Genomic DNA, 41,209 nt, shown 5'->3' on the forward strand with positions numbered 1-41,209 from the left:
ACAAGACTTATTTGATAATGTTGGTCAAGGCGGTGCTGATGCAAGCACCAATGTAACAGACCCTAATTTTGAAATCCCTTCTGAGTGGAAATTCTCGCTAGGTGGTACTTATATTACCGAGAGTGAATATGTATTTAATGTTGATTATCTATATACCGACAAACAAGACTCCGCAATTATTAGCAACCTGGCAAATGAAAAAAGTTCAGTAGCACCTGATGGCCGCCCTGTTTACAGTGATGATTTACATCCTCGTGAGTCTGATCTAATGCTAACTAATGTTAAAGGTGACGACGCATATTCACATGTTTTATCCATAGCAATGAATAAATCTTTTGATAACGGCATTGATTTAGCGCTTTCTTATGCTTATACAGTAGCAAAAGATGTGCATCCAATGACAAGCTCTGTTGCATTTTCTAACTACCATAATATTGCAGTATCAGATACAGAAAACCCAGGGCTTGCTGCATCAAACTACGAAATTCCACATCGCTTTACTATGAGCTTATCTTATAACCATGAAATATTTGATGGTTATGACACTAAGTTCAATCTATTTGGTCAGGCATCGCAAACCAGTCCTTATTCTTATGCGTTTGACTCTCGCTCTGGTGGCTTAGGCTTTAATGACAGCAGTCGTCAATTACTATATATACCTACCTTAGATGATAGTAAAGTTGTTTACGGCGCTAACTTTGATAAAGCAGCGTTTGATGAGTGGGTTAATAGTGAAGGTTTAGCTCGTGGTCAGATCCAAGAGCGTAATAGTATTGATGGTGATTGGTGGGTGACGCTTGATTTCAAAGTTGAGCAGGAGTTTATGGGCTTTACTGATGCTCAAAAAGGCTCAGCTTACTTTGTAATTAAAAACATCGGTAATATGCTGAATGACGATTGGGGCGTGCTAGAAACAGGTAATTCATTTCAAAGTGCTGTTTCTGCAGATATCGTGAATGGACAGTATGTGTTTAACAGCTTTAATAACCCATCGGGTGCAAGCATTGATGTTAAACCATCTCTGTGGGAAATGCGTGTAGGCGTAAAATACACTTTCTAATTAAAATTAGATAATAATTTTAATTAGTTTAGAGCCCATCTTATGATGGGCTTTTTTTATGGCTGTAACTGATGTTTTAATTTTTCAAAAATGCTCATCATTTGCTGGCGCTCATCGTCACTGAGTGTATTTAGGAGCTGCGCTTCCCATGCAAGTGCCTCTGGGGTGATTTTTTTATACAGAGCCTCGCCTTCATCAGATAGCATTAAAAATGCAGCACGTTTATCTTGCTCATTCACTTTGCTGCAAATAAAACCTTTAGTTATTAAAGCTTTTACCGCTCTCGATACCGTTGATTTATCCATATCAGCTTGCGTGCATAATTGTTTAGCTGTGCTTTGCCCATATTGCGCTAAGTTAGCGAGTATGCGCCACTGCGGAATATTTAAGCCAAATTCACGTTTATACACTTTGGCAAAGTCGTTACTCACAAGCGTAGCTATATTGGTTAATTGATAAGGTAAAAACGTATCTAAATTGATCTTCATCGTTGTAGCACCACTCGTTGGGCCTGCGTTTTAATTCAACTGGAAATGACTGTTCATTATTATTTACAGTGAATTAACTTACGCAATTTGAAATTAGTCTCACTTGAGAGTATCTTAACTTAAATAATAACAAGATTAAACTACCCCACTCTCACAGGAGTTGCTAATGGCTACCGAATTAAAATACATGACTGGTTTTGGTAATGAGTTTGAAACCGAAGCTTTGCCTGGTGCATTGCCTATCGGACAATTTAGTCCGCAAAAAGTAAAGTACGATTTATATGCAGAGCAATTTAGTACAACCGCGTTTACTGCGCCGCGTGCACAAAACCGTCGTAATTGGCTGTACCGTATTCGTCCCTCTGTTATTCAAGGCGATTATATCGCAATGGATAATGGCTTAATTCGCACTGCGCCTATTACCGAAGTAGTAACTCCACCAACTATGCTGCGCTGGAACCCTATCGATATTCCGCAGCAACCAACTGATTTTATTGATGGCTTAATTACTATGGCCGCTAATGGTAGTGCAAATGGCCAAACCGGTATTGCTATTCATGTTTATGTTGCTAATAAATCGATGGACGGACGTTATTTTTATAATGCCGATGGCGAAATGTTGTTTGTACCGCAGCAAGGTGAATTATTGCTCAAAACTGAGTGTGGTAATTTAACCATAAAAGCGGGCGAAATAGCGGTTATTCCCCGTGGTATAAAGTTTCAGGTACAACTATTAACAGCGACTGCGCGCGGTTATATTTGTGAAAACTATGGCCATCAGTATGAATTAGCTGAGCGTGGCCCGGTCGGCTCTAACGGTTTTGCCAACGATCGTGACTTTCAATACCCAGTTGCTGCTTTTGAAGATATAGAAGGTAAGTTTGAATTAGTGGCTAAATTTAACGGCAACATGTTTCGTTGTGATATCGGCCACTCGCCTCTAGATGTAGTTGCGTGGACCGGTAACAGTGCGCCGTATAAATATGACTTAGCACGTTTTAATGTAATGAATACAGTGAGCTTTGATCACCCAGATCCTTCTATTTTTACCGTACTTACATCGCCATCAGGTACTGAAGGCGTGGCTAATATTGATTTTGCTATTTTTCCTCCACGCTGGATGGTGGCCGAAAACACCTTTCGCCCTCCTTACTTTCATCGCAATATAATGAGTGAATTTATGGGCTTAATAGAAGGCGTTTACGATGCTAAAGAGCATGGCTTTGTTCCCGGGGGTATGAGTCTACACAATTGTATGTCGCCACATGGACCTGAAGCCGACGTGTTCGACAAAGCCTCTAATGCCCAGCTTGAGCCACAACGTTATGATAATACGCTGGCATTTATGTTTGAATCACGTTATATCATATCCCCAACTAAATACGCTCTTGAGGGCAAAGAGCGCCAAACTAACTACACTGATTGCTGGCGCACAATTAAAAAGCAATTTACTGGATCACAAGGATAATTAACCATGAAACTTTATAGTTATTTTCGCTCATCTGCCGCATACCGGGTGCGTATTGCGCTTAACTTAAAAAACATTGATCACGAATTGGTTGGTGTTAATTTACTAAAGTCTGAACAATTAGGTGCAGCCTACTTAGATAAAAATCCACAAGGCTTACTCCCTGCACTTGAAACAGCTGACGGTGTGCTTGGGCAATCTCTGGCTATTTTAGAGTATCTTGAAGAAAGTCATCCAAACACTGCGCCATTATTATTTGGTAACGCATGGCAAAAAGCACAAATTCGTAATTTAAGTTACGCCATAGCCTGCGACATTCATCCTTTAGATAATTTACGTGTACTCAAGTATTTAAGTAACGAACTAGGGGTAGACGATGATGCTAAAAACACTTGGTATCGTCATTGGGTAGAAGTAGGGTTTGAAAAAGTAGAGCAACTGCTTGATAGTAATAACGCTTTTTGCGTGGGTGAGCAACCAAGCCTTGCCGATGTGTGCTTAGTACCGCAGGTATTTAATGCTATTCGTTTTAATGTAAATATGGCCGCATATCCTAAAATAGCAGCCATTTATGAGCGTTGTAATAAGCTCGATGCATTTATTGATGCCGCACCACAAAATCAACCTGATGCAACCTAGTCTAAATAATTAGCCTAGGTAATTAACCCAGAAAATTAGCCTTGTAAGGCACTGTGCACCACAGTTACATGGTCAATTAATTCTAAGCCCAGATCAGTTAAATAACCGCCATCTGGGCTATCTATAATTCCTTTATCAAATAAACGTTGTGCGGCGCTTAACAAGCTAGGCTCTGCGTCTGAATGAAGTTTAATTCCCTGCATTTTACTTTCACGCGGAAATTTAGCTAATAGTGTAAATTCATCGATCATTGTTTGGTTAAATTGCATATATTTTCACCTATTTATTGTTCTGTGTTTTACTAAATATAAATATACCCAAGTCAAGAAAGCGCCTTTTATATAAGCAGCTGTCTAATGTTAAGGTGCTATAAAATACCCAATTACGCATTTTTATGGTGTTTGTGTATACCTTACCCTAGCATGTTTTTTAGCTTAGTGTATTATTTTTAAACCTGCGACAATTTGAGACTAAAATGCGCCATTTATTAATCTTATGTTTTTATATTAGCTGCTTAAGCTATTCGCTACTCAGCCATGCTAATACAATTAAAACCCACTCTGTTATCGATGCTAATCAGTTTGTAAATACCGACACAAGTTGTTGGTACGACAATAAACGCTACAGCGAAGGAGCGTTAATACAAATACACTCATTTACGCTTATTTGCGGGGCTAAATTTGTACAACATAACAACAGTCAACTAATTTGGCTTAAACTCGACAAACAAGGCAATGCAATTTACCCTACTAAGCCCGCTACAATTACAGTGAATTAGCCTCTACGAGTGAATTAAGTTACACTATGCGCAGTTTAAATAAGTAGTGTAGCTATGGATAATCAACCTAAAAACCCTTTACATGGGGTAACGTTAGAACAAATACTTGTTGAGTTAGAGCAACGACTTGGCTGGAGAACTTTGGGTGAACAGGTTAAAATTAAATGCTTTACTGATGCACCAAGCATTAAATCGAGCTTAAAATTTTTGCGTAAAACCCCATGGGCACGAGATAAAGTAGAAGCGCTTTATATTCATACCATAAATAACAAGCCAATTCGTAGACCCAAAAGTGCACCAAGGCCCACTTCCGATAGAGCACCTGATACATCGGGCTTTGTTTGGCCTTCGATCAAAAAATAAATAATAAAACGGCGTGTAATAACGCCGTTTTATAGCCGTGTATTATTTATCTAGCTGTTCTTTGCAAATAACGTTTAATGATCCAGGTGAGATTGTAATAACTAATTTGTTAGAAGTTTTCACCTCTCCATCTACTACGTATTTAATCTCTTGCTCTGCACTTACTTCCACTCTTTTAGCATTTGTATGATGCGAATTAATAGCTAAATGTGTTTGTGTAATGCTGCTAAACATAAGCTCGGCAATACTCAGTACTGTAGTGCCATTTTCTTTATTGGGTATTAACCAATTCACATCAAGAAGCCCGTCACTATGATCGGGCTGCCCGCCACCTTGAGCTAGCAAAGTAGTAAAGGGTGCGGCATTAGCAACAATAAAACTATTGGTACTCACTTGCGTTGGTTCGTTATCATCAAGCTTTATCGTTAATACTTGTGCTTTTTGTTCACCAAAAGCTTGTAAAAAACCATTTAAATAGGCCAGTTGCCCAGATTTGTTTTTAGCTTCACGGTCGGCTTTTTCAATCATGGAGTGTTCAAAGCCAATTCCTGCCAGTAGTAACATTAGCTCGTCGTTACAATAAGCTGTGTCGATTAAACTTGTTTGCCCATCAATAATTAAATCACAGGCTTGTTCAACAGGAATAAATTTTGATTTTATGCCCATTAACACATGCGCTAATGCGTTAGCCGTGCCCAGCGGAATAATACCCAACCTGCATTTAGTGTGCGCTAATACACTGGCCACTTCTGTCACTGTGCCGTCACCACCACAAGCAATAATAATATCTGGCTGCTCTTTTATTGCCTGTTTAGCAAGCGCTACGCCGTTAACTTCTTTTGAGGTTGTTAATACGGTTAAGTCGTAATAAGCCGATAAACTAGCAATAATTAGGTGTTGTTTGTCTTGCCACATTTTTGTGCCCGACACTGGATTTGCAATCAAAAATGCTTTGTTTTTAATTACTAACTCACCTTTTTTATGGCGCTTAGCTAAGTGATGTAATTGGCGTTTATTAAGATTAGCTGTCTCGCGAGTTTCTTTTATTTGTGCCAGTATTTGATGCACATCGGCATCTTTATTTTGGCTAAGCAAGTAGGCCGCCATTACAAACACAGAGCGCCCGCGCCCTAAAGCACAATGCACCACCACACGGCGATCTTTTTGTACATGATGATGGATCCAATTAATTGCTTGGTTTAACTGCGAATGCGTAGGAACGCTATGATCGAGTACCGGAATGTTTAAATAATTAATGTTTTCTTGCGTAGAGCTCCACTCTAAACCGTCAAACTCGCACGTTACATCAAGTATTGCGGTAATACCGTTTTCTTTTAGCGTATCTATGTCAGAGGGAAATAATCGACATGCCAAAAACAAATGTTCATTAATCTTTTGAATAGGCGGCACTTTATCGTGCTTACGAGCCCACGCATTGTATAATTGTGCGCCAAATAAAAAAGGAATAAACGCCCAGCGAATATAAAAAGGGATAACGCCGTTTTCTCGTTTTCTAAACACTTTTGCTATATCGAATATATAAGCGCCCCCCACTAAAAGTAGTGACAATGCACTCCAATAAAATACAATCGAAAAGTAAATTGAGTTAACTTCCCAGCCAATAAATATGAGTATAAATGCCAATAGTAAGTAACTAATTGCAGCCCACATATGTTCTCCTTTTATAATATATACTCGTTGTTGTTATATTTATTAATCATGTCTTAATATTGTAAAAGCAAATTTTACGCCAGCATTCACTTATCCCTGATTAATTATATTATTGATAATTAACACTTTAATTTTTATTTATTAAGCCTTTTTTTAGTCCACTTATAAAACATTGCTGTTTTTACACTATAGTAGGCTAATTGTTCACATTAGGAAAATACACTTTGTTTACTTGTATTGGGCTGGATTGTAGAAGCATTTATAAAAACTTGCCATAACGCACCCTATCAAACACATACCCTAATAGCCGCTGGGTAGAGCTAGGTATTGCCCTGTCAGTACTTTTTGCTGCACTTAATAATGTGTGGCCACTGATATTGCGCTTAGGCTGGGTAACATTTGCATTTGGTTTATTGCACGGCATGGGGTTTGCCAGTGTATTGGGTGAGTTGGGGCTGTCGAGCGATTATCAGCTATTGAGTATTGTAGCATTTAACTTAGGGGTAGAAATTGGTCAGCTCAGTATTTTACTCATAGCATTGCCGGTGTTAATCAGCATAAGAGGCTATCAGTGGTATAAGAAATGGTTAATGCCGGTGGGTTCATTTGCTATAGCACTGATTGCATTACAATGGTCAATCGAGCGGTTTTAACCTGTAACCGCCCTAATACCAATTTGAGCACTTTTTATAGTGCTTTTTACAGTACTTTTTACAGTACTTTTTACAGTACTTTTTACAGTACTTCGTCATGCACTTCAAAAGGCATGAGTAGCGTTTTCATCGCTGGGCGAAGTGCTATTAATACTGTTTCTTCGGTGAGTTCTGGGTAGAGCATTTTTCGAAGAAATAAGCCCGCCATCATCGAAAAAATAACATTAATACGGCTATCGAGTTCTTGCTCTGAGTGTGATTTTAACAAGCTTCTATCGCTAATTAATAACTGTCTCATTCTATCGCGCGCTTGGGTATCAGCCTCGTGTAGTAACGTAGCCACTTTATTGTTTCTGGCCGCTTCTGCCATCATGTCTAAATCGATTACACACGCCCCGGTATCCATATGCCTTTGCACTCCTTTGTGCAAACTGCCTAAAAGTATTGTGAGGATATCGCCAGGCTGCTCTTCAAATTCTTGAAATATAGAAAACATTTCTTGCATATCTTGCTCAATAATACTCTCTATTATTGCTTCTTTACTTTCAAAGTAGTTATAGATATGGCCGGCACTCATACCCGCAGTTCTTGCAATTTCAGCCATGCCTGCCCCATGATAGCCTTTGCGACGAAAGCAGTCTGCTGCAGCATCTAGTACTTGTGTGCGCCGTGCTTCGACTAATGCAGGATCTGCATGTCTTTTACTTTTATGGGTCACTTACAACTCCACTATTTAACCTGTCTATTATAAAAACCAATTGCATCTAAATATTTAGTTACAGCAAATAAAGCGCTGTTAAATTAGAAGTATTATAAATTTAACATTCTAGTGATGGTCTATAGCAAAAGCTATAGACCATATAGACTACTTAATCTTGCACCGCTGGTGAGGTAACTTGCCAACCGCCGCCAACTGCTTTGTATAAGTTAATTTTACTGGCAAGTAATGCTTGCTTACCCGTAATTAACTGCTGTTGGGCACTGTACCAAGTTCTTTGCGAATCAAGAACTTGCAAGTAACTGTCGGCACCTTTGTCGTAACGCGCTTGCGAAATATCAAAGGTTGCTTGACGGCTTTGCACTAACTGCTCAAGTGCGCTTAGCTGGGCGTTATAACCTTCTCTATCTGCAAGTACGTCAGCAACTTCACGAAACGCTTGCTGAATTTTTTGCTGATAGGTGGTAAGCGCTATTTGTTGCGCCGCTTTAGCAACATCTAAATTAGCTTGGTTACGGCCCATATTAAAAATAGGCAAATTAATAGTAGGTACAAAACTCCACGTACCCGAGCCACCATCAAATAAACCACTTAAGTCGCTTGATGCAGTACCCGCATTAGCGGTTAAACTAATACTTGGGTAAAACGCAGCACGCGCAATACCAATATTTGCATTAGCCGCTAACAACTGATGCTCAGCCGCTTTAATATCAGGGCGTTGCGTGAGTAAATCAGACGGTAAACCAACTGGTACTTCTGGTAAGTCGAGTAAATGATTAAGTGACGCATTTGGCAGTAAATCACTGGCAACGCTATTACCTACTAGTAAATCAAGCGCATTTTTATCGCGTTTTAATAAACGCTTATACTTTGCTATATCAACTTTAGCTGTAGCAACCGTACTTTTAAGTTGCTCTAGGGTAATTGCTGATGCAGCACCTAAATCAAAACTTTGTTGAGTAAGTGATAGCGACGACTGTTGCGACGTTAGGGTTTCCTCGGCCAGTGCTAATAGCTGCTGGTCGGTTGCATAGTTAAGCCAGGCATTAGCAAGCTCAGCAATAAGCGACACTTGCATACTGTATTGGCTCAGCTGCGTAGAGTATAAGGTTTGCAGTGCTTGCGCTGACTGATTGCGCACCTTGCCCCATATATCAAGCTCATACGAGGTAATACCTACGGTAGCACTGTACTGCGAATTAATACGCGGCTCACCAGTACTCGATAAATCACCCGGCAAGCGCTGACGCGATCCAGAGCCATTTATATCAAGCGATGGAAATAATGCCGAGTCTTCTATTTGATATAAGCCACGCACGCGCTGCACATTTAATGCAGCAATTTGTAAGTCTTTATTATGCTCAAGGCTCTGTGCAATTAACGCTTGCAGTTTTTCATCGTTAAAAAACTGTTGCCAATTTAGCTGCATAGCTTGCGCTTGCTCTGCACCCGATGCATACGCATCAGGCACAGGTAAAGCTATTTCTTGTTGCTCTGGGGCAAGTTGGCACCCCGTTAATACAGCTAAAGTAAGTGCGTTTAAACCTAATGTTTTTAAGTTCATTATTCGCTCTCCTTCGTTGCTACTGCCGATTTACTTGAGAATGTTTTACGTACTAAAACAAAAAACAAAGGCACAAATAACACCACTAAGGTAGAGGCAGCTAATGTACCACCAATAATAGAGATACCCAGCGCATTTTGTGCACCCGACCCTGCGCTCGACGCAATAGCCAAAGGTACAACACCACAAATAAAGGCCAGCGAGGTCATTAATACTGGGCGTAAACGCAGTTTAACAGCAGCTATTGCAGCATCCACTAAGCTCAGGCCTTCTTCCATTTTATGAATAGCAAATTCAACTATTAATATAGCGTTTTTAGAAGCCAAACCTATGGTGGTTAACAAGCCTACTTGTAAGTAAATATCGTTTGATAAGTTACCAATTAATGCCGCCATAATCGCACCAAATATACCCAGTGGCACAATAATCATTACAGCAAATGGTACTGACCAACTTTCGTATAACGCAGCTAAACATAAAAATACAAACAACAGCGACAAGCCATACAGTAAAGGCGCTTGCCCACCACTTGAGCGTTCTTGATAAGATATACCCGACCACTCAGAAGCAATACCGTTTGGCAATTGCTTAACTAAACGCTCCATTTCATCCATAGCCTGCCCTGTACTATAGCCAGGTGCTGCACTACCTTGAATTTCCATCGCAGAAAAACCATTGTAGCGCTCTAAGCGTGGTGAGCCGTAAGACCAGTGCGAACTAGCAAATGCTGCAAACGGCACCATATCGCCATTATTATTACGCACGTACCACTTATTTAAGTCCTCTGGCACCATGCGCGAATCAGCTTCGCCTTGCATGTATACCTTTTTCACGCGGCCGCGGTCAATAAAGTCATTGACATAGCGGCTACCCCATGCGGTAGACAAAGTACTATTTATATCGGTTTGAGTAACGCCCAATGCTTCCGCTTTTGCAAGGTCAATATCAAGTTGCAGCTCTGGCATGTCTTCTTGGCCATTTGGACGCACACCCGCTAAAACAGGGCTTTTACTTGCCATACCCAATAGCATATTACGTGCATTTAATAGCTCGTCATGGCCTAAGCCTACGCGGTCTTGTAAAAACATATTAAAGCCATTAGCTGTACCAAGCTCTACAATTGCCGGTGGTGGGAAAGCAAATACAAACGCTTCTTTTATGGTTGAAAAATACCCCATCCCTTTACCTGCTACTGCATTTACCGATAAGTCGTCACGCTGGCGCTCATCCCAATGCTTTAAGCTCACAAAACCAATTGCTGAGTTTTGCCCAGAACCGGCAAAACTAAAGCCTGTTACCGTAAAGATAGAACTTACCGCTTCGGCTTGATCATTCAAATAATGGTTTTCTACTTTTTCAACTACACCTAACGTTTGCTCAATGGTAGAGCCTGCAGGCAACATTACTTGGTTAAATAATATACCTTGGTCTTCGTCTGGTAAAAAAGCAGTTGGTAAGCTTGAAAACACATATACCATACCACCCACAAGCACACCATAAATAAGTAAGTAGCGCTTTGATTGGCTGATCATACGCCCAACAATACCTTGTGCACCGCGGTTTGTTTTATCAAAACCACGGTTAAAGCCAGAGAAAAAACGTCCAATAAATGATGTTTTATCGTGTACATGGCTTGGCTTAAGTAAGGTTGCACATAATGCAGGCGTTAAAATAAGCGCCACTAATACCGACAAGCCCATTGCCGACACAATAGTAATAGAGAACTGACGGTAAATAACACCGGTAGAGCCACTAAAAAACGCCATCGGAATAAATACTGCCGACAGCACCATAGCAATACCTACCAATGCGCCTTTAATTTCGTCCATTGATTTACGTGTTGCATCTAATGCCGAGAGTTTTTCTTCAGTCATTAAACGCTCTACGTTTTCTACTACAACAATCGCATCATCAACCAACAGGCCAATGGCAAGTACCATAGCAAACATAGTTAACGTATTGATTGAATAACCAAAGGTATACAAAATTGCAAACGTACCCAGTAATACAACAGGTACTGCAATAGTCGGAATTAACGTCGCACGAAAGTTTTGTAAAAACAAATACATTACAACAAACACAAGTATCACAGCTTCAATTAACGTGTGTACTACTTTTTCTATCGACAAAGATACAAATGGTGTGGTGTCGTAAGGAATAACACTTTCTAAGCCCTGAGGGAAAAACGGTTTAAGCTCTTCAAGGGCTTTTTTAACACCATTTGCCGTATCTAGCGCATTCGCACCACTGGCCAGTTTTATCCCTAAGCCCGATGCGGGTTTTCCATTAAAACGTGCGACTACACCATAGTTTTCACCGCCTAGCTCTACTCTCGCTACATCTTTTAGTCGTACTACTGAGCCATCACTATTGGTTTTAACTAAAATGTTTTCAAACTGATCAGGTGTTTGCAAACGGCTTTGTGCCGTTATTGTCGCATTTAACTGCTGCCCTGCAATCGCAGGCATACCACCGAGTTGGCCGGCAGAAACCTGCGCATTTTGTGCAGTAATTGCCGCGCCAATATCGTTTGGCGTTAACTTAAAGTTTTGTAATTTTGCTGGATCTAACCAAATACGCATAGCGTACTGCGAGCCAAATAACTGCGCTTCACCTACACCATCAACACGAGAAACAATATCTTGCACGTTTGAGGCTACATAATCACCAATATCAATATTAGTCATGCTGCCATCTTTAGACACAAAACCTAATACTAATAAAAAGTTACGCGCCGCTTTGGCTACTACAACACCTTGGCGTTGTACTTCCTCTGGTAACAACGGCGTTGCGGTTGCTAATTTGTTTTGTACTTGAACCTGAGCAATATCAGGGTCTGTATCAGCATTAAACGTTAATGTAAGCGTTGCTGAGCCACTCGACTCTGACGTTGACGACATATATAACAAGCCGTCTAGCCCTTTCATTTTTTGCTCAATAACTTGAGTTACAGAGTCTTCTAAGGTTTGCGCTGATGCACCTGGGTAATTTGCAGTAATACTAATCGCAGGCGGTGCAATAGAAGGATACTGTGCAATAGGTAAACTTTTAACTGCTAAAATACCCGCTAACATAACAATAATAGCGAGTACCCAAGCAAATATCGGTTTATCGATAAAATATCGTGACATTTAAACTCTCCGTTATTGCGCTTGAGTGGCTAAAGGTGTTGCTTCAGTGACAATCACTGGCGCGCCAGGACGAATTTTTTGTAAGCCTTCAACAATTAACTTATCACCAGCAGATAAACCTTTAGTCACTAACCAGTTCGAACCTATTGTTCTATCAACTTCTAGTACTCGGCTCTCTACTGTATTATTTTCACTTACCACCATAGCCGTTGGCTGGCCTTTGGTATTACGCGTTACACCACGCTGCGGAACCAAAACAGCATTTTCTTGAACCCCTTCAACAATAGATGCACGGGCATACATACCCGGTAAAAGTAGTTTCTCAGGGTTAGAAAATTTAGCTCGCAATGTTACCGAACCCGTACTTGGATTAACCGTTACTTCTGAAAACTGTAAGGTGCCCTTATGCGGATAAACCGAACCGTCTTCCATATAAAGCTCAACCTCGGTTTGAATATCTGCATCAACACTTAACGAGCCCGACGACAACGCTTTTTTAAGCTTGGTTAACTCATTACTCGATTGTGTTAAATCAACATAAATTGGATCAAGTTGCGTTACTGTTGCCAATGCCATTGCTTGATTAGCACTTACCAAAGCACCAACAGTCACACTCGATTTACTAATTTGACCACCAATAGGCGATGCCACATGGCTGTAATCTAAATTAATTTGTGCAGCCTGTAATTGCGCTTTCGCAGTAAGTAACTCAGCCTTTGCCTGTTTAGCAGTTGCATCTGCTTCGTCAAAGTCTTGCTGACTTACAGCTTTAATTGCCAACAACTCTTTATAACGCGCAGCTTTTGATTTACTGCTGGCAATACTCGCCTCAGCACGGGCTACAGCTGCTTCACTTGCTGCAAGCTCAGCTTCAAAAATGGCTGGATTTATTTGATATAGCGCTTGGCCTTTTTCTACTTGCGTACCTTCTGTAAACAAACGAGATTGCACAATACCGCTAACTTGAGGACGAATTTCTGCTATTTGATATGCACTTACACGCCCTGGTAATTCTTGTTTAAGTGTAAGTGTTTGGCTTTTTATCGTAACTACACCTACTGGAGTGCCTTGAGAAGCAGTAGCTTTAGGTTGCTCAGCAGCCTGATCACAACCAGTTAAAACGACAGAACCAACGAGGGCCGAAAATACCAATAGCGCGATGCGGGAACGCTGCATATTAAATTACCTTTTAACTTGAATTTAAACTTTAGAATGAACGTTCATTCTAAATTATTTGCATGCACTTTCCAATGCTAATTAAGAATTATTTTTAACTAGATTTAATGCTGTAAACATATGTAAATTTGGTTGACTAAAGCGACTATTTGCTTACAGTCAAAACTCCCCTAGGGCATTGTGTAAAGCCCAAATAGGGCTGAATTCAGCGTGGTTATGCTTTGAATGGTGATTGGTATAGACATTTAGTTGAGCTGCATAGAACGATAAACGGTCAGTCAAGAATTGTGATGTATGAAGTCAAGATTTGACCCCTTCGATTCTCTTTCAAGCCATTCGATAACATAAAATGCTGATAATAATAATTGGCTAGATATTTTACTGTGTCGGATGGCGCTTCGCTTATCCGACCTACATTCGGTGCTTCCTTAGGTAATCGATAATACAAAACGCTAATGTTAATTGAGGCTGCTTTTTTCGTTGGGCTTCGCTGCGCTCAAACCAACCTACCTCAATCAACGTCAAAAGGTAGGTTGGTTAAGCCGAAGGCGCCACCCAACAAAGTTTCAGATTCACGCCTTGAAGGCCCGTTCATGGCATTTTCTAGCAATTTGACAATATAAAATGCTGATAATAATTGGCAAGGTATTTTACTGTGTCGGATGGCGCTTTGCTTATCCGACCTACATTCGGTACTTTTTAGGTAATCGATAATACAAAACGCTAATGTTAATTGAGGCTGCCTTTTTTCGTTGGGCTTCTCTGCGCTCAAACCAACCCAAGTAAAAACACCTTAAAATAATAAAATAAGGTGTTTTTACTTTGTGATTTTGACTGTTTACTTGCTACTTTTTACTTGCTAATAGCGAGCTAACTTAGTTTGTACTTAGCTTTGCGGTGGCTCGGGCGTGGGTACTATTTTTGATACCAGTAACTGCTCAACCCGAATGCCTTCAACATCGACCACTTCAAATTTAAAGCCGGCGTATTGAATATACTCTGCACGTTTTGGAATACGCTTCATGGTATAAATTAAATATCCGGCCACGGTTTCGTAATGACTTTGATGAGGAAACTCATCAATATCAAGTACTTTAGCCAGCTCAACTATGGGGGTTAAACCATCAACTAACCAGGAGTTTTGGTCGCGCTCAACAATTAACTCATCATCGCTGTGAGTAATTAAGTCGCCCATAAAGCCTTTCATTAAATCTTTTACCGTTACTATGCCTACCACTAATGCGTATTCGTTAACTACCACAGCAAAAGGCTGTACGGCTGTTTTAAACGCATTTAATGCCTCTGATAAACTGAGGGTTTCGGGCAGATAAAAAATATCTTTTTCGAGCATTTCGCTATTAATATTCGCTGCATCGCCTTTAAGTACTTGGCGTAAAATATCTTTTGATTCAACAGAGCCGATTAATTTATCTAAATTATCGTTACACACTAAAAAGTGATTATGTGGATGCTCTATTATTTTGTTAGCAATATCATGGCTCGACTCATTAATATCAAAATAAACTATTTGGTCGCGCGGCGACATCACACTCGATATAAAGCGCGCTTCTAGGTCAAATACGTTACCGATTAAATCGTATTCTTGTTGCTGTAGGCTACCGTATTCTGCACCTGCATCCATCATGGCAACAATGTCTTCTGTGGTTACAATATCTTCGCGCTCGCTTGGTACTTTAAAAATACGCAAAATAATATTTGTTAAACCATTAAAAAATAATACCAAGGGCGTTAAGGCATAGGTAACCCAGCGCATTATTGTTACCACGCGCACAGCAACGGCCTCTGGCAAAATCATCGCCAAACGTTTAGGTAGTAAATCTGCAAATAAAATAAACAGTGAAGTAATGGTTAAAAACGACAGTAAAAAACTAATTTGTGTCAGTAATGGGCCTTGATAAAAAAACTGCAAAACATTTTGCACATAAGGCGAAAGTGCTTGCTCACCCACAATGCCGCCTAATATAGCAATAGCATTAAGGGTTATTTGGATCATGGCAAAAAATGCCCCAGGTTGTTCTTGTAGCTTTAATACTGCAGCTGCTTGAACATTGCCCTCATCAGCCATTACTCTTAATTTTATTTTACGCGATGCTGCAATCGCAATTTCCGACATTGCAAACAACGCACTGATCAAGATTAATAAGCCAATCCCGACTAAATCACCCATTTATAGCTCCAATAAAATACGCTTTTATAGCAAAAGCAGCTGGATTATAGTCGCTTTTTTAAACGGGGCAATTTAAATTTAATATTTATTAAAAGGCTTTTATTATCAATACAATAAGCAGGCCTTTCGACCTGCTTTAAGATTACTTGTTCATCGCACTAATCAAAAACGCCGAAATTTTAGCGCCTTCTCGTAAGGTGGTTTCTGAACTTGACTGCCCTACTAGCGAGCTGTCGGTAAAAGGCGCAATTTCCATCATATCGGCACCGGTGATCGGAAATTCATCGGCTATGGCTGATAAAATATCCAGTGCGTGCTGCGGCGTTAAGCCGTTTGCCTCTGGTGTGCCTGTTGCAGAGGCATATTTTTCATCAAGGGCGTCAATATCAAAGCTAACATACACTTCGTCAACGTTGTCGGCTTTAAGCTGGGCAATGGCATCTGCGGCAACGGCTGCTGCACCGCGCTCTATAATTTCATGCGCCCAATGTTGTTTAACACCAAAGGTGCTTTCCCAATGCTCTTTCGGTTTACCGCTTGAACGAATACCAAATTGAATTAAATGATGTGGCGCAGGTAAAAACTCTAAAATATGCGTACACCAAGAGCCAAAACATAAATCAATGCCTAAGCGCTCAACCAATAAGTCGGTATGGGCATCAAAATGAATAATTGCGGTACGCTTGCCTTGTGCGCGCTTAGCTTTTAAATACGCTTTTGTTAATGGGTAACTAATTGAATGATCGCCGCCAATACCAAAAATGCCTTTATTTTCAAATGTTGCATAAAAGCTGTCGCATACATCTTCAGTGATCGACAGTGGGCTAACGTAATAGTCGTTATTTTCGTTGCCGTATAATGCTTTTTGGCAATTGGTTATAGTGGCTTTGTTTAGGTATTTATCATGTAATAAATGAGGAATAACGCGTACGTCGCCTAAATCGAATGAGCGGCACTGAGGTTGCTGATCAAGTAATGCTGAGCGTAAAAATAACGGCCCCCAGTTTGCGCCACGTAAAATACCGCCGCCACAATCTGAGCTAATACCTAGCATAACCGCTTTATGCGGCGAATTGGGTAACTCGTTAAGCGACTCACGCCATAATGGGCCAATGTTTTCGGTTTGCCCATAAAGCTTATTTCTTAATGCAGCTTTGCGCTCTTTTGCAGTGTTAACTGTATATACACCATCACCTGGTGCGCACAAACAATGCTCAATTTTGCTTTTAAATTCCTGAAATTCGGTGCTCATGGTAAACCCTTATAAATCTATATGTTTTGCGTGGTACTGATTAGTTATGCAAAATTGCTAATATTTAAATACTAACAATAACATTAGTACTGCTTGCTAAAAGCAAACTAACGTTAAATTAGCCTTGCTTCACTAATGTATATACCATCCAAAAAATAACAACTAACCATATGAATAAAAACAACTTAGTGTAAATATGCCTGTTGTTTATGATAATTTACTCATTACTTTAGACGATCAATATAATGTCTGCCTATACAAGTCAACCGCCTCATTTTACGGGTAATTTTAATATATGCTTGAATATTCAATGTGGGTGAATAAATCAAAACAAATCAACACGGACATACGTCCTGTACTAAACAAACAATTATAGTAATGATGCTAAATTGATAGTAATTTTATAAAGGCTTAGTTATGGAAAAGGTATTTCACTTAGGGTTATGTATTGACGATCTTAAAGGTGCAAAACTGGCTATTGTTCCGGGCGATCCGGATCGTGCTGCACGTATTTCGCAATTTTTAGATAACCCAACTTGCCTGGCTAAAACGCGTGAATTTCATGTTTATTTAGGTGAGCTTAATGGCCATTCTGTGGTTATATGCTCTACCGGTATTGGCGGTCCATCGACGTCGATTGCCGTTGAAGAATTAGCCCAACTTGGCGTGCACAGCTTTTTGCGTATTGGTACTACTGGCGCAATTCAACCACACATTAACGAAGGCGATATTTTAATTAGCCAAGCCTCTGTGCGTTTAGATGGTGCAAGCCAGCATTTTGCGCCGCTTAGCTACCCTGCGGTATCTGACTTTTTTGCTACCCAAGCTATGGTTAAAGCCTGTGAAAACCTTAATATCGATTTTCATATTGGTATTACTGCATCAAGCGACACATTTTACCCAGGGCAAGAGCGTTACGATACGCACTCTGGTTATGTGCCAAAGTCGTTACAAGGCAGCTGTGAAGAGTGGCAAAAATTGGGTGTGATGAACTACGAAATGGAATCGGCAACCTTATTTACTATGTGTGCGGCACTTGGTTTACAAGCAGCGTGCGTAGCCGGTGTATTAGTTAATCGTACTCGCCAAGAAATTCCTAATGTTGACCACGGCGAAATTGAAAGAAAATCAGTTGCGGTAGTATTAGAAGCCGCTAAAGTACTGCTCGCTAAGTAACAGTACTTTTTAGTGCGTCAGTTTGCCAAGTTACTCACTTAATGGCGCACTAATTAGCTCAAGTGGTGGCAAGTTTACAAAGCTTGCTAGCACTGCTTGAGCCACTCCTGCTTGGTTTTCATGACCAGCGGTTTCTAACAGTGTTATTCCCTTTACGGTATGTTGATCAAAACTCAAACCGGCTAAAAACAACTGACTTAATGCACTTTGCAATGGCGATAAGCTAGGGCTGTATGCAGCGTTTTCTGCGTAACTGCCATAAAAGTCACCGTTGTTAAACGTAGTGATTTTTACTGCGCTGTAGTTTTGGCTATACGGTACATAAGCTGCTAACGCATAGGCTGCCAGCTGTTGCTCTACTTCTGTATTGTTAAATGAGCGAGCCTGCGGGGCTGGATTAAATAAGCTGTACTGATTGCCTAAATCGGTGGGGCCAAACGAATGCGGTAACAAGTCTGCAAGTTTAAATTGCTGCTCGGGCAGTAAAATATCAAATTCACGCGCATCAGCTAATTCGTTCATAAATTGGCGGCAATAACCACAAGGTGCGTCACTAATCGCTATTTTTAGTATTTTTTTCGCGCCATTTAACCACGCATTATTAATTGCAGACTGCTCTGCGTGCACCACTAAACTAAGTGCTTGGCGGTTAAACTCGGCATTAGCACCAAAGTAAAAATTAACCTCGCCGCTTTCATCAAGTGCTTTAACGATTGCACCTACATGAAAGTTCGATACGGGTGCTACCGCAAACTCAGACGCTAAAGGCACTAAACCTTGTAATAAGGCGTCGTTTGTTACATTAAGTTGCGCGCATAGTTGGTTAATATTATTTGCGTTTAAAATACCGTGCTGGGTTTTTAATTGGCTACGTAAAGCCTGTGTTTGCGCTACGCTTAAAGAGATGTGGGTATTACTAAGTGCGGTGTTTGCTTGTACTAAAAAGGTTGCAGAAGCCATAATATAATTTTTGTTATTCAATGGCTAAGTAGTTTAAAAGGTTAGCGCATAAAATGCCAGCGCATATGCATAAAATAAGGGGTTACGGCGCTGCGCAACCCCCTTATTTTTATTTAGCTATTAACCAGTATTGCGCATACCTGCAGCTATGCCGGTCATGGTGATCATTAACGCGTTATCTATATCGCCTTCACTGCCATTGTCGCTTGAGCGCGCACGGCGAAGTAACTCTACCTGCAACACATTAAGCGGATCGGTATAAGGGTTACGCAGCGCAATTGACTCTTTGATCCATGGCTGATCGGCCAATAAGCTTTTTTGCGGGCTAAGCGACTGTACTAAACTAATCGCTTCTGCGAGCTCTTTGCGCAAAGTAACACCGAGTGGTTTGTACATATCTTCCACCAGCGCGTTATCGTAATGCTCACTTAACCAGCTGTCGGCCTTACTAAATACCATTTCGAGCATTTCTAGGCGCGATCTAAAAAATGGCCATTGTAAGCTCATTTCTTGCAAGGTTTCAACGCCGTATTTTGCCAATGCCGCTTGTAATCCTGTTAATGCGCCTAACCATGCAGGTAACATTAAACGATTTTGGCTCCATGCAAAAATCCATGGTATTGCCCGCAAACTTTCGACCCCACCTGTAGGGTTTCGTTTTGCAGGGCGCGAGCCAAGCGGCAGTTTAGAAAGCTCAAGCTCTGGGGTTGCCATTCTAAAATAAGGTACAAAGTTTTCATCGTGGCGTACCACGTTACGATAATGCTCGCACGACTCTTCGCTGATCAAAGCCATTACTTCGCGCCATTGTGGTTTAGGCTCTGGCGGTGGTAATAAATTACTTTGCAGTACAGCGCCGGCGTAAATATTTAAGCTTTGTAGCGCAACATCGGGTAAACCAAATTTAAAGCGGATCATCTCGCCTTGCTCAGTTACTCGCAAACCACCTTTTAATGACCCCGGTGGTTGTGAATGTAGGGCTTGTGCAGCGGGTGCGCCACCTCGCCCTACCGTACCGCCACGGCCATGAAATAACACCAGCTCTATGCCGCGTTTGTCGGCCAATTGAACTAGCTTATCCATTGCTTCGTACTGCGCCCAACCAGCTGCCATCATACCGGCGTCTTTTGCTGAGTCTGAGTAACCTATCATAACGTTTTGGGTATTGTTAATTTGGCCTCTGTACCAGTCATTATCCAACAAAGTAGTAATAACATTGTGGCCATCATTTAAATCATCTAAGGTTTCAAATAACGGCGCAACCGGTAGTTTAAAACTACAACCGCTTTCTTTTAACAGCAATTGTACCGCTAAAATATCGGAGGCTGTGCGCGCCATCGAAATAATATATAAGCCAAATGTTTGCTCGTCTTGCTGTGCAATCACGTCAAAGGTGTCGAGTACTTCTTGCACCTCTGGGCTTGGCTGCCAACGCTTAGGTATTAGCGGCCTGCGCGAGTTAAGCTCAGTGAGTAAAAAGGCTTGTTTGTCTTGCTCTTGCCATTGGTTGTAATCGCCTAAACCTAAGTAACGCGTAAGCTCTGAAAACACATCACCATGGCGCGATGAATCTTGGCGTACATCTAATTTAGCTAACCGCAAACCAAAACTATTAATACGATGTAATACATCCAGTAATAGGCCATCAGCAACTACTTTCATATTGCATTTTAATAGCGAGCGATAGCACACCTCAATTGGATGTTTTATTTGGTTTATATCGGTAATTAAGTCTTGGGCTTCGCTGCGCTGATTTTTTATTTTTGCCCCTAAATGCATTACGGTTTCTAACACTTGGTTTTTAAGTGTTTTAATCACGCAGCGATAAGGTTCAAATTCTTGCCCCGCAAGGGCTATTAGCTCATCACTGGCATCAGACATCGACAGCTCTGTACTTAGCGTTTCTAGATCGCGGCCATATAAGTCCAGTGCCATCCAACGACCATGATCAAGCACCTCTTTGGTTACTTGTGCGGTTACATAAGGGTTGCCGTCACGATCTCCGCCCATCCACGAGGTAAACTCTATTGGGCTGTAGTTTGTTGGTAACTCTAAGCTTAAATGCTCTTTTACATGCTGACTAAACTCACGTAAAAAACGCGGCACCGCATGCCACAAGCTATTTTCAATCACCGCGTAGCCCCACTTTGCTTCATCAACAGGGGTAGGTCGCGAGCGACGAATATCGTCGGTGTGCCATGCTTGGCTAATTAACTGCGCAATACGATTTAAAATAGCCTCGCGCTCTTGTGCTAAGTTATCAGTTCGCTCCAATGAAGCTAAGCAATCACTTAACTCAACGTGCTTATTAATAATTGTGCGGCGTGTTACTTCTGTAGGGTGCGCGGTTAGCACCAAGTTTATGTGGAGTTTTGAGAGTGTGTCGGCCAAATGATTGTGATTAAGTTGGCCATTATTTGCTTTTGTTGCTAACGTTTTTAATGTTTGAGTGAGAGGATTTAGCTGGCAAAAACCAACATCATTAAAACGCGAAACGGTATGAAACTGCTCGGCAACATTGGCAAGGTTTAAAAAATGATTAAATGAACGGGCAACCGGTAACAGCTCTTCATCGCTGAGCGCATGTAATACTTTTATTAGTGTTTTACGGTCGTTTTCGTTGCCACTGCGAGATGACTTTGATAAAGCCCTTATTTCTTCTACTTTATCTAAAATTGCTTGGCCTTGGGCATCTTTAATTGTTTGCCCTAATAATTGGCCTAGTAAATTTACATTGCCTCGCAAGGCGGCATATTGTTCACTCATTTCTCAGTCTCCTTTGTTTCATGGAGCACTATTAATATCACTATGCGCGGTTATTTAATAGATCCATTTGCAATGGCGTGTCGTAAAAAAGCATATGTAAAATAATTACAAAGCAATAACATGATCATTTTTTACGATGCTAACTGCCCATTGTGTAACGCCGAAATGCAACATTTAAAGCGTGCTGACATTAATAATAAAATAATATTAGAGGACCTTAATGCCACTGACTTTAATACGCGTTTTCCTAATGTAGATAAAAGTATAGCTATGGCGTTATTACACGCAAGAATGCCATCTGGAATAATGATCTATGGCCTTGATGTAACCTACCAAGCATGGAAAACAGTAGATAAATATCCTTGGTTGAAGATTATTCGCTTGCCCATAATTCGTTTTTTTGCCGATTGCGCATACACTTTTTTTGCTAAGTATCGCCAGCCTATAAGTCGTTTTTTAATGCCAAACTCACAGTGTAAAAATAATCAATGTAAAACCAAAAGTGCAGGTGATAAATGAAAACTATTGTTTTATTTGGCGCAAGTAGCGCAATTGCACAAGCTTATATAGCGCATTTAAATAACCAAGTAACCCAGTACCATATTGTTTGCGTAAGCGCGGGCTCGCGCAATGCACAGTACAATAACCTAAATAATATAACGCAACTGCAAAGCGATTATTCAAAACAAAGCTTAAACAATGTTACCACTACACTACAAAACCAGCAGGCTGATTTACATCAGGTAATTATTTTTAATGGCCTTTTACATAATCAGCAACACATGCCAGAAAAAAAACTAGAGGACATTAACAGCGATTATTTTAATCAACTATTGCAAGTTAATGCGCTTACACCCCTGCTATGCCTGCAAAGTGTATTACCATTATTAACACCTAAAACCCACTGCACTATTACCGCATTAAGCGCCCGGGTTGGCAGCATAAACGACAATAAACTTGGCGGCTGGTATACCTATCGCGCATCAAAAGCGGCGCTTAATATGTTATTTAAAACTGCTGCCGTAGAGCTGGCAAGGCGCGCTAAAAACACTAAGCTCATTTTATTTCATCCCGGTACTACCGACACTGAGCTGTCTAAGCCTTTTCAAAAAAATGTACCGCCAAACACGCTTTTTACTCCTGCGTTTGTAGCGCAGCAATTATTTGAACTGACTAACAACAACCCTAATTTAGAACTTAACGGTGAACCCGCCTACCTAGATTGGCAAGGCACTGCTATTTCATGGTAGGTATTTCATGGTAAGGATTTTTTAATGCATTTTACTAAAGCGCGCATTGCAGCACTTGAAAAACACACGCGTACCCACTTTATAAACTCGTTGTCAGGCTTTAAAAGCGCTAACTTAATTGGCACTCAAGACAGCCAAGGCAATACTAACTTATCGATTGTTAGCTCTGTTATTCATTTAGGCGCGCACCCGCCATTAATTGGTATGATAATACGCCCCCATAGCGTTCCCCGTCACACTTTCGAAAATATTTTAGCAACCGGTGTTTATACTATTAATCATGTTAATAGTGCTATTTATCAGCAAGCACATCAAACCTCGGCGCGTTATGATAAAAACGAATCAGAGTTTGCTGCCACTGGTTTAACAGCTGAGTATTTAAATGAATTTACTGCCCCTTTTGTACAACAAAGCCGCTTAAAATATGCGGTAAAATACATTGAACATCAGCATTTAGCAGTCAATGGTACTGAGCTTGTGATTGGCGAAATAATGGACGTATATTTAGATGAAGCGGCACTGCAAAGCGATGGCTTTTTAGACTTACAGGCCATAGATACGGTAGCCATAAGCGGGCTCGATAGCTACCACAGCACTAACAAACTAATGCGCCTGCCTTATGCTAAAAAGTAACCAGGCTGCAAATACATTATTTGTAGCTTTTAATACACTGTAGAGTAATCATGATTGATAAACTGCAATTAATCCCAATATACTCATTATATTCGCTTTACCGCTTTGCCCTAAGGGAAAATAATGAAAACGCTTAAAATTGATATTGTATCGGATGTAATGTGCCCATGGTGCATTATTGGTTATAAAAACCTTGAAAAAGCACTCAGTGAATTACACGGTGAAATAAACGCAGAAATTAGCTGGAAACCGTTTGAGCTTAACCCAAATATGCCGCCTGAAGGCCAAGATCTAAATGAACATTTAACGCAAAAGTACGGCTTAACACCAGAGCAAAGCAAAGATAACCGCCAACGTTTAATAGACGCCGGAAAAGACGCCGACTTCACGTTTAACTTTGACGATAAGCGAATGATAATAAATAGCTTCGATTGCCATCGTTTATTAGCATGGGCTGCCACTTCAAATAAGCAGACCGAGCTAAAACTGGCTTTATTTAAAGCCCACTTTTCTGACTTAGTGAATTTAAACGAGCAACCCGCTTTGCTTGATATTGTTGCAAGTGTTGGCCTTGATACAGACCGTGCTCAAGAAATTTTAGCCGGTGGTGAGTTTTTTCAAGAAGTACGCAGCCAGCAAAGTGACATACAGCAAATGGGTATTACCACAGTGCCTACTTTTATCATAAATGAGCAATACGCCCTTACCGGCGGACAACCTAGCGCTGCATTTGTGCAAGCCTTTAAGCAAATAACTGAAGAAGAAGCACAGCAAAACGCTGAGTAATTAAACTCTGAATTAAAGAATTTAAAAAGGCTGCAATGTGCAGCCTTTTCTTTTAATTTAAAGTATTAAGCATGTTAAACTGCATTTAATACATGCACTTAAAGAATATTAAGTACGGTAAAGCACTTTGATCACATGCCAGCCAAATTTAGTTTTAACTAAATGCGGCTCTAAAATAGCGCCATTAAACGCAATTTTGTCGAACTGTGGCACCATTTGTCCACGTCTAAATTCACCTAAATCGCCACCTTTTTTACCCGACGGACACGACGAATACTTTTTAGCTAAGGTTTGAAATTTTGCACCTTTACCTAATTGCGTAATAATATCTTCTGCAATTTCTTTATGTTTTACCAGTATATGCAGTGCGTGCGCTGTATTTGCCATGTGAAAGCCTTGTAATATCGGTTAAATTTAAACGCCGCGATTTTAGCACAGCTAGTTAAATCAGGCAGCTACTATAGTGCTTCATTAATGTGTTGAGTGCGCTGAAAAAAAACCAGCATCGCTTTAGCCTAAAATTATATTTAATCACTAGCGTTATTAGTGCTGTACTGGCTTTTTTTGTAATTTGCGCTGTAATGTACGTCTATGCATATTGAGCTGCCTTGCGGTGCTCGACACATTACCATTATTACTGTGTAGCACTTGCTGAATATGCTCCCACTCTAAACGCTCTGGCGACATAACTGTGGTTGCAACATCTAAGGTTATTGCTGTATCGCGCTCTTGGTTAAGTGCTTTTAGTAAGGTTGCCATATCAACAGGTTTGGTAAGGTAATCGTTGGCTCCTAAGCGCATTGCTTCAACTGCGGTGGCAATACTGGCAAAGCCCGTGAGTAATACAATATGCGCGTGTGTGAGCAAGCTGCGCAGTGGTTTTATTAACGCTAAGCCATTGTCGTTACCTAACTTCATATCTAACAAAATAGTAGCGGGCAAAAACCGCCTTGCACTAAGGAGTGCCTCACTTTGGTTATGCGCTATTTCGCAGTTAAAACCGTATTTAGTTAGCCGCCTTGCCAAGGTACTAGCAAGGTTTATATCGTCTTCAATAATTAATATTTTCATTCACTTTGCTCGCTAAAAACAGTTGCTAATTTAACTTTGGCAATTGCACCACACTGGGGGTGATTATATAAAGTTAGCGAGCCATTTAAACGCTCAAAGGTCACATTAGAAAGCAGCACAGCCAGCCCCATACCATGGTCGCTAGGCATTAATTGCCCACCTAAATTGCTGAGCTGGGTTGCTGAAAAGCCATTCCCAAAATCGCGAATAAGCAAGTAAACATATTCGCCGCAATGCTCCTCTTGCAGCCAAGTAAGCTCAAGCACATTTTGACCTTGCTGCTGATTAGCGGTGGCTGCATTTTGGAGTAAATTTAAAATAGCAGGTAGCAACATAGCATCACTGTTTAATATGGCGGTATTAATGCCACCCGTTTGGTTTTTTATAATCCACTTTATTTGTTGATCGGGATATTGCAGCAATAGCGTATCGGTAATTTGCTGTTGTAATTGCGCCGTTGTAATGTGTTGTTGGGTGTTATTAAGGCGCAGCGCAGCTGAGAGCTTTCTAAAACTATCTAATTGTGTAGCGCATTGTTGTAGTGGAGTTTGCATTTGTTGCACTACAAGGTTATTTGGATGACCCTCTAATAACTCTTCAAATAGTAACTGTAAGTTAGCAATTGGTGTAGCAAGCTGATGCGTTATTTGCGCTGCTGCGCCATCCAGCGTTACTAACTGTTCACTGCGTAATTGTTGTTCGCGCACTTGAGCAATAGTGCGTTCGCGCTCTTTTAAGGCGCGGTTCATTGCACCAATCACTAACGCTATTACACTGGCACTCAAAACAAAGTTAATCCACATGCTAATAAAATGGCCGCTCATGTTCATTTGGTGCATGTTATGTTCGGGCATTTTTATCAGTAATACACTATACGCCGCAATGGCTAATACCGCGATATAAGCAAGCCCTTTGCCACTTAGCGTTACCGCTGCAATCATTATTGGCAGCAATAATAACGACACAAATGCATTGGTTGCGCCACCACTGAGTGATAACAAAATAGTTAAAAACAATACGTCGGCGGTTAATTGCATCAGCATGCCCAGCGGTTTTGCTTGGCTTACATTACGATAAGCCAGCACACTCATTAACTGAAACCCCGCTTCTAGAGCAATCACTAACAGTAAGGGCATTAATGCTATTTGATGATCTAATAAAAAGTACACTATAAGCACAGCAATAAGCTGCACAGCTATGGCACCACTGCGTAACATTAAAAGGCGGCTAATAGCCGGATCGGTGCGAATTAACAAAACACATGTTACCTATTGAATTTTAAGAAAAGCTATTTTAATACTTATGCAATACTTAGTCATCATTCATCGACATTGTAACTAGGTACAAAGTGAAGTATTAAAAGGCCACGGCACTAGGGTTAATAATTATTAAGCTCAATATTTATTGAGCCCATATTAACCCCAGTGCCTTAACAGCAAGTGTGGCTATTGCTTATAAATTAGCCCTGCTTTCATTACAAACTGCACATTTTTAAGCTCTGCAATATTTTTTAGCGGCGAGGCATTAACACTAATAATATCGGCTTGTTTACCCACACTCAAATCGCCTAATTGGGTATCTTGGCCAAGCAGTTTAGCTGCACTCACGGTTGCCGATTTAATTGCCTGTGCTTCACTCATACCATTACTTACCAGTAAGCTAAACTCGTTAGCATTAAGGCCATGGCGCGATACGCCGGAGTCAGTGCCAAAGGCAATATTTACCTCATTTTTTAGCGCTAATTTAAACGATGCCTGCATTTTAGGTGTTACTTCGCGCACTTTATCTGCAATAGCTATTGGCATGTTTGGATTACTAATTGCTTCTTCGCTCACTGTGGCACCAGCCAGCAAAGTAGGAACTAAGTAAGCTCCGGTTTTTTTAAACAATGCTATAGCCTCTTTATCTAAATACGAGCCATGCTCTATTGAGTTTACACCCGCTTTAAGCGCGGCTTTTATGCCTTGCGTGCCATGAGCATGAGCGGCTACTTTACGCCCTAAATGATGCGCGGTATCTACAATTGCACTAAGCTCTGCGTCGCTTAATTGTTGATTAACGCCTGCGGCGGTATTACTTAATACGCCACCGGTGGCGGTAATTTTTATAACATCGGCACCACTTTTAATCACTTCGCGCGTGGCTCTGCGGCAATCGTCTGCGCCGTTACAAATACCTAATGATGCACCAACACCGTCACTTATATCTTTACGATAGCCATGTAAATCGGCGTGCCCACCAGTGGGCGATACTGTATTGCCTGCGGCAAAAATGCGCGGACCATTAATATCATTACGCTCAATGGCGCGCTTTAGCGGAAAAATAACCTGATAGTTACTGCCTAAGTCTCGCACTGAGGTAAAGCCTGCATTTAAAGTACGCTGTAAATATTTAATTGAACGCAGCGCGTTATCTGCTTCGTATTCGGTAGTCCAGCGATGCCTGCTAACATTGGCATCGCGCTCAAAAGTAACATGCACGTGCATGTCTATTAGCCCAGGCATTACAAAGTGATTTTTAAGGTCTATTACTTGCGCGCCGGGCAAACCCAGTGCATCTTTACTTACATAGCCGCTTTTAATTGCTGAAATTTTATCATCGGCTATTACCAGTGTTTGCTCAGTTTTAACCGTTTGCTCTGTACCTAGCATTACACTGCCCGCATAAATAATTTTATGTTGTTGTGCTAATGCCATATTTGTTGTTAACGCTAAAGTGATTGCAGTAAATGTAGTTATTAGTGTAGTTTTCATACTTGCTCCTTTTAAGCTCTACCTTTAACCCAATTAACTATAAATTGCTACATTTACGCTACAAAAACCCTTTTAATAAGCTATCATTTTTTATCTCCTTGGGTATTTACTAGTGTTAAAAGCCATTTTTTGGTATAACTTATTCATTAGTAATACATGTCAGACCACTTTTTAAGAGAACACACTATGCCTTACGCACACATCACTGGTTGGGGTAAATGCATTCCACCAGCAAGCATTAGTAACGACGAAATTAGCAAAATAGTGGATACCACAGACGAGTGGATAACATCACGAACAGGTATTAAATCTCGCAGAGTTAGCCATGTAAGTACTGCAGAGCTTGCTACTGTTGCGGCTAAGCATGCTATTGCTTGTGCCGGTATTGACGCTAAAGATATTGATTTAGTTATTTTAGCCACCTGTACGCCATCAACTATGGTGGCAAATACTGCGTCGTTAGTGCAAAAGAATATTGGCGCTGTAGGCGCTGCCGCTATGGACACTAACGCAGCTTGTTCAGGGTTTTTATATGCTCTACAAGCAGCAACAGCGCAAATACAAGCCGGTATGATTAAAAAGGCTGTGGTTATTGCTGCAGAGCGCATGACTTGGTATGTAAACTGGTCGCGCCGTGACAGTGCGGTATTATTTGGCGATGGCGCGGGTGCCGTAGTACTCGAAGCTGCCGATACACCTGCAGGTTTACTTGCGACTAAAACCGGTTGTGACAGTACAGATCGTGATATTTTACATATCGAAAACTTTGGTAGTGACTTAAATAAATATGAGCCGATTGGCCCATCTAATTTACTATTCGAAGGCCGTGAAATATTTAAGCGCGCTGTAAAAGGCATGAGTGAAGCATGCGACGACGTACTAGCCCAAGCAAATTTAAGCCTAGACGATATAAACGTATTAGTGCCGCATCAAGCTAACTTACGTATTATTCAAGCCATTCAGCACCGTTTAAAAGTGCCAGATGAAAAAGTAATGGTTAATATTGGCCAGTACGGTAATACATCGGCAGCGACAATTGCCATTGCACTTTGCGAGGCGGTGGAGCAAGGTTTAATTAAACCACACTCAAATATTATGTCGGCAGCCTTTGGCGCTGGCCTTACGTGGGCTGCTAGTTATATTAAATGGGGCGAGCGTGTAACACCTATTAGTGTAAGTGATGCACAACTTCCTCCTTGCGATAAAACCGGCTTAGAGTTAGTTGCTCCAGCGGTAAAAGCATGTAAAGAAGCAGAGCCAACCTAAATAGGCAGCTACTTATTGAAACGCACTTAATTGTGCGTTTTTTGTTTTTAGTGTTTGTATTTAATTACACAATTTAGAGAGCGCGTTATGAAACTACTTGGCATTCATCATGCCGCTATTATTTGCAGCGACTACCCTCGCGCTAAGCATTTTTATAGCAAAATATTAAAGCTTAAAATTATTAATGAGCACTTTAGGGCCGCACGAAATTCTTATAAATTAGACTTAGCTTTACCTGATGGCAGTCAAATTGAGTTATTTTCGTTTGCTGGCGCACCAGAGCGCCCAAGTTACCCTGAAGCACAAGGGTTAAGGCATTTGGCATTTAAAGTAAGTGATGTGCACGTGGCTAAAGCGTATTTAGAGTCGCAAGGGGTTAGTGTAGAGGACATAAGAGAAGATGAAATAACCGGCAAAAAGTTTACTTTTTTTGCCGATCCAGATAATTTACCGCTTGAGTTGTATGAGGTTTAACACCTCATACTAAATACTCGATTATTAGTTAAAACGGTTTTGCAGGTAATTAAATACAGCACGAATACCTAACGCTTCTCCGCCTACTGGGCGACCTGGTAGAGCACGTAAGTTCCATGCCATTACATCAAAATGTACCCAAGGCGTAGTTGGCTCAATAAATTCTTTTAAATACAGTGCAGCGGTAATTGCACCGCCAAATGGGGTGCTTGCACAGTTTGCCATATCGGCAACATCACTGTTTAAAAATGACTTATATTGATCAAATAACGGCAGTTGCCATACCGGATCGTTTACGCTCAACCCTGCGTCCATAATACTATTAGCAATAGTACGCTCAGTACAGAAAAACCCTGGTAGTTCAGTGCCCAAAGCAACTCGACACGCACCTGTTAAGGTAGCAAAGTCAATTATAAGCTCAGGCTCGTCGTTTTGGGCTTCGCTAAGCGCGTCACATAATACTAAACGTCCTTCGGCATCGGTATTGTCAATTTCAACCATAATGCCTTTACGGGTTTTTACTACATCGCCAGGGCGAAATGCGTTACGCGAAACCGCGTTTTCAACCGCAGGTACTAACACGCGTAATCTAATTGGTAAATTAGCAGCCATTATAAGCTGCGCAAGCGCAATAACATGCGCTGCGCCGCCCATGTCTTTTTTCATGTTACGCATACCGGCACTCGGTTTTAAGTCAAGCCCGCCTGAGTCAAAACATACACCTTTACCAACCAAAGTAATTAATGGTGCGTCTTTTGCGCCCCATTTTAAGTCGAGTAAACGCGGCTTATTTTCACTCGCACGGCCAACCATATGAATTGTTGGGTAGTTTTGCTCTAACAGCTCATCTCCAATCCACTGAGTAAAGTCTCCATCAAAGGTGTCGGCTAAATCACTCATGACTTGTGCTAAATGTTGCGGCATCATATCGGCAGCCGGGGTATTAACTAAATCGCGGGCTAAACCAATTGCGTCGGCTTGTTGTTTTATTTGCTCGTAAAGTGTTTTGTCAGCAATACCTAACTGCGCTTTTGCGGTGACTTTTTCTTTGTACTCACTAAATTCATAACCACCCAATACAAAGCCTAAAGCAAGCTGCTCTATTAGGTGTTTTTCACCTTGAATTTGATAACAACCTACCGGTAACTTGGTGGCTAAGTCGCCTGCAGCCCAAAAGTCATCACTGCTGCGCATTATGCAATAAACATGGTTAAGCTCACCCGTTTCAGGGTTTGGTACTAATGCTAGCCCTTGCTTTTCAAAACCACTATTTGCTAACCAGTTTTGTACAAATGTAGGTTGCTGCGTAAGCCAATCGGTTAATTCGTTTTTAAGGATAAAAGATAAAGGAATTCCAGAAGAAGTATGACGAAGTAATGCACTCATTAAATGACTCACAAAATATAAATGGTCACTAAGCATAACAATAAGGAGACGCAAAAGGTATCGCTAATTTTGCCAATTATAGATTACTTTTTTAATGAGTTTTGTGGGTCTTGCTTTTGATTTTCTTGAGCTATTTCACGATCAAGCTCTTTAACTGAACGATTCATATTGAAGGAGCTAGGCAAAACATCAACGCCAACTAAGCGGCCCAGTTTAACCACTAAGGGAATAGTTAAAGGCGCAAACGGTAATATGGCAAATACCCCTAAACCCAAACCCTTTAAAATATCTACAAATTGCTCGTTTGCACGCTTTAATTCGGCTTTATTTGTTTGCCCTTGTGTGTAGCGTTTATAAATTGAAAGCATTTCTTTTGTTTCTTGTCTTTCTTGCGCAAGCGCAATTTTAAGCGCAACCATAGCACGACGAAAACGCAATTGCTGGCGCTTGGAACTAATTTTAACAACCCGCCATGGTGCGCGGTGTATGACTTTATATAATCGCATTGGCGTATTCTCACACAGGGATTCAAGTTCACAAAGAATAATTTACATGCCAAGGTCAATACTTTATTATTTACAGCCTTTTTAGTATTTAAAAAATCTTAATATGCAATTAAATATACTACCTGCAGTCGCAAAACCAGAAAAACCTAAGCCGGACGAGTGCTGTGGTGGTGGAAGTTGTTGCCCATGCGTATGGGATGAATATAAAAAGCAGCTCGCTATTTGGAAGCGTGAAAATGAGCAACACGCAATAACAATAAAGTAACAAAAACACTTAAACCCTCATTCAAACTCCCCTTAATTTAACCGTTTCCTTAATCAAACTGCGCATTACAAGCAGCACACACTGTATTGTTGCAATTTCATACAAAACACCCTCATTGTTAAATAATAGTTAATTATTAATTTCTCTACTTGTTTTTTCTCTATAGTCTATAAGCTGGACTCACAGGAAGTGGGCTTAATTTATTAAGCTTTAAGGAGTCAGCAAGTATTACCTTACTCCCCATGAAATGTGACTAGTCCGCTACAAAAATAACTCGTGTTACACAAACATGATTAACAAAACTATTCTAACTGGGGATATTTAGAATGAAATTAAAAAGCAATGTGCTAAACCAGGCAGTTAAATTTGCCTTAGCCACCCTACAGCCGGATTATTTATATCTGGCTCTGCTATTGCAGCCGACGCGCAAACAACAACCAAAGTTAATAAAAATCTAGAAAAAATTGCTGTTGTTGGTACACGCTCAGCACCTCACTCTATTGGTGACTCACCGGTTCCTATTGATATTATTGGTGGTGAAGAGCTAAGCAAGTCAGGTAACACCGACATGCTAGAGCTATTAAAGGGCGCTATACCTTCATTAAACGTACACTCTATGCCAATTAGTGACGCAGCGTCATTAGTGCGCCCAGCTAACCTTCGGGGCTTACCATCAGACAGCACACTTATTTTATTAAATGGTAAACGCCGACACCGCGCTTCTGTTATCGCCTTTTTAGGTGGTGGTATTAACGATGGTGCTCAAGGTGCCGATATTTCGGTTATTCCAAGTATTGCCCTTAAGCAAGTAGAAGTACTGCGTGACGGTGCTGCTGCACAATATGGCTCTGACGCTATTGCAGGGGTTATAAACTTTGTATTAAAAGATGCCTCTGAAGGTGGCTCTCTTGAAGTGCGTAAGGGCGAGTATTACGAAGGTGATGGCGACACCACTCAAGTTTCGGGCAATATTGGTCTTCCATTTACCGACAATGGCTTTGCAAATTTAAGCTTTCAATATAAAACCGCAGATGCAACCAGCCGCTCAGTACAACGCTTTGATGCTAAAGCACTTAATGATGCCGGCGTGCCCGACATAGCACCTATTACTCAAGTATGGGGCGCACCTGAGGTTAACGACGACATTTCAATTTTTGGTAATGTAGGTTTAGAGCTAACCAATAACTCAGAGTTTTACATGTTTGGTAACTACTCTGAGCGCGATGTAAGAGGTGGTTTTTATTACCGTAACCCTCACACTCGCCCGGGTGCTTATTCAAACGATGGCGGCGATACTTTACTCGTTGGCGATTTAACCGGTGATATGAGTGGCAACTGCCCAACTATTGCCATTGATGATAACGTGCTTGATAATCCAGATTATATTAATGGGGTGGCAAATAACCCAGATTGTTTTGCATTTAATGAAATGCTGCCGGGTGGTTTTACACCAAACTTTGGCGGTAATATTACCGATGCGTCACTCACTATTGGTACTAAAGGTCAGTTTACTGATGGCTTTTTAAAGGATGTATATTACGACTTAAGCGGCACGGTTGGTTATAATGAATCTCGCTACTTTATTTACGACACGATCAATGCGTCTTTAGGCCCAGAAAGCCCACGTGACTTTAGCCCAGGTAAATACGAACAATTAGAGAAAAACTTTAACTTTGATCTATCTAAAGGTTTTGATTTTGGCCTAGCATACGATGTAAACATAGCATCAGGCCTAGAATGGCATGAAGAAACCTTTACTGTGATCTCTGGCGATGAAGCCTCGTTTATTGCAGGGCCACTTACCGATCAAGGCTTTGGTATTGGTTCAAATGGCTTCCCGGGGTTTAAACCCTCTGATGCCGGTGAATATAGCCGTCGTAACTACGCCGCTTATGTTGATATAGAAGCGCCCTTTACTGAAGAGTTTTTAATGGGTCTAGCCGTTCGTTTTGAAGATTACGATACCTTTGGCACGACAACTAACTACAAATTAATGGCTCAGTATCACTTAACTGAAGATTTAAATATTCGTGGTTCAATCAGCACAGGTTTTAGAGCGCCAACGGTTGGCCAAGCTAATGTGAGTAACGTACAAACAAACCTTAGCAGCGGTGTATTAGTAGATTCAGCATTATTACCACCTACTAACCCAATTGCGATACAACTTGGCGGGCAAGAATTAGAGCCTGAAGAATCACAAAGCTATACTTTTGGCGCTGTGTACACGCTAGGCGATTTATTTTTAACGGTAGATTATTACAATATTAAAGTTGATGAGCGCATTAGTCAATCTGATAAAATTGAACTTAGCCAAGCAGACAAAGACAAACTTACTGCCTCGGGCATTCCTAACGTACAAAACCTAGCACAGGTAAGCTTTTTTACTAATGACTTTGACACCACTACACAAGGTGTTGATTTAGTGGCTAACTACTCAACTGAGTTACTTAATGGCAGCTCAACATTTAGCTTAGCGTACAACTGGAATGAAACCGAAGTTACCCGCTCAACCATTATTACAGGGCCGTTTAAAGTAAGCCGTCTTGAGAATGACTTATCTAATCATCGTGCAACTCTAAGCTGGGCACAACAATGGGAAAGCTTCTCTGCGTTTACCCGCGTAAACTACTTTGGTGAATACCAAGGTGTGCATGTAGATTATGACGAAACAGCTAAAATGGCAGATGCTGCGGTTACCTTAGATGCTGAAATTACTTATTTTTTAAACGAATCAATGAGCTTTTCTGTAGGTGCACAAAACTTACTTGACCAAGAAGCTGAAAAACTTGATTTTAGTGGCGCTAGCGACTTTATCCCTAATAATAATTGGGGTGGTCAATACTACGAAACATCACCATTTGGTATTAACGGTGGTTATTATTACGTTAAAGCAACTTATACTTTTTAATCCTTATTGGTCATAAGGTGAAGGCGAAATGTGAAAGACATTTCGCCTTTTTCGCTGTATAGATAGTCAAGACAGAATCAACAGGAATGTTAAAGTTACAATGCTACTTAAAAAAGCGAATCAGTTACTGGCAGAAAACAAACTTAAAGATGCTGAGTTTTACTACAAAACAATACTTAAAGCCGATGCTGATAACGGCGAAGCCCTGTTTGGTTTAGGCCGAATTGCACTGCGCCTAGAGCGTAATGATGATGCTGTATATTTATTACAAAAAGCCTGTGAACGCCTGCCTTATATGCTTGAACCTCTACACGCACTTGCTGATGCATTTAATAATGTAAATTCACCAAATGATGCGCTAAAAGTGCTTGAGTACGCAAAAAACTTAGCCAGTAATAACCCCGACCCACATTACTATTTAGCCCAGCACTATTTAACGTATGGTGAGCTAAATAAAGCCCATACTACTTTTTCGCATGCACTGAGCTTAGGCGTTTACCCTGTTACAGCTTATATTTTGTTAGAGTTGGTACAATTGGGGCGTTTTGACAAAGAACATAACTACCTCAGTAACTTGCATCACTTGCTAACGCAAACTAATAATTTACGCCTTAAAATGGTGTGCTATTACGCTTTGGCAAAAAGTTACGACAAACTAGAGGATACTGATCAGGCGTTTAACTACTTTGTATTAGCTAACCAATTACAACGAAAACTAAGCGAATTTGATACCCAAGTTCTTACTGCTTTTTACGACGACATAATAAAATACAATACAGCTGCTCTTTTAAGCTCAGCGAATAAAAGTGTGAAAGGTGGCCTTACCCCCTTATTCATAATTGGCATGCCACGCAGCGGCTCAACCCTACTTGAACAAATGTTGGTAAATCATAGCCAGTGCTCAAGCATGGGTGAAAGTATTAGTATAAGTAGTGATGTGATGGCTTTTTTAGAACAAAAAACCGGTTTTAGCTATCCACACTGTTTAGATCATTTAACACATGAGTTAATTAATAAGGCCCGCGACCTTTATATAGCAAAATTAAAAACAGCAAGCCCTTCTCGCCCCTTTGTTATTAATAAACTGCCAAGCAACTATCAAGCTATTGGGCTTATTTATATGCTATTTCCAAATGCAAAATTTATTAATTTAACCCGCGATTTTAATGCCACGGCATTTTCGGTATTTAGTAATTATTTTGCCGAAAACGAGCCTTACTTTTGCTCGTTAACCGAGTTTAAGCAATACCATAGCTTGTACGAAAAGTTAATGGCGCATTGGCAGGCGTTTCCGGCACTGCAAATATATAACCTAAGTTATGAGCAATTAGTAACGGACCCCAAAGGCCAACTCACTGCACTACTTAGGTTTATAGGTTGCTCGTTTGAAGAAAATTGCTTGGCATTTTATAAACAAAAAATCGCGGTTACCACACTCAGCAAACACGCTATACGTGAACCGGTTAATCTGCACAATGTTGATAAGTGGCAACGCTACAAAACGCCATTACTTAAGCTTTTGGCGCAGTCGCAAACCAATTAAGTACATCTTTAAACTGCTCATTGCGCGCATGCGGATGGGTTAACATATTAATATGGTCGTAATCTATTTTATGGCCATAACGACGTCCATAAATTTGCATTTTTTGTACCCCAGGACCCGACTCTTCCATAAACTTTTGAATATCTATTGGTTGTGCGAGGGCTTTATCTTTTGCGCCTGCAATATGCAGCGTTGGCGGCAAGGTTAATTGTGCAACGGCTTTAGCGTAATCAAAGTTATCGTCACTGTCTATCCAAGGTGTTTTTTTAGCCCACTGCATACTTTGCCAATGCGACTTTTGTGTTTCATCGTCACTGCCCCACTTTAAGCGTTTAGCCGGTAAGTACCCATGCTTTTTAGCCATTAACGGCGCCATAAAATACCAAATGAAATTAGCTTGAAGTAACTTTTTAGGGTGATTATTAAATAACGAGCGCTTAGTGCCAAAGTAAGCACAGGCTTTTACGTCGTTAATATAATTTGGGAATCGTGCAAATGCGCTATTCATTAACACCCCACCCCAAGAGTGAGCCAGCCAATAATCTGGTTTTTTCCCCTCTAACTGCTCTATTTTATCTATAAATGCAGGAATATCTTCTAAAATAGCTTCGGTTTGACCATAACGAGCATGCTTGTCTATAACCGGTTTACTTTCACCACGACCACGTAAATCAGCCACATAACACACAAACCCTTGCTCGGCTAAAAAAGGCGCTAAGCCTTTGTTGCTATGGGTATAAAATATTTTACCGTTTTCTACCGCGCCATGCATAAAAAACGCCACTGCGCCATTTGGCTTATCGCTACTAATACGACGTAAATGCAGTGTTTGCTGATCGGCTAATGTTATAAATACTGATTGCTGAGTGATTGCCACAGTGAGTCCTTTTTAATTGCTAACAGCTCATCCTACCAGTAACAACCTCGTAGCCATAGGGAAAATTATCACGTTTTTATCTCGGTATTTGTTACAATTAACTTTTATTCCTGTTGTAAAAATAATCATCATGAAAGCAAGCACCTCACGCGCAAAACTACACCCTCGTAATCAACATTTAAATGGCTACGATCTTGACCTATTAACTGAGCAGCATCCTGCACTTTCTGCTTTTATTATTACAACACCTGCAGGTACAAAAAGTATTGATTTTAGCGATAACAAAGCGGTAAAAACCCTTAATCAAGCCCTTTTAAAAGCCCATTACAATGTAGATTTTTGGGATATTCCACAGCATAACTTATGCCCACCTATTCCGGGACGAGTAGACTATATTCATTATTTGGCCGACTTATTAGCTGACGATAACCAAACGCAAATTCCCACTGGCCGTCAAGTTAAAGTATTAGATATTGGCACCGGCGCTAATTTAGTTTACCCGCTCACAGGTGGGCATGAATATAACTGGCATTTTACTGGCACCGATATTGACCCTGCAGCCATTAAAGTAGCAAAACAAATTGCGCAATTTAATAATTTAAAAATAACCTTAAAACAGCAAAAAAATGCCGCAAATATATTCAAAGGAGTTATAAACAGTAAAGATCTGTACCACTTAACGCTGTGTAACCCGCCGTTTCATGCCAGCAGCGAAGACGCTGTTAAAGGTAGCGAACGTAAATGGAAAAACCTTGGCAAAGCACCTAGCAGCACACTTAACTTTGGTGGCCAAAATAACGAGCTATGGTGCGAAGGCGGTGAAGTGCAATTTATCTCTAATATGATTAAAGAAAGTGCAGCCGTTGCAGAGCAAGTAATGTGGTTTACCTCTTTGGTGTCGAAAAAAGATAATATTGCGGCTTTAGAGCAAGAATTAAAACAACACCCTATAGCCCAATATAAAATAGTTGATATGGCACAAGGGCAAAAAGTTAGCCGTTTTATTGCTTGGAGTTATTTTGATAAAGCTACACGTGAGCAAATTTGCGAAGAACTCGAATAATAATATAGTAAGGATTAACCCTATGATAGATTTTCGCTCAGATACGGTAACTAAACCCTCTAAAGCTATGCGCGATATAATGTATAACGCCCCTGTAGGCGATGACGTATATGGCGATGATGAAAGTGTTAACCAACTAGAAGCATATGCATGTGAGCGCTTTGAATTTGCGGAGGCACTTTTTTGTAGCTCAGGTACTCAAGCTAACTTATTGGCGTTAATGGCACATTGTGAGCGCGGAGACGAATACATTTGCGGCCAAAGTGCCCATAACTATAAATTTGAAGGCGGCGGCGCAGCCGTTTTAGGCTCAATACAACCCCAGCCAATTGAAAACGAAGCAGACGGTACACTTTGCTTTAATAAAATAGCGGCGGCAATAAAGCCTGATGATAATCATTTTGCCAACACTCGCTTATTAAGCCTTGAAAACACCATAGGCGGTAAAGTACTTGCTCTTGACTATCTTGCTGCAGCGCGCAAGTTTGTAAACCAGCACAGCTTATCGCTACACCTAGATGGTGCGCGTGCGTTTAATGCAGCAGCCGATCTTAATGTGGATATAACTGCCATTACTCAGCACTTTGATTCTGTTTCGATTTGTTTATCTAAAGGGTTAGGTGCGCCAGTTGGATCGTTATTGCTAGGTTCAAAAGCGCTGATTAGCAAGGCAAGACGCTGGCGAAAAGTACTTGGCGGCGGTATGCGCCAAGCAGGAATGTTAGCAGCAGCAGGGCAATACGCACTTGAGCATAATGTCAAACGCTTAAGCGATGATCATGCTAATGCGCGCTACCTAGCGCAGCAATTAAGTACACTTAATGGCTTTAACGTTAACATGAAAAACACCACCAACATGGTTTATGCCAGCTGCGAGCCTAATATAAATATACAGCAGCTAGCAGCTAATTTAAAAGCGCAAGGAATACTGTTTAGTCCAAGTAAGCAACTTAGGTTAGTAACTCACTTAGACATAACTAAAGCAGATATAGACACCTTTATAAAGGCATTAGCGGCCCATATTTAACGCGGCTTTATAATGTTTGCGGCACACCGATTCATACCGGTTGTTGCCGCCTATTTCTACTTGGTTACCATCGGCTATTGCATCGCCATTTTCATCGGTACGCAATACGTGGTTGGCTTTGCGGCCACAATGACACACAGTTTTAAGCTCTACTAGCTTATCAGCCCAAGCAAGTAAATACTGCGACCCGGTAAATAGCTCACCTCTAAAGTCGTTACGCAAGCCGTAACATAGTACCGGAATACCCAGTTCATCAACCACATCGGTTAACTGCATCACTTGCTCTTTAGATAAAAACTGGCATTCGTCAACTAGTACACAATGGCGTTTTTTATCTTGATTTAGTGACTGTATAAGCGCAAACACATCTTTGTTTTCATCAAAAATATGCGCATCGGCTTGCAGCCCAATTCGCGAAGATACCTTGCCTACTCCCGCTCTATCATCAATTGCAGCTGTGAGGATCACCGGCTCCATACCACGCTCTTGGTAATTAAATGCAGATTGTAATAAAGTGGTTGATTTACCCGCATTCATTGCAGAATAATAAAAGTATAATTGCGCCATTGCTGTGCCTTCAGATAAAAAGTGCGCTTATGCTACCTCAAATGAGCGTTAATACCAATTTGGTTTATGCATTTTATGCATTAAGAACTGATCAACCGGTTTCGTGCTGCAATAACCATTGTTTTCTTGCAAGTCCACCCGCGTAACCTGTTAATTTTGCGTTTGCGCCAATAATACGGTGGCACGGTACAATAATACTTATTGGGTTTTTGCCATTAGCAGCGCCAACAGCGCGCACCGCTTTGGGGTTGTTTAATACCTTAGCAATATCGCCATACGTTTTAAGTTCCCCATAGGGAACGTTAAGTAATGCCTGCCATACACTTTGTTGAAACACGGTTCCTTGGGTATCTAAAGGTACTGTAAAGGTAGTGCGCTGCTTAGCAAAATACTCATTAAGCTGCGCTGCGGCGCATAAAATAGCGTCATTAGTCACTTCGCTAAGCGCTGTAATGGGGTAATTTTTAGGTGGATAAAAACCCACATAGCTCACGCCGTTTTCGCTGCCTTGAATAATAATATCGTCGATAGGACTCGGTAGTAAGGTTTGAATTATCATCAGTTTACGGCAAGGATACTCGGTACTAAAGTGACGAGTATCCTTGCCGCCTCCATTGGTTGAGTTAACGTAGTGGTTCGAGCAGAAATCCGAACCGTGTTTTTCTTAATGTTGGCGCAGGCGTGAACCTTATTACCTAAAATAGTCTCTAGGGCAAAGTAGCCTGAGCTACGCTTGCCTTTAACAAAACCAGTACCTTGTGGTGTTTGTACAAAGTCGTGTTT

General features: G+C 40.9%; 36 protein-coding genes and 3 pseudogenes (1 of these 39 running past the window's edge). 18 read left to right on the forward strand and 21 right to left on the reverse strand.

The window, feature by feature from the left end; all coding sequences use genetic code 11:
* Nucleotides 1–1,060: the end of a TonB-dependent receptor gene (locus tag HC000_RS05465; RefSeq protein WP_179807148.1), read on the forward strand. Its footprint begins 2,030 nt before the window's first position; 1,060 of the gene's 3,090 nt are visible here — the last part of the coding sequence; its start codon lies beyond the left edge, outside the window; its stop codon occupies nt 1,058–1,060.
* 56 nt (nt 1,061–1,116) lie between these two features.
* Here HC000_RS05465 and HC000_RS05470 read toward each other — a convergent pair whose 3' ends face one another.
* The gene (locus HC000_RS05470; protein WP_011329968.1) at nt 1,117–1,548 is read right to left on the reverse strand and encodes a MarR family transcriptional regulator; all 432 of its coding nucleotides are present in this window, start codon (nt 1,546–1,548) and stop codon (nt 1,117–1,119) included.
* A 166-nt stretch (nt 1,549–1,714) separates the two neighbouring features.
* Here HC000_RS05470 and hmgA point away from each other — a divergent pair, with 166 nt between their 5' ends.
* Together hmgA and maiA are read left to right on the forward strand one after the other, a co-directional pair.
* Nucleotides 1,715–3,016 carry a homogentisate 1,2-dioxygenase gene (hmgA, locus tag HC000_RS05475; protein ID WP_179807149.1) on the forward strand — a complete coding sequence of 434 codons (1,302 nt, stop codon included), beginning with the start codon at nt 1,715–1,717 and terminating at the stop codon, nt 3,014–3,016.
* Nucleotides 3,017–3,022: 6 nt separating this feature from the next.
* Nucleotides 3,023–3,655 carry a maleylacetoacetate isomerase gene (maiA, locus tag HC000_RS05480; protein ID WP_179807150.1) on the forward strand — a complete coding sequence of 211 codons (633 nt, stop codon included), beginning with the start codon at nt 3,023–3,025 and terminating at the stop codon, nt 3,653–3,655.
* A 35-nt stretch (nt 3,656–3,690) separates the two neighbouring features.
* Here the strand turns inward: maiA and HC000_RS05485 are convergent, their stop codons facing one another.
* The gene (locus tag HC000_RS05485) at nt 3,691–3,924 is read right to left on the reverse strand and encodes a TIGR02647 family protein (RefSeq protein ID WP_011329965.1); all 234 of its coding nucleotides are present in this window, start codon (nt 3,922–3,924) and stop codon (nt 3,691–3,693) included.
* A 206-nt stretch (nt 3,925–4,130) separates the two neighbouring features.
* On the opposite strand from HC000_RS05485, the gene HC000_RS05490 reads away from it, so the two are divergent.
* The gene (locus HC000_RS05490) at nt 4,131–4,433 is read left to right on the forward strand and encodes a YnjH family protein (protein WP_011329964.1); all 303 of its coding nucleotides are present in this window, start codon (nt 4,131–4,133) and stop codon (nt 4,431–4,433) included.
* Nucleotides 4,434–4,487: 54 nt separating this feature from the next.
* Complete coding sequence (locus tag HC000_RS05495) at nt 4,488–4,796, forward strand: VF530 family protein (RefSeq protein ID WP_011329963.1); 309 nt, start codon at nt 4,488–4,490, stop codon at nt 4,794–4,796.
* 42 nt (nt 4,797–4,838) lie between these two features.
* Here the strand turns inward: HC000_RS05495 and HC000_RS05500 are convergent, their stop codons facing one another.
* A complete protein-coding gene (locus HC000_RS05500) occupies nt 4,839–6,467 on the reverse strand; it encodes a diacylglycerol kinase family protein (protein ID WP_179807151.1) in 1,629 nt (542 codons plus the stop codon).
* A 299-nt stretch (nt 6,468–6,766) separates the two neighbouring features.
* On the opposite strand from HC000_RS05500, the pseudogene HC000_RS05505 reads away from it, so the two are divergent.
* A pseudogene (locus tag HC000_RS05505) lies at nt 6,767–7,120 on the forward strand (HupE/UreJ family protein); the annotation flags it as partial.
* An 82-nt stretch (nt 7,121–7,202) separates the two neighbouring features.
* Here the strand turns inward: HC000_RS05505 and HC000_RS05510 are convergent.
* From HC000_RS05510 to HC000_RS05535, 6 genes are all read right to left on the reverse strand, one after another.
* On the reverse strand, nt 7,203–7,838 hold the full coding sequence (locus HC000_RS05510) for a TetR/AcrR family transcriptional regulator (RefSeq protein WP_011329955.1): 636 nt from the start codon (nt 7,836–7,838) through the stop codon (nt 7,203–7,205).
* 151 nt (nt 7,839–7,989) lie between these two features.
* Entirely contained in the window at nt 7,990–9,402 is a 1,413-nt protein-coding gene (locus HC000_RS05515; RefSeq protein ID WP_179807152.1) for an efflux transporter outer membrane subunit, read from the reverse strand.
* The gene (locus tag HC000_RS05520; protein WP_179807153.1) at nt 9,402–12,533 is read right to left on the reverse strand and encodes an efflux RND transporter permease subunit; all 3,132 of its coding nucleotides are present in this window, start codon (nt 12,531–12,533) and stop codon (nt 9,402–9,404) included. Before HC000_RS05520 ends, HC000_RS05515 begins: the two co-directional genes overlap by 1 nt.
* A gap of 12 nt (nt 12,534–12,545) precedes the next feature.
* A complete protein-coding gene (locus HC000_RS05525; protein ID WP_179807154.1) occupies nt 12,546–13,709 on the reverse strand; it encodes an efflux RND transporter periplasmic adaptor subunit in 1,164 nt (387 codons plus the stop codon).
* Between the two features lie 886 nt (nt 13,710–14,595).
* On the reverse strand, nt 14,596–15,897 hold the full coding sequence (locus tag HC000_RS05530; RefSeq protein ID WP_179807155.1) for a hemolysin family protein: 1,302 nt from the start codon (nt 15,895–15,897) through the stop codon (nt 14,596–14,598).
* A 142-nt stretch (nt 15,898–16,039) separates the two neighbouring features.
* Complete coding sequence (locus tag HC000_RS05535) at nt 16,040–17,149, reverse strand: arginase family protein (protein ID WP_179807156.1); 1,110 nt, start codon at nt 17,147–17,149, stop codon at nt 16,040–16,042.
* Between the two features lie 417 nt (nt 17,150–17,566).
* Between HC000_RS05535 and udp the strand changes: the two genes are divergently transcribed.
* On the forward strand, nt 17,567–18,325 hold the full coding sequence (udp, locus tag HC000_RS05540; protein ID WP_011329945.1) for a uridine phosphorylase: 759 nt from the start codon (nt 17,567–17,569) through the stop codon (nt 18,323–18,325).
* A gap of 30 nt (nt 18,326–18,355) precedes the next feature.
* On the opposite strand, the gene cdd is transcribed toward udp, so the two are convergent.
* The gene (gene cdd, locus HC000_RS05545) at nt 18,356–19,285 is read right to left on the reverse strand and encodes a cytidine deaminase (RefSeq protein ID WP_179807157.1); all 930 of its coding nucleotides are present in this window, start codon (nt 19,283–19,285) and stop codon (nt 18,356–18,358) included.
* Nucleotides 19,286–19,405: 120 nt separating this feature from the next.
* Nucleotides 19,406–22,051: a phosphoenolpyruvate carboxylase gene (gene ppc / locus HC000_RS05550; protein WP_089369198.1), complete on the reverse strand. Its 2,646-nt coding sequence runs from the start codon at nt 22,049–22,051 to the stop codon at nt 19,406–19,408.
* A 120-nt stretch (nt 22,052–22,171) separates the two neighbouring features.
* On the opposite strand from ppc, the gene HC000_RS05555 reads away from it, so the two are divergent.
* The 4 genes from HC000_RS05555 (at nt 22,172) to HC000_RS05570 (ending at nt 24,720) form a co-directional block, all read left to right on the forward strand.
* Nucleotides 22,172–22,570 carry a DUF393 domain-containing protein gene (locus HC000_RS05555; RefSeq protein ID WP_089369197.1) on the forward strand — a complete coding sequence of 133 codons (399 nt, stop codon included), beginning with the start codon at nt 22,172–22,174 and terminating at the stop codon, nt 22,568–22,570.
* The gene (locus tag HC000_RS05560) at nt 22,567–23,301 is read left to right on the forward strand and encodes an SDR family oxidoreductase (RefSeq protein WP_089369196.1); all 735 of its coding nucleotides are present in this window, start codon (nt 22,567–22,569) and stop codon (nt 23,299–23,301) included. The genes HC000_RS05555 and HC000_RS05560 overlap by 4 nt, the downstream gene beginning before the upstream one ends.
* Before the next feature lie 24 nt (nt 23,302–23,325).
* Nucleotides 23,326–23,934: a flavin reductase gene (locus tag HC000_RS05565; protein ID WP_089369195.1), complete on the forward strand. Its 609-nt coding sequence runs from the start codon at nt 23,326–23,328 to the stop codon at nt 23,932–23,934.
* Between the two features lie 123 nt (nt 23,935–24,057).
* The gene (locus HC000_RS05570) at nt 24,058–24,720 is read left to right on the forward strand and encodes a DsbA family oxidoreductase (RefSeq protein ID WP_086995654.1); all 663 of its coding nucleotides are present in this window, start codon (nt 24,058–24,060) and stop codon (nt 24,718–24,720) included.
* Between the two features lie 108 nt (nt 24,721–24,828).
* Here HC000_RS05570 and HC000_RS05575 read toward each other — a convergent pair whose 3' ends face one another.
* The 4 genes from HC000_RS05575 to HC000_RS05590 all read right to left on the reverse strand — a co-directional run bounded on the left by HC000_RS05575 (nt 24,829) and on the right by HC000_RS05590 (nt 28,544).
* Nucleotides 24,829–25,107: a peptidylprolyl isomerase gene (locus HC000_RS05575; RefSeq protein ID WP_011329937.1), complete on the reverse strand. Its 279-nt coding sequence runs from the start codon at nt 25,105–25,107 to the stop codon at nt 24,829–24,831.
* A 156-nt stretch (nt 25,108–25,263) separates the two neighbouring features.
* A complete protein-coding gene (locus HC000_RS05580; protein ID WP_011329936.1) occupies nt 25,264–25,791 on the reverse strand; it encodes a response regulator in 528 nt (175 codons plus the stop codon).
* Nucleotides 25,788–27,047 (reverse strand): ATP-binding protein, encoded by a 1,260-nt coding sequence (locus HC000_RS05585; RefSeq protein WP_089369194.1) that lies wholly within the window; start codon nt 27,045–27,047, stop codon nt 25,788–25,790. Before HC000_RS05585 ends, HC000_RS05580 begins: the two co-directional genes overlap by 4 nt.
* 189 nt (nt 27,048–27,236) lie before the next feature.
* On the reverse strand, nt 27,237–28,544 hold the full coding sequence (locus tag HC000_RS05590; RefSeq protein WP_089369193.1) for an amidohydrolase family protein: 1,308 nt from the start codon (nt 28,542–28,544) through the stop codon (nt 27,237–27,239).
* Between the two features lie 186 nt (nt 28,545–28,730).
* Between HC000_RS05590 and HC000_RS05595 the strand changes: the two genes are divergently transcribed.
* Nucleotides 28,731–29,810 (forward strand): ketoacyl-ACP synthase III, encoded by a 1,080-nt coding sequence (locus HC000_RS05595; RefSeq protein ID WP_011329933.1) that lies wholly within the window; start codon nt 28,731–28,733, stop codon nt 29,808–29,810.
* Between the two features lie 87 nt (nt 29,811–29,897).
* A complete protein-coding gene (locus tag HC000_RS05600; protein WP_179807158.1) occupies nt 29,898–30,284 on the forward strand; it encodes a VOC family protein in 387 nt (128 codons plus the stop codon).
* A 24-nt stretch (nt 30,285–30,308) separates the two neighbouring features.
* Here the strand turns inward: HC000_RS05600 and HC000_RS05605 are convergent, their stop codons facing one another.
* Both HC000_RS05605 and HC000_RS05610 read right to left on the reverse strand, forming a co-directional pair.
* A complete protein-coding gene (locus HC000_RS05605) occupies nt 30,309–31,670 on the reverse strand; it encodes a leucyl aminopeptidase family protein (RefSeq protein WP_179807159.1) in 1,362 nt (453 codons plus the stop codon).
* Nucleotides 31,671–31,753: 83 nt separating this feature from the next.
* Nucleotides 31,754–32,176: a hypothetical protein gene (locus HC000_RS05610; protein WP_041454912.1), complete on the reverse strand. Its 423-nt coding sequence runs from the start codon at nt 32,174–32,176 to the stop codon at nt 31,754–31,756.
* Nucleotides 32,177–32,279: 103 nt separating this feature from the next.
* Here HC000_RS05610 and HC000_RS05615 point away from each other — a divergent pair, with 103 nt between their 5' ends.
* The 3 genes and pseudogenes from HC000_RS05615 to HC000_RS05625 all read left to right on the forward strand — a co-directional run bounded on the left by HC000_RS05615 (nt 32,280) and on the right by HC000_RS05625 (nt 36,892).
* A complete protein-coding gene (locus HC000_RS05615; protein WP_086998010.1) occupies nt 32,280–32,441 on the forward strand; it encodes an oxidoreductase-like domain-containing protein in 162 nt (53 codons plus the stop codon).
* Between the two features lie 326 nt (nt 32,442–32,767).
* Nucleotides 32,768–35,349: pseudogene (locus HC000_RS05620) on the forward strand (TonB-dependent receptor).
* Between the two features lie 100 nt (nt 35,350–35,449).
* On the forward strand, nt 35,450–36,892 hold the full coding sequence (locus HC000_RS05625; RefSeq protein ID WP_089369190.1) for a sulfotransferase: 1,443 nt from the start codon (nt 35,450–35,452) through the stop codon (nt 36,890–36,892).
* On the opposite strand, the gene HC000_RS05630 is transcribed toward HC000_RS05625, so the two are convergent.
* Nucleotides 36,861–37,769 carry an alpha/beta fold hydrolase gene (locus HC000_RS05630; protein WP_011329927.1) on the reverse strand — a complete coding sequence of 303 codons (909 nt, stop codon included), beginning with the start codon at nt 37,767–37,769 and terminating at the stop codon, nt 36,861–36,863. The two genes, HC000_RS05625 and HC000_RS05630, sit on opposite strands and share 32 nt — an antisense overlap.
* A 130-nt stretch (nt 37,770–37,899) precedes the next feature.
* On the opposite strand from HC000_RS05630, the gene rlmF reads away from it, so the two are divergent.
* Nucleotides 37,900–38,832, forward strand: coding sequence for a 23S rRNA (adenine(1618)-N(6))-methyltransferase RlmF (gene rlmF / locus HC000_RS05635; RefSeq protein ID WP_041454980.1), 933 nt, complete (start codon nt 37,900–37,902; stop codon nt 38,830–38,832).
* Between the two features lie 22 nt (nt 38,833–38,854).
* Nucleotides 38,855–39,859 carry a low-specificity L-threonine aldolase gene (ltaE, locus tag HC000_RS05640; protein ID WP_086994525.1) on the forward strand — a complete coding sequence of 335 codons (1,005 nt, stop codon included), beginning with the start codon at nt 38,855–38,857 and terminating at the stop codon, nt 39,857–39,859.
* Here the strand turns inward: ltaE and HC000_RS05645 are convergent.
* From HC000_RS05645 to HC000_RS05655, 3 genes and pseudogenes are all read right to left on the reverse strand, one after another.
* Nucleotides 39,842–40,426 carry a thymidine kinase gene (locus tag HC000_RS05645; protein ID WP_011329924.1) on the reverse strand — a complete coding sequence of 195 codons (585 nt, stop codon included), beginning with the start codon at nt 40,424–40,426 and terminating at the stop codon, nt 39,842–39,844. The genes ltaE and HC000_RS05645 overlap by 18 nt on opposite strands.
* Before the next feature lie 91 nt (nt 40,427–40,517).
* On the reverse strand, nt 40,518–40,985 hold the full coding sequence (locus HC000_RS05650) for a methylated-DNA--[protein]-cysteine S-methyltransferase (RefSeq protein ID WP_089369189.1): 468 nt from the start codon (nt 40,983–40,985) through the stop codon (nt 40,518–40,520).
* Nucleotides 40,985–41,209 (reverse strand): annotated as a pseudogene (locus HC000_RS05655) (HNH endonuclease); the annotation flags it as partial. The gene HC000_RS05650 and the pseudogene HC000_RS05655, both read right to left, overlap by 1 nt.

Origin of the sequence: Pseudoalteromonas sp. MIP2626 (assembly GCF_013414205.1) — a bacterium.
GTDB lineage: Bacteria > Pseudomonadota > Gammaproteobacteria > Enterobacterales > Alteromonadaceae > Pseudoalteromonas > Pseudoalteromonas nigrifaciens.

Coding starts and splice junctions, on each gene's coding strand:
- HC000_RS05470 (WP_011329968.1), bottom strand. CDS start 1,548: ATGAAGATCAATTTAGATACGTTTTTACCTTATCAATTAACCAATATA.
- hmgA (WP_179807149.1), top strand. CDS start 1,715: ATGGCTACCGAATTAAAATACATGACTGGTTTTGGTAATGAGTTTGAA.
- maiA (WP_179807150.1), top strand. CDS start 3,023: ATGAAACTTTATAGTTATTTTCGCTCATCTGCCGCATACCGGGTGCGT.
- HC000_RS05485 (WP_011329965.1), bottom strand. CDS start 3,924: ATGCAATTTAACCAAACAATGATCGATGAATTTACACTATTAGCTAAA.
- HC000_RS05490 (WP_011329964.1), top strand. CDS start 4,131: ATGCGCCATTTATTAATCTTATGTTTTTATATTAGCTGCTTAAGCTAT.
- HC000_RS05495 (WP_011329963.1), top strand. CDS start 4,488: ATGGATAATCAACCTAAAAACCCTTTACATGGGGTAACGTTAGAACAA.
- HC000_RS05500 (WP_179807151.1), bottom strand. CDS start 6,467: ATGTGGGCTGCAATTAGTTACTTACTATTGGCATTTATACTCATATTT.
- HC000_RS05515 (WP_179807152.1), bottom strand. CDS start 9,402: ATGAACTTAAAAACATTAGGTTTAAACGCACTTACTTTAGCTGTATTA.
- HC000_RS05520 (WP_179807153.1), bottom strand. CDS start 12,533: ATGTCACGATATTTTATCGATAAACCGATATTTGCTTGGGTACTCGCT.
- HC000_RS05525 (WP_179807154.1), bottom strand. CDS start 13,709: ATGCAGCGTTCCCGCATCGCGCTATTGGTATTTTCGGCCCTCGTTGGT.
- HC000_RS05530 (WP_179807155.1), bottom strand. CDS start 15,897: ATGGGTGATTTAGTCGGGATTGGCTTATTAATCTTGATCAGTGCGTTG.
- HC000_RS05535 (WP_179807156.1), bottom strand. CDS start 17,149: ATGAGCACCGAATTTCAGGAATTTAAAAGCAAAATTGAGCATTGTTTG.
- udp (WP_011329945.1), top strand. CDS start 17,567: ATGGAAAAGGTATTTCACTTAGGGTTATGTATTGACGATCTTAAAGGT.
- cdd (WP_179807157.1), bottom strand. CDS start 19,285: ATGGCTTCTGCAACCTTTTTAGTACAAGCAAACACCGCACTTAGTAAT.
- ppc (WP_089369198.1), bottom strand. CDS start 22,051: ATGAGTGAACAATATGCCGCCTTGCGAGGCAATGTAAATTTACTAGGC.
- HC000_RS05555 (WP_089369197.1), top strand. CDS start 22,172: ATGATCATTTTTTACGATGCTAACTGCCCATTGTGTAACGCCGAAATG.
- HC000_RS05560 (WP_089369196.1), top strand. CDS start 22,567: ATGAAAACTATTGTTTTATTTGGCGCAAGTAGCGCAATTGCACAAGCT.
- HC000_RS05565 (WP_089369195.1), top strand. CDS start 23,326: ATGCATTTTACTAAAGCGCGCATTGCAGCACTTGAAAAACACACGCGT.
- HC000_RS05570 (WP_086995654.1), top strand. CDS start 24,058: ATGAAAACGCTTAAAATTGATATTGTATCGGATGTAATGTGCCCATGG.
- HC000_RS05575 (WP_011329937.1), bottom strand. CDS start 25,107: ATGGCAAATACAGCGCACGCACTGCATATACTGGTAAAACATAAAGAA.
- HC000_RS05580 (WP_011329936.1), bottom strand. CDS start 25,791: ATGAAAATATTAATTATTGAAGACGATATAAACCTTGCTAGTACCTTG.
- HC000_RS05590 (WP_089369193.1), bottom strand. CDS start 28,544: ATGAAAACTACACTAATAACTACATTTACTGCAATCACTTTAGCGTTA.
- HC000_RS05595 (WP_011329933.1), top strand. CDS start 28,731: ATGCCTTACGCACACATCACTGGTTGGGGTAAATGCATTCCACCAGCA.
- HC000_RS05600 (WP_179807158.1), top strand. CDS start 29,898: ATGAAACTACTTGGCATTCATCATGCCGCTATTATTTGCAGCGACTAC.
- HC000_RS05605 (WP_179807159.1), bottom strand. CDS start 31,670: ATGAGTGCATTACTTCGTCATACTTCTTCTGGAATTCCTTTATCTTTT.
- HC000_RS05610 (WP_041454912.1), bottom strand. CDS start 32,176: ATGCGATTATATAAAGTCATACACCGCGCACCATGGCGGGTTGTTAAA.
- HC000_RS05615 (WP_086998010.1), top strand. CDS start 32,280: ATGCAATTAAATATACTACCTGCAGTCGCAAAACCAGAAAAACCTAAG.
- HC000_RS05625 (WP_089369190.1), top strand. CDS start 35,450: ATGCTACTTAAAAAAGCGAATCAGTTACTGGCAGAAAACAAACTTAAA.
- rlmF (WP_041454980.1), top strand. CDS start 37,900: ATGAAAGCAAGCACCTCACGCGCAAAACTACACCCTCGTAATCAACAT.
- ltaE (WP_086994525.1), top strand. CDS start 38,855: ATGATAGATTTTCGCTCAGATACGGTAACTAAACCCTCTAAAGCTATG.
- HC000_RS05645 (WP_011329924.1), bottom strand. CDS start 40,426: ATGGCGCAATTATACTTTTATTATTCTGCAATGAATGCGGGTAAATCA.
- HC000_RS05650 (WP_089369189.1), bottom strand. CDS start 40,985: ATGATAATTCAAACCTTACTACCGAGTCCTATCGACGATATTATTATT.